Raw genomic sequence first — 44,226 nt, 5'->3', positions numbered from 1 at the left:
TCGGGTTATGAGCCCGACGAGCTACCAATTGCTCCACCCCACGGTGTTTGTACTCTTAATGTAAGCAAATAAACTTCATTTGCAAACTATTATTGTATCTGTTTGCCGTTTATCTCACTTCCCGACGGTTCAAGCAGAAAAAGCCGCCCCTCCTGGCCCTCCATGGCGAGAATCATGCCCTGTGAAATCTCGCCCCTGATGGTACGTTCGGCAAGATTGGCAACCAGCACCACCTGTTTGCCCACCATCTCCTCCGGGGTGTAGTGCTCGGCCACTCCGGCAAGTACCTGACGGGTCTCCGGACCGACCTTGAGCTGCAGTTTCAGGAGTTTTCCGGCCTTCTTCACCTTTTCGGCAGAAAGTACCGTAGCGGCACGCAGGTCTACCTTCTGAAAATCATCAAAACTGATTTCCGGCTTGATGGTCAGGCGTTCGGCGGCAGCCCCTGCCTCGCGCCTTTCCGTCTCGGCAAGCAGGTGCTCGATTTTTTTCAGTTCGGGCTCGATATCGGCATCCTCGATCTTGGTAAAGAGAATTTCGGACTGTTCCCTGAGCCGGTGCCCCAGTTCGAGCTGGGGAGAAAGCAGCCCGGAGAATAGCGACACCCCGCCTGCAACGCGCTCTTCGATTGAACCGCCCAGCCCAAGCATGGAACGGATTCGTCCGGCGGTTTCCGGAATTACCGGATAAAGCGCAAGGGCAAGCGCATGACAGAGATTGAGCGAAAGCGCCATGGTTTTTGCCGCCGCCGCCCGGTCGGTTTTTATAACTTTCCAGGGTTCTGACTCGGTAAGAAAACGGTTTGCAGCCCTTGCTATATCCATGCCGAGCGATGCGGCTTCCCTGAAATGAAACTCTTCGAAAGCACGGTCAAGCTTTTCCAGGGTTTCATGCCAGTCGATCCCGAGCGTATTCCACTCTTCATCGCTGCAGGCATGAGGCACCTTGCCCTCGAAGCGTGAGTTGGTGAAATCAACGGAACGCTTGATGAAATTGCCGAGCGTATCGGCCAGCTCGCCGTTCGTCCGGTTCTGGAAATCCTGCCAGCTGAAATCGGTATCCTTGTTTTCAGGATAGTTCATGGCAATACTGTAGCGGAGGGTGTCGGCGGGGAATTTTTCAAGGAACTCTCCGAGATAGACCGCATAATTTCTCGATTTCGAGAATTTTCTCCCTTCGAAATTCATGAATTCCGATGCGGGAACGTTATCGGCCAGATTGTAGACGCCGGACTGCCGTCCCTCGTTCCATGCCATAAGGATAGCCGGAAACATCAGGGTATGAAACACGACGTTGTCCTTCCCGATAAAATGCACGATCCTCGATGAGGGGTCCTGCCAGTATGCTTTCCAGAGCGATGCATTTCCCGCCGCCTCCGCCCACTGGCGGGTGAACGAGATATAGCCGAGGACGGCATCGAACCAGACATAAAGCACCTTGCCGAGCGCTTCGGGATCATCGAGCGGCACCTGGATGCCCCAGCTCAGATCACGGGTTATAGCCCGGTCGTTCAGGCCCTGTTTCAGCCAGGTGCGGGTGTAGTTCACAACGTTCGGCCGCCAGTCGTGCTCGTGGGACGCGACATAGGCTTCAAGCGCCTCCTGAAACTTCCCCAGCGGAAAATACCAGTGCATGGTTTCGCGAAGCTCCGGCGTAGCATTGGAGAGCTTGCTTTTCGGGTTCAGGAGCTCCGTAGGGCTCAGATGCGTCCCGCACTGTTCGCACTGGTCGCCGTTGGCTTCGGTATTGCCACAGATGGGGCAGGTTCCGGTAACGTAGCGGTCGGAGAGAAAACGGCCGGCCTCGACGTCGAAAAACTGCTTTTCGGTTTTTCTGAGGAAAATCCCCTTTTTCTCGATCTCGAGAAAAAACTCTTTCGCGGTTTCGTGGTGCCCTGGCGAAGAGGTTCTGCCATAGTAATCGAACGAAATGCCGCATTTGCCGAACGCGTCGAGATTCATCCGGTGGTACCGGTCAACCACATCCTGGGGCGAAATCCCCTCTTTTTCCGCTGTAATGGTAATAGGCACGCCATGCTCGTCGGAGCCGCCTATATGAATGATATCTTCACCCTTGAGCCGTTTATAGCGGACATAAATGTCAGCCGGAAGATAAACGCCGGCCAGATGGCCGAGGTGTACCGGACCATTGGCATAGGGGAGCGCCGTGGTGACAAGGGTTCTTTTAACGGGATGCATCATGGATAGAAAAAAATACAGAAAACGGCAGCCGGTGAAATTCCGTTCGTGATGAAAACCCGGATACTGCCGCTTAAAAGGGGTTACAGTTATTTTTTAACGAAAAGCGTCCTGCACTTGTCGAACGGAATCTTCCGCCTCTGGTCGTTCCGGATATAGCGAAGCAGAACCAGCTTTTTCTGCATATCAACGTCTTCGATCACGGCTTCGCCCGATGGTGTTGAAACCTTGCTGCCGGGGGGCGGCACCGAAGGCGGAAGCCCGCATGCCTGGCCATGCCCCCGGTCGTGCTTCGAATAACCCAGACAGCATTTCGGACGATTGCAGATACCGGTAATGTTAAAGGCATGCGTATCGCTGCAGCTGTTGTCGGGATACTGCGACTTGTCGGCAAACGGATTGGCATGTATTTTCGGAAGCCAGCTCGAACAGCAGAGCAGGCAGCCGCACGGTCCCAATGAATTCGCCCGCCGGGCCTCCTCGCGCGTGGTAATCTGCACCATCTGGATTCTCGCCTTGAACTCGCCGGCCAGGTCGCGCACCAGTGAGCGGAAATCGACCCGGTGGGCCGAGGTGTAATAGACGGAAAGTTTCTGCTGATCCATGCGGAGCTCGACATCGACAAGTTTCAGGTCGAGATCGTGTTTTTTAACCTTGGCGGTGCAGGTTTCGCGAATCTCCTCCTTGCGCCGCTGCAGTTCGGCGATGACCAGCGAATCCTGCTCATCTGCCAGGCGAAGTATTTCCAGACGTTCCGTTCCCGGTTTGTCAAGCCCTTTCAGCTTGAGTTTTTTCATGGCGATCAGGCCGGTGGAATACACGATGCCGTAATCGTAGCCGCCATCGGTAGCGACAATAACCTGCTGGCCCACAGAGAGCGACAGATCCTCCGGGTTATTGAAAAACTCCCTGCGGCAACCCTGAAGCTCGATTTCACAGATATAGCTGTTCCCGGCTTCATCCGGGTCCTGTCCGTAAATTTCCTCGATTTCGCTGTGCAGCAACTGCGACAACCGGAGCCTTACCTTTGCGTTGTCACCGAGCAGGCAACTGCAGATAACATTACTCATAACAACAGATGAAATTTAATTCGCAAGTCAAGGCGGTTACCCCGCCCTCGAGCCGGCTCCCCTGCCGGAATCATCATCTCCCGATACCGAACAGTTTTCTGTACCGCTCCACTTTTCTGTTGACCGATTCGCCCCCATGAATCACAACCCGGCCCTCATCGAGAGTACGGTTCATGACCAGGGTTTTCAGTCCGTCCAGATGATCTTCCGTACGCTGCCGCATCATCGAGGTGAGTTCCCCGGACGGAGGGCAATCGGCGGCAGTAACCAGAAGCGGCGGGCTGAAGGAAAGGAGCAGTTCAGGTTTCTGTTCTTCAAGATATTCAATCCTGCTGACAACTGAAACAAGGTAGACCCCACTCTTTCTTTGAAGAACACGGGAAACGATACCCTCCGTTCCTTTAAAGAAAAAAAGCGGACGCCGGTCGACATGTTCGATACGGCCCTGCGGAAAGAGCCAGAGCGCATTCTGGCGTTCTGAAGGGGCCACGAGAAGATCGGCAGCGTAATCGAGGCTCCTCAACGCACTTCTTGCATTGGTGCGGTCAATGGAAAATGCTCCGAGACGGGTGAAAAAACGATGCCGGTTCAGCTGCGGGTACTCGATAATGATATGGAGGTTCTGCCGGAAAAATTCTTCGGTACAGAGCTGCGACCAGAAGCCGTCCCACCAGTATGCGTGGTTGCCGTAAAACACGACCGGAATGCCGGGATTCATTTCCGGCACTCCGGGGTCCATGAAAACACGGAGCGTGTTGAAATATCGTCTGAACTGCCTGCGGGAATACCACCCGAACCAGAGGGTATAGAGGCGGCTCCGACGGACCTTCAGCATCCGCCGCGCTTACTGAAAGGCTTTTCTGATACGGTTGACCGCTTTTTCAAGCGCCGTAATCGAGGCCGCATAGGAAAGACGCAGGTTTTCCGGAGCTCCGAACGCATCTCCGGGAACCGTTGCGACATGGTGATCCCTGAGCAGATATTCGGCAACGTCTGCAGAATCCTTCATGAGCATGCCGTTGAAGGTTTTGCCGAGCACTCCCGCAATCGAGGGAAAAATATAAAACGCGCCCTGGGGCATGGAGGTTCTGAAGCCCGGAATGCTGTTGAGGGCAGCAAACATGTAGTCGCGCCTTTTTTCGAATTCGCGGCGCCGCTCCTCGACGATACCCTGATCACCCGTGAGCGCTGCGACGGCGGCTTTCTGGGCAATGGCATTGGGATTCGAGGTAGTCTGTGACTGAATCTTGTCGCATGCGTCGATCAGCCATTTCGGTCCGGCAAGGTAACCGATTCTCCAGCCGGTCATGGCGTAGGTTTTCGATACACCGTTACTCACGATAACCCACTCCCTCATTTCCGGAATACGTGCAGGGGAGAACGGGCGGATATCGCCGTAAACGATCATGTCGTACATTTCGTCGGAGACGACAAAAATATTCCGGCCTTCAAGAACCTTCATGAGCGCCCGCACCTCGGCTTCGCTGTAGACGGCTCCGGTGGGATTGGAGGGCGAATTGAGCACCAGTATTTTCGTTTTCGGCGTAATGGCCGCTTCGAGCTGGGCCGGCGTCATCTTGTAATCGTTCTCCAGCGTGGTGTTTACGATGACCGGGTCGGCACCGGCCAGACGCACCATTTCGGGAAAACTCACCCAGAAGGGAGCCGGTACGATAACCTCGTCACCCTCCTGACAGAGCGAAAGAAAGGTATTGGCAAGGGTCTGCTTGCCTCCGTTGCTGACGATGATCTCGTTTTCCTGGAACTCGAGACCGTTGTCGCGGCGGAATTTCTCCTGAATGGCTTTTTTAAGCTCGGAAATGCCTGAATTGGCGGTATAACGGGTAAATCCCGAGCGGATGGCCTCTATGCCGGCCTGATTGACATGATCGGGGGTCGGAAAATCCGGCTCGCCTGCCGAAAGACTTACGATATCCTTTCCTTCCGCCTTCATTTTATTTGCCAGAGCGCTAATGCGCATGGTCTGCGATTCCTGCATGCTGAGCACCCGGCGGGTGAGATACTGTTCACCGGGAATACTGGTGTTGGACATAAGTGTTAACTCTTGGGTTTATGTTTTTTTGATTCATCAAGTTTTCGGTGGAGGCTTTCAAGCACGAAGGGATGTACGAATTTGCTGACATCGCCTCCGAGCATGGCTACCTCCCTGATAATCGAGGATGCCACATAGGTGTACTTGACGTTAGGCATCAGAAACACCGTGGTCACTTCAGGGTAGAGATGGCGGTTCAGGAGTGAAATCTGGAATTCGTACTCGAAATCCTTGACCTGCCTAACCCCCCGGATAATAGCCCGGGCTCCCTTCTGGCGGGCATAATCGGCAAGCAGACCGTCATGCAGCACCTCGACGCTAACCGCCGGATAATCCGAGATAATTTCCCGGATCATAGCCAACCGCTCATCGACACTGAAAAGGGTTGTTTTCTGGCTGTTTTCGGCAATGACCACCACAACCTCCCGAAAAATATTCAGAGCCCGTTCAAGCACATCGAGATGCCCGTTTGTAAAGGGATCGAACGTTCCGGGATAAATAGCTTTCTGTGTCATGAAGATACCTCGTGATGCTGAAAAAAAGTAACCCTTGTCATGCCGTAATCCTTATGCATCAGGTAATACGGCGAACCTTGAAAATCCAGATCGGCCTGGTGCTCCACCAGAAGCATGCCGTCATCGGCAAGAATCCGGCTTCCGGCAATCCGCTCGATGAGGCGGTCGTAATCCGGCCAGCTGTAGGGAGGATCACAGAACACGAGAGAAAAACGCTCTTCCGTCCGGTCGAGAAACGCCGTCACCTCGGAGCGGATAACGGAAACCTCCTCGGACACGTCAAGCCGGTCTGCCGTATACTGCATGGATTTAAGGGCTTCCGGGTGACGATCCACAAAACAGACGAACCCGGCCCCACGGCTCAGGGCCTCGAAGCCCATATTGCCGAATCCGGCAAAGAGATCGAGCACTGCAATCCCGTCAAAATCGATCCGGGCCGAAAGCGTATCGAACAGCGACTTTTTAACCCTGCTGCTGCAGGGACGGATATCGCGCGACGCCGTGCTTTTTATTTTATGACCCCGGTAGGTCCCGGCAAGTATCTGCACGACAGCCCCTCTCAGGCCGGAAAATCGCCGAACCGGGTTTCACCGAGCAGTTCAAGGGCTTTCAGGGCGTCATCCTTCGAGGGGGGCTTGCCATGCCAGTTCGACCCGTCAGCCATCGTACCTTCGAAAAACGGCACACCCTTTCCCATCAGGGTTTTGGCAAGCACAATCGAGGGCTTTTTGCGGTCGGGTATCGAAAGAATCCTTCCGACGACCGCAATAACGTCTTCGATATCATTACCGTCACAACTGAACACCTCCCAGCCGAACGCTCTCCATTTATCGGCGAACGGTTCGATATTCATGATATTCCGGACCTCGCCGTCGATCTGCGCATTGTTGTAGTCGACGATTCCGATCAGATTTCCGAGTCCGTAATGGGCCGCACTCATTGCGGCTTCCCATATCTGTCCCTCCTGGCACTCCCCGTCACCCATCAGACAGAACACCCTGTTCAGGCGGCCGTCGATGCGATTGCCCAGCGCAGCGCCAACTGCGGCTGAAAGCCCCTGCCCGAGCGAACCCGATGCGATCCTGATTCCCGGCAGTCCGGACTCTGAGGTCGGATGTCCCTGAAGATAGGAGTTGAGCTGCCGAAGCGAGGCGAGTTCAGCAATGGGGAAATACCCGGAACGGGCAAGCACACTGTACCAGACCGGGGCTATATGCCCGTTGGAAAGAAAAACCATATCCTCTTCGCCGTGCTCCCGGAAAGCATGCGGATTCTGGCGAAGCAGCCTGAAATAGAGTGCGGTAAAAATATCGGCCATGCCGAGCGAGCCGCCCGTATGACCGGAATTGGCCAGGGCAAGCATCCTGATGATGTCCCTGCGGACCTGCGTGGCCATGGTTTTAAGATCGTCGATGGAAGCAAGCTCGAGAAGCTCGCCTTTTTTGTCAGCCGGATACAGCGCTAAATCTTTTGCCATTGTTATCGAGAGCAACATTCTTGGGAATTAATGAGCCTGAACCTGAAGTTAAGGGGCCCGGGGCATAAATAATAAAAAAAATTCACTCACCCCCCCGTTTTCTTTCCCGCAGAAACTTCCAGAGCGAGAAAAAAAGAAAACCGAAAAAAAGAACGGAAACAGGGATGCTGTACATTGCGGCATAACGTCCGATCTCCTGCCAGTTCCTGCCCAGGAGAAGACCTCCGTAAAGCAGAAGAACATTCCACAGGGTGGCGCTTGTGGCTACGGCAAGCAGCACGAGGGGAATTCTCAGGTGCATCAGACCGGCCATGACGGAAATGACCGCCCTCGATCCGAAAAGAAAACGGTTCGCCAGTACGGCCAGATAACCGTGGGCGGAAAACCTGCTGCGAAGAAGCTCCATATCGGAAGGGGGAAAAAAACGGTGTACGCTCTTCGAGAACCGGTGCTGTACGGCGCCTCCCTCCCCTGCATAGATTTTCATGCCGAAATGACGGCTCAGAAGAAAAACCAGCATGAATCCGGCCGTCGAGCCAAGTGAGGCAGAAAAAAGCGCTGCGGAAAAAGAGATGGTGGTGTAATGGATCAGATACCCGATGAAGGCCACCGGAACATCACCGGGTATCGGAGGTATGACGTTTTCAAAAAAAGCGATGAAAAACAGAAAAAGATAGACTGCAAAGGGGTCCGCATGCTGCAGATAGACAATTGCAGAATCAAGCATGAATTATCCGGGGCTCTCTTTATGAATTCAGTCAGTCGATCTCAAGTACTCTTCTCTGCACTTCGCTGTATGCATCTTCAACGCCACCAAGGTCGAACCGGAACCGGTCCTTGTCCATTTTCTCGTTGGTTTCGAGGTCCCAGAATCTGCAGGTGTCGGGGCTTATTTCATCACCGAGAAGAATTTCGTCGTGATAGCGCCCGAATTCCAGCTTGAAATCGACCAGTTTGAGCTTTCTCTGGGCGAAGAACTCCCTGAGAACCAGATTGACGGCCTCAGCCCGCGTCCTGAGCACGGCAAGCTCGTCATAGGTCGCCACGCCGAGCGCAACGGCATGCGATTCGTTCATGAGCGGATCATCGAGATCGTCGTTCTTCAGATAAAATTCGACAATGGGAGTGGCGAGCACCGTACCTTCGGCGAATCCGTACCGTCTGACCAGCGAACCGGCGGCGATGTTGCGCACGACAACCTCAACCTTGATAATATCGAGCCTGCGGCACAGCATGTCGCGTTCCGAAAGCTTTTCGACAAGATGGGTCTTCACACCATGCGCTTCAAGCAAGGTGAAGAGTTTGCAGGAAATCGCGTTATTGACGACTCCCTTGTCGGCAATGGTGCCTTTTTTCTTGTTGTTGAACGCCGTGGCATCGTCCTTGAATTCCTGTATGACAAGATCGCTCTCTTCGGTCAGAAAAACCTTTTTCGCCTTGCCCTCATGCAGCAGTGTTGTCTTTTGCATACCTCTTTGGTTGAATAGAAAAATAATTACCGGAAACGCCCAAAAGCGCTTCCCTTGCTGAAAACTGTAAAACCCTCCCGTCAGGCCATCGTTCCGTTTTCACTCTGCGGATCGTCAATGCCGGATGCTGCCTGCTGGAGCGCTCCGGTAAGCACGATGGTGATCTGCTCATCGGTCAGGCCCTTGTCCTTGAGAAAACTCATGAACCTGAACACGCCGAGATCCGAAAGCATTGCCCTCGGAAGATCACTTCCGCCGAGCCCCCTTGTTCGGCCGTACTCCCTTGACGTCATGATCCAGTCCTCGATAAACTCTTCGGACTTGCCTTTTTCCAGGAAATAGCCGGTCACGATCCGCTCGACATCGCTCTGCGCCGGCTCGGGATGAGCCTGAAAAAGCAGCTGCATTTCTTCAGAAATTCTGGCGAGCACAATAACGGCTTCCCTGTCAAGAGCCTCTTCCAGGATATCCTTTGCCTGCTTCTTGACATCCGGCTTGTAAGTCATACTGTTATCTGGATCAATGGATAGAGAATTCCTTAATGAAACGCCAAAAAAATCCGCAATAGCCCTACATTCTACAATAGTAAAGAAAAAATCTTGCAAAGATAAGCGATTATGAAGAAAACCATCTTCTGTATTTCCCTCTTTTCCGCCCTGCTGACTCCCTGCCCGGAGCAGGCTCATGCCGGAGCGGAAAACCGCGGATCACTCCTCCTGATGTGGTGGAATGCAGAGAACCTTTTCGATACCCGTAACGACCCTTCTGCAGGCGATGACGAATTCACCCCGGACGGAAGCAAAAGGTGGACGCAAAAAAAACTCGAGCTCAAACAGCTCCGCATACGCCTTGTACTCGATGCCATTCACGCCTCGCCGGATTACCGCCGTTATCCTGATATTCTGGCCTTTGCCGAAACGGAAAACCGCGGTGTTTTTGCCGGTTCACTCGGAAAAACCGGCACGTCCGCCTATAAAATCCTCTACTACGAATCTCCCGACCCGCGGGGCATCGACATCGGTCTGGCCTATAACCCCCGAAGCGTACGGCTGACCTCCTCGAAAGCTTACCGGGTACCCATCGAAAACGACAAACCAACCCGACCTGTCATCGTTGCCGGCTTCAGTGCCGGTCGGCATCCGTTCCATGTCGTGCTCAACCACTGGCCTTCACGCTCTTTCGACAGGGAGTGGAGCGAACAGAAACGCATGGTGGCGGCAAGGGTGACGCGCCATATCGCCGACAGTCTGCGCATGGCCGATACAAAAGCCGACATCATCATTATGGGTGATTTCAACGACGAACCGGAAAACCGCTCCCTGAGGCAGGTACTCGGTTCGTCCAGCGATGCCGCAAAAGTCCGTTCCGGCTGCACCACGCTGCTCTACAACTGCTGGAGCGGTTACGACGGCATAGGCAGCTACTCTTACCGGAACCGCTGGGAGCATATCGATCAGATACTGCTCTCATGCGGCATGCTCGACAGGAAAGGACTCTCGTTACCGGATCGGCCGTTCCGCTGCTTTTATTTTCCGGACATGCTCGACAGAACGGGAAAAAAGCCTTACTCAACATTCTACAAAGGCAAATTCAAGGGGGGGTACTCCGACCACCTGCCGCTGCTTCTGAAGGTCGCCACGGAAACGGACTGAAGGGGAAAAAACCGTCCCTGAAACCGTTTCTCTCCTCCGTTCATTCCGTCTTCCGGTTTACTTCCACGGTAATATGAACCAGTTCCTCATGAACCGAGAGCATCCGCCTGTAATACTCCGGCCCGACATCACTGCTGACGGAAAGAGAGAGAATGCAGGCGTATTTGCCACCGCCAACACGCCAGACATGGAGATCGGTTATTTCCGCCCCCGTGCGGTCGCCGGCAATAGCCTCCCGCACCTCCTCCACCACCGGCGCATCCATCTCGGCATCGAGCAGCACCTTTGCACAGTCCTGCATAAGACCCCACCCCCATACTGCCACCACGCCAGAACCCGCAATACCCATCAGCGGGTCGAGCTGGCCGAGCTGCCAGAATTTCCCGCCGAAAAGAGCGACAAGGGCCAACACCGAAGTAACCGCATCGGTCAGCACATGAATGTAGGCCGAACGCAGATTCAGATCATGATGGTGCGACCCGTTCCCGTCGTGATCCGTTATGGAGTGCGAGTGCGCGTGACCGCCCCTGAGCAGCCATGCACATGCCATGTTGACGGCAAGACCGGCAACCGCCACGAAAATGGCCTGATCATACTGCACCGGTACAGGAGCGAGCAGTCTTTTCGACGACTCGTAAAACATCAGAACAGCGATAAGGACGAGAAAAATGGCACTGGTGTAACCTGCGAGCACCTCGATTTTCCAGGTCCCGAATGTAAACCGCCCATCAGGAGCGAAGTGCCTTGCCGCCCTGTATGCCGCTGCCGAGAGGCCGAGAGCAAGCACATGGGAACTCATGTGCCAGCCGTCTGCAAGCAGGGCCATCGAATTGAACATCCAGCCGGCGGCAATCTCGGCAACCATTGCGGCAAGGGTCAGGGCAACGGCAAGACGGGTATTTCTCTCGCCCCCCGGGTTTCCTTCATGAAAAAGATGGTTATGGCGCATATCCAGTGGAAAAAACTTTCAAAACAGGGTTTTTTATTATACTATACTCCAGTATAGAATATTGACCCGACGAAAGCAATGCCGCATACCAAAAAGGATAAAAAAAAGCTGCTGGCCAGAATCCGAAGGATCAGGGGCCAGGCCGAAGCGCTGGAAAAGGCGCTGGAAACCGGTACGGAGTGCTCAGGCATTCTGCAGCAGATTGCCGCAATCAGAGGAGCTGTTTCAGGATTGATGACCGAGGTGCTTGAAGGCCATATCAGGGAGCACCTTGTTTCGGGAGAACTCAGTGAGGAACAGAGAAAGGTGGATGTGGAACAGGTTATTGCAGTACTTCGCTCATACATCCGATAAGTGGCCGGGCGGCTACCGGGTTTTCGAAACCCTTCAGGGCAGAAGCTGCTCCTGACTTTCAACGCTCCCATCGACGGCCAGCAGCGTCAAATCCCCTCCACCCTCCATCATGAGGCGTTCTCTGGCCATGTGAAGGGCATCCTCTCTGGTAGGATGTATGGTCGATGTCCAGGGAGGACCGTTCAACTGATTCACCCACAAACCATCTTCACGAAAATATACCGTTCTGTCCTGCTTTTTATCACTATCGGTCATTGATCTGTCTGCACTTTTTTCAAAACAAATTAGCCCTTTTCATACGTCATATATACGCAATAATTCTCTCATTTCAAAACGGAGACGCATCAGGAAGCGGGCGATGCACCCTTAAGCGCCTCATGCATGCATGAGCAATGAACCGGCCAGGAAAATGAATGCCAAAGTCCGGGGAAGAAGAAAACGCGAGCATGCCTTACGGATGGCCGGTGATGGATTCGTCACCGCGAAGCCTGTCGCAAAGCATCGGGGAAGAGGGATCATAGAGCGATGCCGCTCCGGAAAGAAGCTTTTTGCGGTTCGATACCGCGTAACAGTAACGGCACCCGTGCGTACAGGTGTCATAGCTGCCGATATCACGGCTTGCGATGCAGCCGCACGCCTTTCGCTGACTCCGGTCTTTTCCGGTTCCGGTCACCTGTCTTCCGCTTATTCGCCCGATCAGCTCAGCGTCGATACAGCGGCTGTGCATGATGCCGCAATGCGAAAGATCGATATCCTGAGCGCAGGTGCAGAGTGCGATGTCGAACATTCGGGCGGTTCCGGCAAACCTGCCCGCAAGATCGGCCATCTCCTCCTTGCCGGGAGTGGCATAGCCGACGCCGCGCATTCGTCCCCTGATTTTGCGGTAATCATCAAGAAAACTGATGATGCAGCGTTCCGTATAACCGGCAAGAGCCTCGGCCAGAAGGGCGAATGCGGATGCGTGCCACACCGCGTTCATGGTTTCGGTCAGGATCACCGGATCGTACCGCCAAACCACCCGTTCCCTGCCGGCAAGACGCGAAAGTTTTCGAAAAGCACTGACGCGATCCTCTCTCGGGGGGACACCAGGTTCCAGCTCAAGGTCGTAAGGGGTGAGGGTAAAAAGAAAATAGGAGGAGTAACCCATGGCGTCTATCTCCGGCAGATGGAGAAGAAAAGGCGCCGGATTTTTCGTCCAGAACACCAGAGCATCGACACAATCCGCCCCGAGTGCGATCCGGCTAACCTGTTTCGGCTGCATGGGATTGCGCACCAGCACTTCGCCGGCTTTAAGACGGTTCAGCAGCCACTCGCCGTAAAAGGCCGGGATATCGGTTCTCCGGCTTGCGCTGACGATCATTCGCCGACCTTTCGGGCGCTTTGAAGCCCGGGCGACCGGGCAAGCAGGCGCTTGCGCTCGGCGGTAAAGTGCCACCACGGCAGCGCCTCGTTACCGGCCATAAAGCTCGTCACCGACATGAATACATCGATCACGCAGGGGTCCTGGAGAGTGTCCGTCGCCTCGCAGAGATCACGGTACATCTCCAGAGGACAACGACCGGAAAGCTGCTCCGGTTCAGAAATACCGATCATGACGAGATCCCTGGCGACGGCTTTTCCGATGTTCGGCAGATCGGTGAGCCTGCAGACCCGGTTACGAATGACTTTTGACGGATTCACGGGATTAACGGTTTCCGGTTAAAAAAAAGGAGCCGCACTATGGCGGCTCCCTTGCGCGTAAAAACGGCTTTCCGGCTCAGACACAACCGGAAAGAACTGTGCTTCAGTGTTCGTCCACCTTGATCCTCATCGAGAAGAAGGAACGATGCACATAAACCAGCGACAGAACAAAGAATACCGCTGCGAGGGTCAGCGCCACCTGAGGCGGAAGTTCAATGGCGAGCTCAATGGCAAGCAGACCGAACAGGGTGGTGAACTTGATGATCGGGTTCAGGGCAACCGAAGAGGTGTCCTTGAATGGATCGCCGACCGTATCACCGACAATTGAGGCATCATGCAGCTCGGTGCCTTTGGCATTGAGTTCGGTTTCAACAAGTTTCTTCGCGTTGTCCCACGCACCGCCGGCATTGGCCATGAAGATGGCCTGGTAGAGACCGAAAAGCGCGATGGAGATCAGATAGCCGATAAAGAAGAAGGAATCAAGACAGGCAAACGCAAGTGTCGTAAAAAACACGGTCAGGAAGATGTTGAGCATACCTTTCTGCGCAAACTTCGTGCAGATTTCGACAACCTTCTTGCTGTCCTCGATCGATGCTTTTTCAGCACCGCTGTCCAGCTTGATGTTCTTCTTGATGAACTCAACGGCATAGTAGGCGCCGGTCGTCACCGCATTGATGGATGCGCCGGTAAACCAGTAGATCACCGCGCCGCCCATCATGAGGCCAAGCAGGAACGGTGGAGAAAGAATGGAGAGCTTTGCAATCGAGCTGACATCAGCAAGACCGTTGGTCAGAATCATGATGATTGAGAAAATCATGGTCGTCGAACCGACCACCGCAGTACCGATCAGTACCGGCTTGGCCGTTGCCTTGAAGGTATTGCCGGCGCCGTCGTTGGCTTCAAGATAGCGTTTTGCATTGGTGAAGTCAGGCTTGAAACCAAACTCGCTCTCAATCTCTTTCGGCGAAACGTTTTCGATCAGCGAAAGCTCATAAACCGACTGTGCGTTATCAGTAACCGGACCATAGGAGTCTACCGCTATGGTGACAGGACCCATGCTCAGGAAGCCGAAAGCCACAAGACCGAAAGCAAACACTGAAGGGGCAAGCATGATCACCTTGTCAAGTCCGACGGTCAGAAGTCCCTGTGACGCAATCAGCTCGGGAGTCAGACCGAGAGTGGTGATGCCAAGAGTACTGAGTCCATAGGCTGCACCCATAAGACCGACAATGGCAAGTCCCATCCAGTAGGCACTGAAGTTGCCGGCAACAAGACCCGCCAGAATGTTCAGCGCGGCTCCACCCTCTTTGGTGCACTGCACGACATTGCGGACATGGGCGCACTCGGTGGAGGTAAAGCGGTTGACCAGTTCCGGAATAAGCGCACCGGCAATGGTACCGCAGGTAATAATCGAAGCAAGCTTCCACCACATGGTGCCGTCGCCAAGCGTGCTGATCAGGTAATACGATGCGACATAGGTAAGGATGATCGAAACGATGGAGGTCAGCCAGACCAGCGTAATGAGCGGTTTTTCGAAGTTCATCTCATCAGCATTGCTGTACTTCATCTTGGCCAGAGCGGCATTGACCCAGTAGGAGACCGCACTTGCAAGAATCATGACAAGGCGCATGGCAAAAATCCAGACAAGCAGCATGATCTGCACTTCGGGAGCCTTTATGGCCAACAGAATAAAGGAGATCAAGGCAACACCGGTAACGCCGTAGGTTTCAAAACCGTCAGCCGTAGGTCCGACCGAGTCACCGGCATTGTCACCGGCACAGTCAGCGATAACACCGGGATTACGGGCGTCATCCTCCTTGATCTTGAAGACGATCTTCATGAGATCGGAACCGATGTCGGCAATCTTGGTGAAGATACCGCCGGCGATACGAAGCACCGAAGCGCCGAGAGACTCACCGATGGCGAAGCCGATAAAGCAGGGTCCGGCAAAATCACTGGGAACAAAAAGCAGAATGCAGAGCATGACGAAAAGCTCAATGCTGATAAGCAGCATGCCGATGCTCATACCCGCCCGGAGCGGAATGGCATAGGTTGGAAACGGTTTGCCGCCAAGGCTGGCGAATGCCGTCCTGGAGTTGGCAAAGGTGTTGATCCTCATGCCGAACCAGGCAACCGTATAGCTTCCGAGAATACCGATCAGACTCGCGGCAAGAATGGAAACAACCTTTATGGTTTCCAAATGACGCAGCCAGCCGAAGTAGGCGACGATAATGGCACCGATAAGAACCCAGAGAACAAGGATGAACTTGCCCTGCGTAATCAGGTAGGTTTTGCAGGTGGCATAGATCAGTTCGCTTATCTCCTTCATGGCATTGTGAACAGGGAGATTGCGGATGCCCATGTACTGGACGACACCGAAAAGCATGCCGAACAGGCAGATTGCAAGCCCCCACATAAGGAGCGTGTCACCGGGAATACCACCCAGAAAAGGCACCGAGTGTAAATCCGGCAATACCAGATCGGCCTCGCTTGCCATCGCTTTTGGCGACTGAAGCAATACTCCAAGGCCTCCCAGAACCGATCCGGCTCTGGCCAACCATGATACGTTAAACGGTTTTTTCATTGCGCTTTGTTTTCACTGTTTTTTTTTCTTGACCCAAGAAAAGCGTGTTGTCCGCAGAAATCATTACAGGAAACGACCCTGAAAACAACAAGGAGCTTTAAATTGCAACTTTTTTCATGAATCTCAATACCTTTTTGTAGAACTTCTTAGAGGTTTCACTCTATTTCAACACACCTTTTTTCTCTGTTCCCGATGGCGGAAAACGAATGGTTGTTACCGATTTCGCCGCCGCTCTGCTATATTCCTTCCGTTGTCGCTCCGCCCCTTTTCAATTCAGAATAACCGGGATCACGATCCGGGTTTATGTTTTATATGCCATGAAACTTGTTGTTGGTCTCGGAAATCCTGAACCCCGCTATGCCGGAACGCGCCACAATATCGGCTTTGAAACCGTTGACAAAATCGCGGAGTCTTCCGGTGTCCGGTTCGCCCCCGGAAAAGGCAAATACCATTTCGCGAAAATCAGCTGGCGCAGCAGGGCGATCGTGCTCGTCAAGCCGATGACCTACATGAACCTTTCCGGTCATGCCGTGGTTGCCGCCATGAACTTTTACAAGATTCAGCGGCAGGACATCCTGGTTATCTGCGACGACCTCAACCTCCCCTCCGGCGCCCTGAGGCTCAGGGCAAAAGGCTCGGCCGGAGGACAGAACGGCCTGAAACATATCATCGAATGTCTGGGAAGCGATGAATTTGCCCGCATGAGGATCGGCATAAGGCCGGAAAATCAGCCTCTCGCCTCGTTCTCATCGTTCGTGTTGGGAAAATTCAGTGAGGAGGAAAGGAAAACCATGGAAAGCATGCTGGGGGTGTGCGCCGATGCCGCCATGGACTTTGCCGTCAACGGCATTGAACATGCCATGAACCATTACAACAGGGCGTCAGGCTAGCAAGCGACAAGCTCGGGAATCGAGGCACCGCATTCGCGGCGTGAAGGGCGGTGCATCTTCTTCACGAACGTAATGGCGCGGTCGTTGAACTCCCGAGGCTGATCGACATTGCATACATGGCCCGAATTTGCGATCACCTCGAGCCACGAGTTGGTGTGCCGGGTAATGATGAGGCGAACTGCCGGAAGAAACATGTGATCCTCTTCTCCCATGAGGTAGAGCGTTGGAATACCGGTATCCTTCTCCTCGAAGTACTTCAGGAGCGGAGTCAGTTCATAGGTAAGCCGGAACCAGCGCATGAACTCCTTCTGCGCAATTTTTTTCGCCTCGTTCACAAAAAGCAGGCGCGACTTCTTGTGCCGCTCGCGGGGCATGATGATCCAGGCGAAAAAGCTGTAGAGCCACATGTAGGGCACAAAACGCTTGAACATGTTTCCGAGAGCCACCAGAACCTTTGCCCTGACGTTCAGACGGATGATAGCCCCCCCCATGATCATCGAACTGACCCGTTCGGGAGCGATCTCGCTCATGTTGCGGATCAGGATGGTGCCGAGGGAAATACCGATAAAGTGAGCCTTCCGGATATTCAGCGTATCGAGCACCTCGATGATGTCGCGCGTGATATCCTCGAAATTGTAGTGGCGGTCCTCCTTGAGACTGACCATATGCTTCGACTTGCCATGTCCTCTGAGATCGACAAGCAGCACATTGAAATGCTTTATGAACTCCTTGATCTGCAGAAACCAGATCGACGAACTGCCGCCGGCGCCATGAACGAAAACCACCCAGGGAGCATCGGTATCGGGGAGTTCATATGTCTTGTAGTGAAGCATTGAAGAACACGTTTAAAAACCATTAAACCAGACAACAGAAAAAAACAAGACGAGAGACTAAAAAGTTACATGCCGCCTCGCACAACCCTGACAAGCTCGAACAGCGCAACTCCTGCAGCAACGGCCACATTCAGTGAGTGTTTGGTGCCGTACTGCGGGATCTCGAACACCTCATCGCAATGCGCCAGCAGTTCGTCATCGATACCCTGAACCTCATTGCCAACAATCAGACAGAGAGGAAAATCATCCCTGACCGCCATGGTGTAAGGCCTGCTCCTCTCGGCGATCTCCAGACCGCATATTCTCACCCCCTCGGCCTTCAGGCGCCCGACCGCATCGAGCGGATCGGCACAGTATTCCCACTTCACGCACTCCTGTGCCCCCAGTGCCGTTTTTTCGATCTCCCTGCGCGGCGGCGTTGCCGTGTAGCCGGTAATAATCATTTTCTCGACACCGACGGCATCAGCCGTTCGGAACATGGAACCTACGTTCCACATGCTCCGGATATTGTGCAGCATCAGGTAAACCGGATGCTTCGGCGAATTGTCTGACAGCTCAGGTCTCAAGCGGTTCATCTCCTCACCGGTCAGCTTCCTGAAGCTCATCCTACAGGTTTCCGAGTTTTTCGAGCAGCCGGTCGTTCTCGAGACGCAGCCCGACATTGAAACGCAGGCAGTTTTCCATAAGCGGATAACCCGACACATTACGAACAAGAATACCCGAACTGCTCAGACTCTGAAACACTTCGCGGGCATCGCCGACCCTGATGATGAGAAAGTTCGTGTCGCTCGCCATCACCTCTATTCCCCGAATCCCGTCAAGTGCACCGTAGAGTCTTTCCCGTTCGCCGAGAATGTATGCAACCGCATCGGTAACAAGATAGTAATGCTTCAGCACATGCTGCAGGGTAATTTCAGCCAGGCGACTCGAAGAAAACGGGATTTTAGGCTTGGCTATCTCGCCGAGCAGCACCGGATTGGCAATGGCAAAACCGATGCGCATGCCGGCAAGGGCAAGCGCTTTCGACATGGTGCGAAGCACAATGAGATTGTCCAGCTCGCCGACAAGGCCGATAATGGATGGTTCACGGGAAAACTCGATATAGGCTTCATCGACCAGAACAATGGCATCGCACTCCCTGACAATGCGGCACAGATCGCCATAAGCGAGCGATTTGCCGGTCGGATTGTTCGGCGTCGAAAGCACGATAAAGTCAACCTGTTCCTGTGCAGCCTTCCTGATGATGGCATCCGGGTCGAAATCGAGGCCGGAAAGCATGGGAACACTGACAACTTCAGCCTGCAGGAGCAGGGCTATTTTTTCATAGAGCGAAAACGACGGCTCGGGGATGAGAATCTTTTTTCCCGGTCCGAGACATGCAAGAAAAATCGTGTAGAGCATCTCGTTGGAACCGTTGCTCATGATAACGGAATCCCGAGGCACTCCGAGAAAATCCGCATAGGCATCCATGCCCCTGAACGGCAGAATGTCGGGATAACGGTTCCAGGGCTCCTTGCAAAACTCGTCGAGCACCGTCTTTTTCAGCCACAGCGGCAGATCGAACGGGCTCTCGTTCTGGTTGAGCTTGATTTCGGCCTCCTGGCCCCCCTCCACCTTGTAAACCCCAATATTGTGCAATGCAGGATTAAGAAGATCCCGTATATCTCGCTTCATCTCGATTATTTACTGTTACCGGCCAATGAAAGGCGGCTGACCGGTATGATGGCCCTGTTCCGGCTTCACTAAAAAAAGCATCTTTTTAAGATTTTTTATAAAAAAAACTGGACATTGCTCATTTTTTTTATACTTTAAATCAAGACAAATTTTATCCTATATACTTCAGAAGGAGATGCCATGATACCGATAACGAAAACACCGCTCGATCTGCTGGATGATATATACAGCATAGCTTACTGGATGACCGGCAGTGAAACGGAGTCACGGGAGCTCGTTGACCACACTTACCTCAACGCAGGAATAGACACGCCGGAACCGGAACTTCTGAAAACCTTCAGGGAGTGCTATATCGACCGGTTCGGACAAGAGACGGATTTCTGCCTGAACGAAAAGCCGTGCAAAACCGCCGGAAGACTTGCCGGCGCGATAAAAAACCGTGCCGCCGATATAAAGCTTTCGGTTTTGCTGAGCGAAATTTCAGGGCTCCGCCACCGCGACATTTCCGAAATACTTGAAAAGCCGGTTGAAACCATAAGAATGTGGCTCTACTGGGGCAGAAAACTGCTTGTATACGACGACATTCAGAAAGCCTCAGCCTGAACCCGAATGTTCCCCATGCATAAGGCCGTCTCCCTTTTTTACAGGGAACCGGCCTTTTGTTTTTCTGCACCGCGCTTCCTATTTTGCACCCTGTAGGCTCAACTATACCAGCACAGCATGATCATCATTACCGGAGGCGCCGGATTTATCGGCAGCGCCATGCTCTGGGAGCTCAACATGCAGGGGCGGGACGACATCATCGTCGTCGATGCACTCGGCTCGACAGCTACAGGGCAATGGCAGAATCTTTCCGGACTAAGATTTGCGGATTTCATTCCAAGAGACACCTTTCTCCCCCTGCTTGAAGCCGGAGCACTCTCCGATCCGACGGCGATCATCCACATGGGAGCCATAAGCGCCACCACCGAAACTGATGCCGACCTGCTCATCGAACGCAATTTCGCTTTCTCCAAAAGCGTGGCAGCTTACTGCATGAGGAAACGCGTCCGCCTTATCTATGCCTCAAGCGCCGCCACCTACGGCGACGGCAGCGCCGGCTACGAGGACGATGAAGCGAAAATCGACGCCCTGCGTCCGCTCAACATGTACGGCTACTCGAAACAGCTCTTCGACAGGTGGGCGCTGAAAAACGGCGTGCTGGAGAGAGCCGCGGGCCTGAAATTCTTCAACGTGTACGGGCCCAACGAATACCACAAGGGAGAGATGACGAGCGTTGTCTACAAGGCGTTCCGCCAGATCAGGGAAAAAGGAAGCGTGAATCTGTTCAAATCCCACCGGCCCGACTACCTCGACGGTCAACAGCTGCGCGATTTCGTCTCTATCCGCGACTGCACCGCCATCATGGCCTGGCTGCTCGATCACCCGGAAGCTTCCGGGCTTTTCAACGCCGGCAGCGGCGAGGCAAGAACCTTCAACGATCTTGTAAGGGCCACATTCGCCGCTCTCGACCTGGAACCGGAAATCACCTATATCCCGATGCCGGAAAACCTGCAGGGACGTTACCAGTACCACACCTGCGCGTCGATGGAAAAGCTCCGCCGGGCGGGCTACCGTAAACCCATGACCACCCTCGAGGAGGGTGTCAGGGAGTATGTTCGAGACTATCTCGACTCCGAAACACCTTATTACGACGTGCTGAACCATACAAAACGTGCTTAACCCCAAGGCCTTTTGACCACAGAAAAAAAAATCGAAATCCAGGGCATCGAACCGGTCATCCTGTTCGGCCCTTTTGACTCCTACCTGAAAACCATCAGGACCGCATTCCCCGATGTCCAGATAACCGCAAGAGGTTCCGCCGTAACCCTGAACGGCGACGACGACGAGGTTGCCGTACTCGAACAGATTTTCAGGGAGATGATCTTTCTGGCCGACAAGCATGGAGAGGTGCTCGAAAACGACCTCAACGCGCTGATCAATCTGGCGCTCGCCCCTGTTCCCCGTTCGAAACCTCCCGCACCCGATGACGAGGACATTATCGTATCGACCCCTGATTTCGCCGTAAAGGCCAAAACCAACGGGCAGCGGCGCATGGTCTCGGAAGCGAAAACCAACGACATTCTTTTCGCCATCGGACCGGCAGGAACGGGAAAAACCTATACTGCCGTTGCTATCGCCGTTGCCGCATGGAAAGCAAAAACCGTCAAGCGGATCGTGCTTGCCCGCCCGGCGGTCGAAGCCGGAGAAAGCCTCGGATTTCTGCCGGGAGACCTTGCGCAGAAAATCGACCCTTACCTCAGACCGCTCTACGATGCCCTGCAGGATATGCTGACCTCCGAAAAGCTCAAACTGCTCACCGAGCGTCGGATTATCGAAATCGTTCCTCTCGCCTACATGCGGGGAAGAACGCTGAACAACGCATTCATCATTCTCGACGAAGCTCAGAACGCATCGAGCAAACAGATGAAAATGTGTCTCACCAGACTCGGCATCAACTCGAAAGCAATCATTACCGGCGACGTCACACAGATCGATCTGCCCAGCGTTATGGAGTCGGGCCTGCCGAATGCGGAGCAGATCCTCAAAAACATCAAAGGCATCAGTTTCGTCTATCTCGACAAGTCGGACGTGGTCCGTCACAAGCTGGTCAGGGACATCATCAACGCTTACGAGATTCACGAAAGCAAATGAGCGCACGGGGGCCCGTTCCGCGGCAAAAGGAACTTTGTCTCCTGCCGCCTGGTTTTTAATCACAGACGGATTTTTCCGTACACGACGCTTTCTCTATCTGAACTCCTCAAACCACAGGATACATCATGGCACACCGTATTACCGATGAATGCACCTACTGCGGAGCCTGTGAACCGGAATGTCCGGTTACGGCTATCACTCCGGGTGACGACCTCTATGTTATAGACGAAAGCGTCTGCTGCGACTGCGTAGGCTACCATGAAGAGGCAGCATGTGTGGCAGTCTGTCCGGTTGACTGCATCATCAAGGTCTGAAGAGCCCGGGATACCGCGGCCCAACAGCCCCCGCCGGCATTCGCATCTCCTTTCGCAAGGTTTAAACTTGTGCCCCCGGTTGCTTATATTGGAGGGTTATGATCTCACCGGGCAAGCCTGGAAGAAACCGCAGCGGATACAGGGAGAAACGCGGAGTCGGCGGAACCGCCGTCCGGAAAACGCTGCAGGATTCAGATGGCTCCCTTTTTTGCCATAATCACTCAATCCTGCCGTATGCGTATTCTTTTTGTCAATCCGAATGAAATCAGGCATATCGAGTATTCCGACTATGCCATGGGGGGCTATATACGACCGTACTTCTCCCCCGCTCTCGGCATGCTGATTTCCATGACACCCGAACACCATATCGCAGAGTATATCGACGAGATCATCGGCGAGCAGATCGATTTCAGGAAGCGGTACGATCTGGTGGCCATTACCACAACATGGACCATTCAGGCCCAACGGGCCTACCAGATCGCCGACGGATTTGCAAAACACGGCGTCCCCTGCATCATCGGAGGAAACCATGCATCGCTCTGCATCGAGGAAGCCTCGCGCTACGGAAGCGTCGCTTCCGGCATGGCGGAGAACATGTGGCTGCAGATACTCGACGATGCCGAGCGCCGCAGCCTGCGCCCGATCTACAATGCCGCCGACTTTCCCGATGTCGTCGGATGCGCATGGTTCGATTACCGGAAAATCAAAAGAGCCCTCGACAACACCAGCGCGTCCATCGATCCGATCAACGGCCTGTCGCGCAACATGCGCCCATTCCCCATTCTTACCAGCCGGGGATGTCCGCACACCTGCAAAATGTGCGTCACACCGGAAATCTACCATAAAAAGTATTTCGCCATCGATCCCCTGCTGCTCGAGGAACAGCTTGCCGAAGCCGAAAAGCTGTTCAAGCCGTTCATGTACATGTTCATCGACGAATATTTCGGGCATGACCCCCGGCACACCTCGGCATGTCTCGAAAAATTCAGGAATGCCGGAGTCAAGTACGGAGTACAGGTCACTCCGAACCTCCTCTGTGAGGGCGATCTGGCAAGGGAGCTTGCCGACAGCGGATGCGTTGTCGCCAGCATCGGCCTCGAATCGCTCAATACCGAAGTACTCGAAGAAGATTTCGGCAAGGGAGAACCGAGCGTCCGGGAGGGCATGGAACTCAACGACAGAAACATCGAGGCCACCTACATGGCGGCGATCGGAAAATGCCAGGAAGCCAAGCTCCCCTTCATGCTCTTCTGGCTCATCAACCCGGTGCGCAACAGCATCGAGGATATGGAAAGGATCGTCGAATTCTCCAAGCGCAGCGGAGCCGTTCTCTCCTCGCTGAATTTCGCCGTACCGCTTCCGGGCACGAAGTTTTTCAAGGAACAGCAGCAGAAAGGAAACATCCTCTCCTACGACTGGAGCCGCTACAACACCTTCAACATTCTGCTGAAACCCGCCAGCGGCATCTCCGCCGAAAAGTTCCAGAAAGCCATGCACGACAACTTCATCAAACTCTATCCCATCACCGGCATACCCGCTCATCTCATGGGGGAGGCCTCCTTCAGCATAGAGGTGATCCCCTACATCGTCACATCGGTGGCAGTCCGCCTCGAATATCTAAAAAAAATGGTGGATAAAACTTTTCCCTTTCCCCTGCCGCTGCCCTTCATGCCGAAATAACCGCAGAAGGCGGCGGGCATTCTTTTGTCAGCTGAAAAAAAAGTTTATATTTTCGGAATTCTTTTGAATTGTTCTTTCATTCAAGTTCACCACCAACCTTAAGCAAGGAATTCGATATGGCACTGTACATTACTGAAGAATGCACCTACTGCGGCGCTTGCGAGCCGGAATGCCCGGTCAACGCAATTTCCGCCGGTGACGACATCTATGTCATCGATGCCGGTTCATGCACCGAGTGTGTCGGCTATGCAGATTCACCTGCATGTTCCGCCGTCTGCCCTGCAGAGTGCATCGTACAGGGATGATCTGATCTCAAGGCTTTACGAATAAAAAAAGCGGTATGACCAACATCATGCCGCTTTTTTTATTGCCTTTCCGGAACCTCCTGTCAATCCTCGTAATCCACCACAACCCTGTCCGCCGAAGCCTCGACAATGAACGCCTTGACCGCCTCATGAAGAGGATGAACCTGATAGCCGTCCAGCGCCTTTCTGTCGGCAAACTCCGAATACAGAGCCACATCAAACGACACCGCCGAGCAGCTGAAGTCAATGCCGGCCTCAATCCTGAGCAGGCCCGGGATCCGTCCTGCAAGAGCCTCCAGCTTCTCCTTGAAAAGCCTGGCGTTAGCCACCCTGTCGTTGCCATGCGCATGATCCTTCAGACGCCACATCACCAGATGTTTGATCATAAACCTGATACCTGTTGTTTCCTGTTACTATACCGGGACTGTGCCGCTGCCGTCACCGGTTCCATGACGAGCTGCTCGCCGCTCCGTTAACGGCATAATCGCTCTTCTTTCCCGACTTCTGGGCAAAGGCTCTTTCGAACATCTCTTCGGCCAGAAGCCAGCGGTCGCCCTGCGCGTTGAGCATCACCAGCAGCATATCGTGATTCTCCTTGCGCGCACGCGCTATGAGACATTTGCCGGCACTTCTGGTAAAACCGGTCTTGATGCCCACCGCATAGGGATATTTGACCAGCAGCTTGTTGTGGGTTTTCAGGAGTATGAACCGCCTGGTGTTCAACTCCGTCACCAGGGCCGATTCGAGCTGGGCGATATCGTTGAAGGTGCTGTTTCTGATGGCGTATTCGGTAAGGGTCAGCAGATCTTCGGCCGTCGAGATATTGCCGGCATAGACCCCCTTGTCGAAACCGGCGGGATTGGTGAAGTTCGAGTTGCTCATGCCCATTTTCTTCGCACGGAAATTCATTGCCGTCACAAACTTCTCCACGCTGCCGCTCAGATGTATGGCGATGGCGAAAGCCGCATCGTTGCTTGAACTGACCATCGCAGCCTTGACCAGGTCATGCAGCCTTACCCGGTCCCCTGGCTTGAAACCCGCCTTGGAAGGCTCGACACTCGTGGACTCTTTGGTTATAAGCACCTCCTGATCGAGCTTGCCGCTCTCGATGGCGATAAGGGCGGTCAGGATTTTCGTAAGGCTCGCCGGCTGTATGATCCGGCCTGTATCCTTTGCCATATAGACCCTTGAACCGCGAGCATCCTTGACGATATAGGATGCTATGCCGGGGTAGAAGGCCCCCGCATCGGGAGGCGGCCCGGCAAAAGCCGTTAGCCGGCAGTATGAGAGCATGACAAGGAAAAACAGAAACGCAGTCCATTGTTTTATCATCGAACCATCTCCTCTTCTTGGGTGTCGGAAGCCGGCAGACGCGTTTTGGGGGAATCAGCCTGGCCCGTCAGATGTAAAAACATATGTAACTTATTATTAAGAAAAATAATACAGTTTTTCAAAACCGACTGCATTATTTTTGCGTATTTTTTACGACGCTACCGTTAAAACCCGCCTGCATCCTGTTCGGTCAGCCCTCCGGCTTCGGAAATTTTCGGTTTGGGCGTCTGCATCCGGCTGCTGTCGATCTGCTTCACCTGCCGGAGAAGCTGAACCGCGTTGGTGACAAGCTCCCTGACCGAACGCTTCACATACCGGCTTTTCATGAAACGGCTCACATTATGCTGCATGTCCTCGGCAATCCATCCCCGGCTCCAGCCGAGATAGTTGAACGGAGGAAACACGAATCCGAGATCGGAAAAAAAAGCGTTGAGCTGCCCGGCCACCCCCTGAACGTTGTCCTGCCCTCCGGTAATGATGAACGAAACCACCTTGTTGCGAATCAGCACCCGGTCGTGCAGGGTTATCTGGTTCTGAACGGTGTTGAGCCTTTCGGCCATCTTGTAGTAGAGCGACGACGCATTCCCCCACCGGATCGGCGTAGCCAGAAACACCACATCGGCCCAGAGCACCAGAGTCCGGTAGAGTTCGGTCATGCCGTCGTCAGGATTCATGCAGGTAATCGAACAGGGCCAGGTGCAGGCCTCTTCATGTCGGCTGTAATACCCCTCGCAATGCCTGAACTGCAGCTCACGGAGCCTGAGCATCCGGGTTTCGGCCCCGTATCCTGAAGCAGCGAAATCGAGCGCGGCCTGAAGGGCGGTTTCCGATGTGGACGGGCGCGGCAGAGACCGGTTCATGTTGGTTGCCGAAATGCCGAGCACATGGAGCGAATCCGGAGTTGTTTGATAGTCGAGGTTTATCAGGTCGGCGAGGCGAAGGTCCTCATGTACGGACCGGAAAGCCCTGACGACAGGTTTTTCAGACACGAATATCATACCATCCTCGACCCTGACTTCGAAAACCGCCTGACGGTCCTGGTAGCCCTCGGGAGCACGGCCGTCGGCAATGCTGTATTGCCAGCCGTGCCACGGGCAGGCAACGTAGAGCGCTCCGTCGTCGAGCCGCTGTATGAACCCCTCACCAAGATCACCGCCCTTGTGCAGGCAGGCGTGTTCGAGTGCGGTAATGGCGCCGCCATAATTGAAAAGTGCAACCGAACTTCGGTCGGCTTTTACCGTCCTGTGGCTGCCGGGAGGCAGTTCCGAAAGAGGAAGTACGGCAATGAATTTCATGGGCCATTGCGGAAACAGTCGTTGACATGATGCCGGCCTCACCACTCAGGCTCCGCAAAGGCGAAACAGCCTCCCGCTGGAACGGAGCGCCAAACCCTGCATGAGAAATCCTGCGTATCAAGACTATCAATGCTTCAGCCGGCTTTATCGTTCAGCCAGGAGGAGCTTCAGGGCCAGTGCTCCAAAAATCGCTCCGGCAATCCGGTCGATGATTTTCCGGGCAGGCTCCGACTGCCTCAGGCGAGCACCCGCGCCTCCGGCAAGCATGCTGAGCGTGCCGAATACCAGCATGGTGGCGACCATAAAAAGGAGACCGAGCACGAGCAGCTGGGGCACAACCGGACCCCTCGACGGATCGGCGAACTGGGGAAGAAAGGCAAGAAAGAAAATCGACACCTTCGGATTGGAGATGTTCATGACAATCCCCCTCCGGTAGAGCCTCCAGCGGTCGGCAGGGCCTTCCCCGACGGCGCTGCAGACCGAAGCGCCGGAACGGAAAGCCTTCCATGCCAGATAGAGCAGATAAGCGGCTCCGGCAAACTTAAGCAGTGTAAAGGCAAGCGATGAGGCCGCCACAAGAGCGGCCAGTCCAAAGGCGACGGCAAGCGTATGCACGACAAGCCCTGTGGAGAGGCCAAGGGTTACCAGCAGTCCGGCGATCCTTCCGTTCTGTACCGACTGGGCCATCACGAAAAGGTTATCGGGACCGGGGGAAAGGGCAAGAAGGGCCGATGCGGCAAAAAAAACAAACAGCTGGTTCAGTTCAGGCATAAGTATCGCAGAATTATCAAGTGGACCGACTCCATGCTCCCATCCCCTTCCAGCGGGACCCGAGAGAGGGCAAGAACTCACGGGACAAATAATTCAGCCGGCTTGCCGCCCACAACTCACTGTCTTCAGCCTTCTCTCTTGCCGCCCGCACTCTTCCCTGTCAACCACATTCCTTCGACTCCCGACTACTGAATCCTGAATCCTGTTTTAAAGCATTCTCTGGCAGTACACCACGTCGAACTTTCTGCCGAATTTCTCCCCGGCATCCCTGAAGCGGCCGCACTCATGGAAACCGTTCATCAGATGAAAACGGACGCTTCCTTCGTTCAGGGAGGAAATGCTGGCGAGAATCGAGGAGAGCCCCATCTCCGTGGCCTCTTCGACCAGATGTTCGAGTATGGCCTTGCCTGTGCCTTGACCGGTAAACCCGTTTTTCAAAAAGATCGTTATCTCGCAGGTTGCGCTGAATGCGGACATCGGACTGTACGGCCTGAGCATGCCGAATCCAACGGCAAGGCCCTCCTCGTTGCGCGCGACAACCGAAGGATAGCCGTTCGAAACGTCAAGAAACATTCCCGCCATCTCGACGGGAAGCGGACTGAGTGAATAGGCGGCGAAACTGTGTTCGGCGTAGTAGTTGAAAATATCGAGAATTTCAGGGCCGTCACCCTCCGTCAATGGCTCAAGCACGATATGCATGATCGCTCCGGTAATTGCCGTTATGAGGGCTTCTGGGGCTGCTGGCGGCCCTGCATGGAAAGCTTGCCGCCGTAGTGGCCGAGCAGCGTCACAACCGGAAGCATGGCGAGCAGCACAACGACATAGCACCAGTGCAGGAGATCCTGGCGGGCCATCACGTCGGGAAACGAGAGCCTCAGGAGCACGGCAATCGTGCAGAGGATGAAGAGCAGAATTGAAAGCCGGATTTTTTTTATGAACACCGGAGCTTTGGCCGCACGATACTTCGTTCGCCAGTCGTGAAGACCGGAAAAAAACGAAACCGGGATTGCCAGAAAGGTGATCCAGAGAATGTGCTGCACGGTATGCTCGAAATAGGCGCTGCCTGTCGGCAGGGCAAGCAGCAGATAAAGCACAGCCACAGGAATGAGCCCGTTGCTGAAATGCGCGGCAATGGCGTGCAGCAGAAATGTTTTTTTCATATCGGCCCACAAACTCGGCTTCGCCATAAGCAGTCGCTCCTTTTTATGGTTGGTTCTTCCTGTTCTTTTACTTGTTCCACCTGTCCGCTCTCTCATCCGGAACCGTACGACGGGGGATTGCCGGAACGGTGGAACAGATACGCAGCAAGCAATCAAGGTATTGATCTTTTTGCTGAGAAGCAAAAAGAGTACTGTCGCACCCCTCCGGCAGCAACCGGAAAGAGGCATTGTGCGCCAGAAATCGTTTTTTTCCGCAGGCTGTTCTCTTCTTTAGTGTTAACGTGTTATTTTTCAGCCCTGCAGTTTTTTTCACATTTTCTTAAATCGGTACGGTGACGGAACTCGACTCTACAAAGCCTTCGGAGAGAAAAGAAAAAACGGAATGCGGAGCGTTCGGCCCCCTCAATGCCCGCAAAGCCGTTGCACCCCTGAACCGCTCAACCGAAACCCTTTCAAAACTGGCGCTCTTCATACGCTTCCTCAAGCCGGTCACCTGGATTCCGGTCATGTGGAGCTTTCTGTGCGGAGCCGTCTCGAGCGGCAGATTCGGATGGGAGCATCTGGCCGAGAGCAAATTCCTGCTCGCCATGCTGCTGACCGGGCCGCTGGCCACAGGCACCTGCCAGATGCTCAACGACTATTTCGACCGCGATCTCGATGAAATCAACGAACCCGGCCGCCCGATCCCCGGCGGAGCCATCTCCCTGAGAAACGCAACCATCCTGATCGCCGTCTGGTCGGTGCTGTCGGTCATTGTCGGCTATCTGATCCATCCGCTGATCGGCTTCTACGTGATCATCGGCATCATCAACGCGCACCTCTACAGCGCGAACCCCATCAAGCTCAAGAAACGGCTCTGGGCCGGCAACATCATCGTCGCCCTCTCCTACCTGATCATCCCCTGGGTGGCCGGCGAAATCGCCTATAACCCGGGACTGAACCTCGATAACCTCCAGCCGTCGCTGATCATTGCGGCCATGTACACCATAGCCAGCACCGGCACCATGACCATCAACGACTTCAAATCCATCGACGGCGACCGCATGGCAGGCATCAGGACCCTGCCCGCCGTGTTCGGCGAAACCAATGCGGCCATCATTGCCGCAGTACTCATCAATCTCGGCCAGATCCTGGCCTCGGCCTGGCTCCTCATCTCCGGACAGACACTCTACGCCTGGTTAGCCGCCGCCCTGATCGTGCCTCAGTTTCTCCTGCAGTTCAGCCTTGTGCGCTCTCCCCGAACCATGGACGTGCGCTACAACGCCATCGCCCAGAACTTTCTTGTAGCGGGCATGCTGGTCTGCGCTCTGGCCATAAAAGCCACCCGGCCATGATGCGCTTCACCTCCCGACCGGAAATATCCGTCATCCTGCCAACCTTCAACCGGGCGGGACTGCTCGAAAAGGCCATAGAGAGCGTTCTGTGCCAGTCCTTCCGGGACTGGGAACTGCTCGTGGTGGACGACGGCAGCTCCGACGCCACCTACGGGGTGGTGAACCGCTATCTCGAACGCTTCAGCGCCATCCGCTACCTGAAGCACAGCAACCGGAAACTCAACATGACGCGCAACGCCGGTATCCAGGCGGCCTTCGGCAGATGGATCACCTTTCTGGACAGCGACGACAGCTATCTGCCCCTGCATCTGGAAAGCCGGATGGATTTCATGAGGGAAAATCCGGAAACCGACCTGATTGTCGGAGGATTCCACACCGACGAAGAACTTTTTGTCAGGGACTGTTACAATCCCGAACAGATGATCGACATCCGGGAGTGCATTGTCGGGCCGACGCTCTTCGGGAAACGGGAGGTTTTTCTCGCACTCGACGGGTTCAAACCCCTCCCCTATGCCGGTGAAACCGAACTCTGGTCGAGGGCGGAGAGCATGTTCAGGCTGCGGAAAATCGAAGAACCGAAAACCTATATCTACACCCGCGCCGACGACAGCATCACGAAAAACTTCACCCCCTGAACCAGAGGACATGATCAGAAACATCACGGTTTACTGCAGCTCGAGCAACCAGGCGCCCGAGGCCTATTTCGAATGCGCGGCCAGGCTCGGCAAGGGCATGGCCGAACGAGGTATCGGACTGGTTTTCGGAGGCGGAAATGTAGGACTCATGGGATGCGTGGCCGATACCGTCATGCAGAGCGGCGGCACGGTTCGGGGCATCATCCCCCGTTTTCTCGAAGAGAAAGAGGTGGCGCATTACGGCATCTCTGAACTGTGCGTGGTTGAAACCATGCACGAGAGAAAAATGAAGCTCACCGAGTGGGGCGACGCCTTCGTGATTCTGCCGGGAGGGTTCGGCACCCTTGACGAACTGATGGAAATCATCACCTGGAAACACCTCGGCCACCACCGCAAACCCATTCTGCTGCTCAACTGCAACGGATTCTGGGAGCCGCTGCTCTCGTTTTTCGGACGTATCGCCGAAGAGGGCATGGTCGGGAAAAACCAGGACAGGTACTACACGGTATGCAGCACTCCCGAAGAGGTGTTCAGCGCGCTGGGGGAAGACGGACCATGAACCCTGAATGCCGCAACCGTCGGCCGCCGTCGCGCCTGCCGGAGTGAAGGAACCGCGAAGGCGCAAGGCATGTTACCATAGATACTTTCGGCAGACTCCGCCAAAGAAACTCCTGCGTTTTACGAAACCGTTACCAAAGCCCTGAAGCAACCGCCCCCTTTATGAGCAGCAACTACTACCCCGCTCTCGGCCTTACCCTGCTTGCCGGACTTTCCACAGGAATCGGCAGCCTGCTCGCCCTTATGGTGAACCATACCAACAAGAAGTTTCTCACCTTCGCCCTCGGCTTTTCGGCCGGCATCATGCTCTACGTCTCCTTTGTGGAAATCATGCCCCAGGCCGGCGTTACCGTGGCGCAGGAGATCGCCAAAAACACAGCCGGATGGATCACCACCACGGCATTTTTCGGCGGCATGCTTTTCATCTGGCTGATCGACCAGCTGGTGCCGGATTTCGAGAACCCGCACGAGATGTCGATGATCGGCACCCTCAACGCCGAACCTTCCGAAGAGGCGCGACTGCACCGCATGGGCATCTTCACGGCCGTAGCCATCGCCATCCACAATTTCCCTGAAGGCCTTGCCGTATTTTTCAGCGCGCTCTCCAATCCCGATCTCGGCATCGTTATCGCAGCCACCATCGCCCTGCACAACATCCCGGAGGGTATGGCGGTTGCCGTACCGATCTACTTCGCCACAAAAAGCCGGACGAGAGCATTCAGCTACTCGTTCCTCTCCGGTCTGGCCGAACCGCTCGGAGCCATTATCGGCTACACGCTGCTCAAGCCTTTTCTCAGCCCGCTGGTATTCGGCAGCGTCCTTGCCGGAGTGGCAGGCATCATGGTTTACATAGCACTCGACGAACTGCTTCCCGCAGCCGAAGAGTACGGCGAACACCACATCGCCATTTCAGGCCTCATTCTCGGCATGGGAGTCATGGCCGTAAGCCTGCTCCTGCTTGCATGAGAAGCCGGAAGTCCGGATTCGGCAGCCGGGAGAGTGCGAATCCCGGCTGCTGACGCATCCTTCTTTCAGTGGCAGTCGTGCCCCTGGCAGATCTGCTGTCCGGTCACTTTCGTCAGGGCGCCGCTGCTGAAACGTTTCAGCGCCTCGTCAGCCGTAGGGGCAAGCCCTGCCATGTAAACCCCGATGCCCGACATCTGCAGCCGCGAAGCCGCACGCGCCCCGATGCCGTTGCAGATAACGGCGGCAACACCCATTCCTGTAAATACATCCGCAGGAGTGCACTGACCGTGATCGTGCCGGCTGTCGCCATTAGCGGTAATCTCGAAAGCGCCGGTTTCGGTATCCGAAACGGCAAAAAAAGGAGCGCTTCCGAAATGGTCGCACACTTTTGAAGCCCGACCGGCACTCTCATCCAGTGGAATAACTACTCTCATACATTTTCTCCTTGACTGTTTTGTTGATCGAACGAAGCGCCATGACTATGATCGTGGCTGCGGTCATGATGAATACCTGCTCCGCCACCACATCCCTGACCTCTGCCCATTCCCTTGCCCTGACGGTCAAGTCCGGTTTTCAGACCCCGGCATCTTCCGCCTCCCATCCGGCCGCCACCGAATCCCTGGCCCGTCGAACGGCGGTGGATGTTTTCGCTTGCGCACGAAGGGCAAACTTCGGGTCGCGGCAAGCCGTGAGCCACACTCCACGCATGTCCGCAGGCGACACATCCGAACACTCTTTCTTCACTGACAACCATGATATTTCCTCCTGTTACGGTTAACTCTCTCCCATAAATCAGCATCTCTGCAATCTTACGCCTGGCCGAAGCGAGAATATTGCCGAAGGTCTGACGCGACACATGCATCTCACGGGCCGCAGCCTCCTGATAGAGCCCCTCGAGGTCGGCGAGCCGGATAGCCTCGAGTTCGTCAAGCGACATCTCCACCCCTTCGAGCCTCTCTTTCGGGCAGCCTGCCGGGCTGAAAACCCTGTAGGGCGGCTCGCCGCTCACCTTCCTGCACTTTACCGGTCTTGTCATACCTCTAATACGGATTGGCCGTTTCCCTCTTCAGTTATTAGCATATGCCAATAACATACAGCAAAAAAAATCGCCAGGCAAGCGACTGCAGACTTTTTTCCGACAAACTTCAGGCGGGGAGCCGGGCGTCTTCCGAAGGAGTATTTGAAAATATGCCGCTCTCCTGTTAACATATCTTTCTGATAGGCAACCCTCAACCCCATCCCCTTTACCGATGAGCGAACTGTCCGGCTACACCATCAGAACCATGACCCGCCCCGAACTCGATACCGTGGTCGAATGGGCCGCAAAAGAGGGCTGGAACCCAGGAACCGGCGATGCCGGCTGCTTTTACCGTACCGATCCGGAAGGATTTCTCGTCGGGCTGCTCGGCAACGAACCGGTTGCGGCCATCTCTGTGGTCAGATACGGCTCTTCGTCAGGATTTCTGGGTTTTTACCTTGTCCGCCCGGAGTATCGCGGCATGGGTCTGGGTCTCCGGATATGGCATGCCGGTCTGGCCCGGCTCGAAGGCCGTACGGCAGGACTCGACGGCGTGGTGGCCCAGCAGGAGAATTACCGGAAGTCCGGCTTCACCCCGGCATGGCGAAACATCCGCTACGAGGGAACGGGTGGAAACGAGGGAAGAAAACAGGGTATAAAGGGTGGAAGCATCGTGCCGATTTCGGAATTGCCTTTCGAAAAGCTGCTGGAATACGACCGCCACTGCTTCCCGGAGGAACGCAGGACATTCCTCGAATGCTGGGTCAACCGGCAGGGTTCCAGGGCGCTCGGCATCGTGGAAAACACGCGGATTGCCGGATATGGAGTCATCCGGCCCTGCCGCAACGGCTTCAGGATCGGCCCGCTCTTCGCCGACAGGGCAGATCTCGGCGAAGCGCTCTTCTCCGCCCTGAAGGCCCCGCTGCCTGCGGGAACGCCGTTTTTTCTCGACATTCCGGAGCCCAATTCGTCCGCGCTGGAAATGGCCGGGCAGCACCGGATGCGCCCTGTTTTCGAAACCTCCCGCATGTACCGGGGAGAACCGCCTGAACTCCCCCTCCGGAAAACGTTCGGCATCACCACCTTCGAGCTCGGCTGAGCGAAACCGGCGCTCCCGCGGCCGCCAAGCATTCAACCCGAAGCGGAAACCGCCGAAAGGTAGTCGGTTCCGAAATCGGTTCTCAGTTCTATCCACATGGGCAGATGATCGGACATCTGATAGGTCCTCCACTCCTTGTAGGAGAGCCGGTGCTCAGCTGTTTTCTCGGCATAGTGCCGTTCGTCCTCTCCGTCGGGATCGTCGGCTCCACAGCGGAACACATACCTGAAATAATCGAAAATGCCGGCATTGCCCACATCGATGAAGGTGGCCCCCGGATCCGGCGCAACGGGAGGCTGCCAGAAGGCGATCTGGTCGTACGCCTTGTCGCGGGCGGCGTTGCTTCCCGCGGGGATCCTCTGCAGCTGTTCGGGAACCCTGAATCCGTTCGAGTGCAGCGATTGCCAGGTTACGTGCTGCCTGCCGACAATGTTGAAATCGCCGAGCACAAAAAAGAAGTTTTCGGCATCGGAATCATGTTCGCTCTGGGCGCGCCGGGAAAGAAAACGGGTAAGTTTCCTGATCTCCTCGTTCCGCCGCTCCAGCCCCTCCCTGCCCTTTCCGTAGTATATATGGACGGTACAGAGTATGAATTTCAGCCACCCGGCCTGGAAGGTCACCAGAAAGGGCGAACGCGCGAACTGCAGGCCGACACCCGAAAGGGCATCGGCAGGCGGGCGCACCAGCGCCTGTTTCGACCACGTTTCATGGGACGAAAAGTCAAGCTCGACGCGGCCGTTTTCGCTCGAAACCGGAACTTCGGCAGCCCTGGGCAGCACAAGTGAACTGCCTTTTGGCAGCACGACCCTCGTACCTTCAGGCAGAGGAATCTCCAGATCGTGTTCAAGAAGGGTTCTCCCCCTGGACTTCACAACGGAAACCCCGCCGGGCTGAGAAAACGAAAAGCCTTCGGGAAACTCCACCTTCAGACCGGAGGCATCCCTGAAACAGATGGAAGGGGAATCGGTGACGACATCACTTTTGTCGAGCACCACTTCGCCGGCGATGCTGGTGAAACACACCCGTTTTTTCTGGTAGACGAACACCATGCGCTCACGGTTTCCCGAAGAGCCCTCGGTGACGTCGGTTGCGATAAAGCCCCACTCATCCTGACCGAGAAACTCCATCAGCACCTTCAGGGATCCAAGGTCCTCGCGAACCTCCTGCAGGGCGACAATGTCGAAGCGGGAGATAATTTCCGCAATGAAATAGAGCGACTCCTTGAGCCGTCCTCCATATTTTGGAGTATCGAACTCGCGGATGTTCCATGTGGCAAGCCTCAGCCATTGCCGCTTGTCCCTCTCTCCGGACCGGCGGGAGGGATCCTCGCCTGAAGCGTCGGCTATATGCTCGTCCAGTGCTGCACGCAGGACAAGCAGTTTCTCTGCGGTTCTTTTTTTCCAGGCCCTGATGTGCCCGGCGTCGTTTTTCCTGATCCTGAGCGACGAGTAGACCGGCATAACGCCCTCCTGCATGGCTGTTGCGGGGGTTCCAGGAACCCTGTTGAAGATTATCTTGTTATCATTTGTTAAAATACGAATGTAACCGGAGTTTTTTCCCGACCGCGGTGCATTCGAAAAGGCGGGAAATTAAACACAAGAACCGATGCAATATAAAGAGGTAAACATGGAGGCGGCAAAACGGATCGCTCTCGTGGCACACGACAACAAAAAAGCGGATCTGCTTGCCTGGGCGAAATTCAACCGCGACCTGCTGGAACAGCACACGCTCTATGCCACGGGAACGACAGGCAGCGTTTTCGAGCGTGAGCTTGGCCTCACGGTGCACAAACTCATGAGCGGGCCTCTCGGAGGCGACCAGCAGATAGGCGCACGGATCGCCGGCAGTGAAATTGATTTTCTGATCTTTTTCTGGGATCCACTGGAGCCGCAGCCACACGACCCGGATGTGAAGGCGCTCCTGCGCATGGCAGTGGTCTGGAACATTCCGACAGCCTGCAACCGGGCGACCGCCGATTTCATGATCTCCTCTCCCCTGATGGACCGCGACTACAACCGGCAGGTTCCTGATTACGATTTCTACACCAGCCGCCTCCAGAATCCGGATGCCTGAAGAGCGAAAAAAAACGCAACGGAAGCAAACCATGAACAGAGAACCAGAGCGCGAAGCACTGAAAACACGCTACCTCCCGATCGTCACCGAAATGGTCGATCGCTGGGCTGAAGGAAAACCCCTCAACCCCGAATCCGGCAGGGCGAACGGCTACTACCGCCTCACCGGCTGGCTGCTCGACTATGTCGTCGAGCACAAAGGTCTCCCCGGAGGGATTCACGCCATGCCGGAAGGACGCGACCGGTTCAATCGCGCAGAGCCATCGTTCCCGGTGGATTTCGACACCCTTACCGAAGGATTCTCCCTTCCGGAATGATATCCCTTTCCCTTACTCCCCGGGCACCTGTGCGAGCGTCTCGACAAGAAAATCCCAGAATTTTCCGACTGAAAGCATGTCGACCTTTTCATCCGGGGAGTGGGGATAACGGATGGTGGGGCCGAAGGAGATCATGTCGAGCAGAGGATAGGCGGCGCCGATGATCCCGCACTCCAGACCGGCGTGCACCGCCCTGACTTCCGGAGTTGTCCCGAATTTTCCGATATAGGTATCCCGCATGCGCTTCAGGATCGGCGAGGCGGGCTCGGGCTTCCAGCCGGGATACCCCCCGTCGAACACAACTGCCGCACCGGCCAGGCCGAAAAGGCTCCTCATCATGGCCGCAAGATCTTCCATGGCGGAATCGACCGAACTTCTCAGCAGACACTCTACCTGAATCGATCCATTGCCGGATTTCACGATGGCCAGATTGCTCGAGGTCTCTACCAGCCCGGCCATCAGGGAGCTCATGCGCATCACGCCGTCCGGACATGCCCGGAGAGCATCCAGCAAACGGCCGAAAACCTCCTCCTCGACAACCCGGCCGGGAAGTGCCGCAGGAACCGCCTCGATCTGCAGCCCGGGATCGGCGATCGAAAGCTCGGTTTTTATTGCCGCCGCGAGCACGGCAAACTCTTCGAGAAAACTGTCCGCCTGCGAAGCAGGAACGGCTGCCGTGGCCATCGATTCACGAGGAATGGCGTTGCGGAGGCTGCCGCCCTCGATCGAGCCGAGAAGCAGCCCGTGACGGAGATAACCATCCTGCAGCACCCGGTTCATGATCTTGTTGGCGTTGCCGCGGCCAAGGCTGATATCCATGCCGCTGTGACCACCCCGCAACCCCCTGACCGCAATCATGAAACCCGTGTAACCGTCCGGAACCGCCTGTTCGCCGTACGTGAAGGTCATCGTCGCATCGAGACCCCCTGCACAGCCGATGAAGAGTTCCCCCTCGTCTTCCGAATCGAGGTTCATGAGAATCTCCCCGCGAAGCAGGCCCGGCTTCAGTCCCATGGCCCCGCTCATGCCACTCTCCTCTTCGACGGTAAAAAGCGCCTCAAGCGGCCCGTGCCGCAGCGAGTCCGACTCCAGTACGGCCATCGCTGCAGCCACCCCCATGCCGTTGTCGGCGCCGAGCGTCGTGCCGCGGGCACGCACCCACCCGCCGTCGATGACGGGCTCTATGGGATCGCGGAGGAAATCATGCTGCGAACCGGAGTTCTTCTGCGGCACCATGTCGAGATGGGCCTGAAGGATCACTCCCCTGCGATCTTCCATGCCCGGTGTAGCTGGTTTGCGAATGATGAGGTTCCCCGCGTCGTCGATGGTTGTATCCAGACCGAGACGCTGTGCGAAATCCGCGATGAACTCCCTGATTTTCTCCTCATGCCCCGAAGCGTGCGGAATCCCGGCAAGACTGCTGAAATGACGCCACACCTCCCGCGGGTTCAGCTCCCTGATATCGTTGCTCATGATGCTTGACCTCCCCTGAATACAGTGGTTCCTGATGCCTCCATGTTTATTGCAATATACGCCCGCGGCGCTCATTACAAACCGGGCCGGAACCCTGAAATTCCGGAAGAGAGGAGAGACGCCCTTTCTCCCTCTGCGCCAGGAAGAGCCCCGGCCGCCAGGGAGCGTTTTAGACGGCTTGCGCGTTTTTATCGGTATACGGCAAGCCTCCGTTGCCGACGGTCAACCGGAAACATCCAGACAACCTCCTGCGATGACACTTGTTTTCGTCTACAACTCAGACAGCGGCCCCATCAGCGGACTGCTCGACATAGGGCACAAGATTCTCAGCCCCGGCACCTACCAGTGCAGCCTCTGCAGCCTCACGCACGACGCCTTTTCCGAAAAGGAGGGGTGGCGGGCGTTCCGGAAAAGCGTCGGCATGCCTATGGAATTTCTCCACCGCGACGAGTTCGAAGAAAAATACGGCATCAGCCACCCCTATCCGGTAATCCTCATAAAAAACGGCGACATGAGGGTGCTGATGAAAAAGGAGGAGATCGATGGCATCGAAACCCTGGAACAGCTCATCGAAACGGTAAGGAAAGCCATGAACAAAAATGCCTGAGCCCCCGAACGGCGACGATTTTCCTGAGCGAAGGTGAAGGTTTATTGATCCCGAAAGTATTCCTGCGGGTGTTATTGTGTTATATTTACCTTCATAACGGCATGGTTGCCGCACGCGTTCCGCCTGGGAGACACGCACGAAAAATCCCGCAGGCAGAACCTTTCTTTTCCCATAAAAACACAGACATCTATGGCAAACAGCAACGGCGTTTTTTCAGACCTCTTCAATGCGGTCGGCAGCCCTGTCCAGAACGCAGCCGATGCGCTCGGCAGCGGCGTCTCTTCAGCGGTCACCCTGGTCGAGTCCTGCACCAATCTCTGTGCGACACTCCTCACCAGCTCGGTCAACACAGCCTCCCGGATCGTTCAGGACGTCGCAAAAGGCATCAGTTCGGCCACCACACCGAAACCGTAACCGCACGCATGCAAGCAGCCGCCCCGCAGCCGTCCGGCGAAGGGCGGCTGTACGCGATAGTCCTCTTCTTCTGCACACCCGTCACTCCTCCGATGCCCGCTCCTTGAAGATCACGCCCGCCATGGCCTCCTCCCAGATGGCTCCGTACCTTGCTTTTTCGGTATCCGAAAAGCGGATGGAACCGGCAAGGAACCATGAACCCGGATGTTTCCGGGTATCGTCGCCCTCACGGGTGCCCAGGTGCAGAAGCTCGCTCACCCTGCCGTCCCCGCCTCGAACAACCCGCCAGCTCCCTGAAATGTAGTGATCGGCATTGGCGGCCACCAGATCGAGCACCTCCAGAAGCTCCGCCTCTTCGCTGTCGCCGCGCAGGTCGAGCGATCCGTAGGCGTAAGCCAGGGAGTTCATCGAGTCGAGCACGAAGCGGATATACTTGTTGCGCACCATGTGGTGCATCTCCAGATCGTCGAGCAGGTAGATGAACTGGCGTCCGTCTCCCCCGACGCCTGAAATCGAGCGGGGCAGGATGCCGTACTCTCCGGCAAGACTCGAATACCACTGGGAGTATTCCTCGAAAAGATCGGCAAGAAGCTCTCTGGATGCGGTGGTTTCCATAAGGCTGGCTGATGGCTTGATAAAATATGTTACGAAGCACCGGCTGACCGGTTCCGGCAAGATAGGCATCACGAAAGAGATTCCGGCATGAACGTTTTCCCCGGCGCAGCGCTGAAACTGGAAAATAGCCCGGAAAACCCTATAATGAAGGAACCCGTACCGAAACATTCTTTTATGAAACGCTCCGGCGCAAGCATCATTTTCCTCAACAGCCGCAGCGAGGTGCTGCTGCTCCTCAGGGATAACCGGCCCGACATCCCCTATCCGGACATGTGGGACCTGCCCGGCGGCCACGTCGAAGAGCACGAGACTCCCGAATCGTGCATCGTGCGGGAGATGCTGGAGGAGATCGAAACCGACGTCTCGGGGTGCCGTCCTCACGCGGTCTACGACTTCCCCGACCGGATCGAGCACATTTTCCTGATGGAGCTGGAGCTGCCGGCCGAGGCCATTACCCTGCACGAGGGCCAGCGCCTCAGGTGGTTCACGGCTCACGAACTGGACCGGCTTCCGCTCGCATACGGTTTCGACCTGGTGCTGCAGGACTTTTTCACCGCTCTGCGCCAGAACGCCGGGTAAGGACGAGGCCGTTCCGGAAGCATGTTTCCGACCCTCCGGGAAACGTTGTCCTGACCGGAAAGCAGTGGCGCACCCCAGGAACAGACCCCAACGAATCCGAAACCATAAACGCACGCCGCCATGAACCGCAAAACCATCGAAACCTGCCGTTCATTCCTCAAGGACACCATACGCCAGGCAGTCAACTTCTCCGAAACCGACCAGAACCGCCACATCCCCCCGCCACCGGTACAAAAGCCTTATGCGCCTGATGCCAAACGCATCGATCTGCCCCGTGTGGAAACCCTGCGGGAGATCGGCCCTGTCGACCTCAGAACGGCCATCGCCCGGCGGAAAAGCTGCCGCACCTACAGCGACGCTCCGCTCTCCCTCGAAGAGCTCTCCTTCCTGCTCTGGGCAACCCAGGGGGTAAAGCTGAAACTCGATGCCGGGCACGCCCTGAGGACGGTACCTTCGGCCGGATGCCGGCACGCATTCGAAACCTACCTCGCGGTAATACGCGTCTCCGGTCTCGAAAAAGGGATGTACCGCTACCTCCCGCTCGAACACCAGCTCCTGTTCGAGTTCAGCGAGGAAAACCTGGAACAGAGGATCAAGAGAGCCGCACTCGGCCAGTCCTTCGCCGGAGAGGCCGCCGTCACCTTCATCTGGGCCGTTATTCCCTACCGCATGGAGTGGCGCTACGGGCTTGCCGGACACAAGGTCATCGCCCTCGACGCCGGCCACGTGTGCCAGAACCTCTATCTCGCCTGCGAAGCCTTTGGCGCCGGCACCTGCGCCATCGCAGCCTACGACCAGGCCGCAATGGACAGTCTGCTCGGGGTGGACGGAAAGGAGGAGTTCACCATCTACCTCGCCCCCGTCGGCAGAAAACCGTAACGGTTTGCTATACGTGGATGAAAGGAGCCGGTTTGCCCGCGGCGTGCCGCCGGAGCCATCCGATGCAAAAGAACAGCCCTCCCATGGTTTGTGAAGATCTGAAGTAGAAAACAAACCAGCAGGCAAACAGGCCGAAAAGATAGCTCTCGTGAACATGCAGAACGGTCGCTCCGATTGCCAGAAGCGAAAACAGCAGGGAGATGGCCATGATGATCAGAACCGAACCCGAATGGCCGAAACCCATATCCCTGAGCAGGTGATGGAAGTGGGTCTTGTCGGGCATGAACGGGCTTTTGCCGTTCATGATCCGTTTTGTCATGACAACAAGCGTATCGGTAACCGGAACAGCCAGGACAAGCAGCACGGTAACGGGAAAGACGACGCTTCCCGGCTTCTGGCTCAGCTCCACGGCCAGGAACGCGAGCACGAAGCCGATGGTCATGCTGCCGGCGTCACCCATGAACAGACGGGAAGGATGCCAGTTGAAACGAAGGAAAGCCGCCAGCGCTCCGGCAAAGGCGATACCGAGAAACATGAAGGAGGGCATGCCGTTCAGCCAGGCAAGCACGGCAAATGAAATAAAGGCGAGAAGCGACGTCGTGCCGGCAAGTCCATCGAGCCCGTCGATCATGTTCACGGCATTGATAACGCCGAGCGTACAGAAAATCGTGACCGGAACGACCAGCAGGCCCGTCTCGATGACGCCCAATCCCAGAATATTGCCGAAAGAGCGAAGATGCATACCCGGAAAGTAGTGCATGACGATCACCGTCGCCGTAATCTGAACGATGAAGCGCCACTTGAAACTTATGTCGAAACGGTCGTCGAGAACGCCGACGCCAAGTATCAGCAGAATGGAAATGATGAGGCTCATGTACTTGATTACCGGAAAGAAAAGCAGCAGCGCAACCAGAACGCCCGCAACGATGCCGAGCCCTCCGACGAGGGGTTTCGCCTCGGAGTGCACTTTGCGGTTGTTGTCGGGCATATCGAGCAGCCTGAACTTTTCGGCAAATCCCGACAAGCCGTAAATTGAAGCGTAGGCCACGAACAGGGAGACCAGATATATCCGGGTCTGTTCGAATGAAGCCGTCAACACCCTGCTCCACCAGGGATCGTAGGTAGCTCCGAAAGAGAAGTTTCCGATAGCGGATAATCCCGCAAGAAAGAGACCCAGAGCCAGAATGAGAAAATATTTGAACATGGGGATGGTCGTTCAGGGTTGCGACGCCGATGCTGCCTGTATGGCTGCAATAACTGTGCCGCGGTTTCCCTGTAACAACGCAAACGGTTCTAAATCAGTGAGTTGGCTCTGTTTTTGTCGCATGCGCCTCGCTTGCCGTTGCCCTCTTTGTGCGGACAACCGATCCACTATGAAACAGATGAGGCACTCTGCCCCGGGTGCGCCGTAAATCCGGGAAACGTACGGCAGAAAGCGAGAGGAACCATACAGACAGGATTGCTCATGGAAGCGGCAGATCTTTCGAAATGCAGGAAGCCGGTATTCTTGACCGGAACGGGAATGTCTGCCGAAAGCGGCGTGCCGGCATACAGGGAAAAGGAGGATTCGGGAGCATACTGCATCGAAATCAATCCGGAACCATCGAGTGCCAGATGCTGCCATCGCATCATACGGGAAGAGGCCGGAAAGGTGCTTCCCGAACTCTTCTCCGCAGGATGAAACGAAGACTCTCCTTCACGTGGCACGATGGCAAAAAAGAGAGCCGTCCGCACCTTCGCTAACTGTTCGTTCAGCGCTCCGGGGAAAGGGGCTTTAGCCCGCCGTAGCCCGCGCCCTTCCACCGTCCGGGATGAAAATCCGCAATATCGATCTTGCCGTAGTGCTTTGGAGAGGTAAAGACATCTTTTTCAACCTTCTCGGGTTCCGAGACGTGAAAACGCTCCTCCTCGACCCTGACGAGCTGCCACGTCCTGTCCCTGCGGGAATAGTTGAAGGTATAATTCACGCTCCAGCGCCATGCGCTGCCACCGTAGTGACAGACGGTAAAGGTTTTCAGACCGGCGCCGACATCCATGAACGGGTCACCCATCACGCCTCCGCAGGTAGAGCAGTAGACGATATCGTCGTTGCGTTTTACAAGCAGGAGCGCTCCTCCCTGCTGCCGGATAAGGATCAGCAGCGGTCGCTGGCCGACCTCGATTTCAGGATCGGTGCTCCGGGCTTTCTGCCGTTCCAGCACGAGAATGAAGTCCTTAAGGCCGTCCCCGTCGAGATCCGCTTCCGAGAGCGTGAGCGGTCGCGTACCTTTTTCCACGAACACCCTCACCTCACGGGGCAGGTCCTGCATGGAAGGGTATAAAACCGGATAGTCTCCTGCCGACACATCCGTTGAACGGAAAAGAACGAAGAGTGCCATGCAGGCAAGAACCGGAAAACATGTCGATAGTCGCATCGTCATCGGTAAATTGTTCTGGAATCCGCTGTCTGGAAATCGTTCAGAGGCCAGACCGCGTCCATATCTGTCGGGCCGCGTAATTCCCGCTCTTGAGAGCCATGGAGAGCAGCTCGATCCTGTCGGGTACGACCTCGATCATCATGCCGAACCAGTGTTCGGCCCATGCATCGGGACGCCCGAAAAGCCCGAACGCCTCCATGAACCCTGGGTCCTGCTTGCCGAGCAGCCTGCCTCGCCCCCTGATCTGCAGACCGGTGATATCGTGGATATCGTCGGAAAACTCGGATTTCGGAT

At 55.4% G+C, this 44,226-nt stretch carries 52 protein-coding genes and 1 pseudogene; 21 read left to right on the top strand and 32 right to left on the bottom strand.

Features of this window, described 5'->3' with window-relative positions:
* Nucleotides 1–89 precede the first annotated feature (89 nt).
* The 10 genes from metG to WBP50_RS03370 all read right to left on the bottom strand — a co-directional run bounded on the left by metG (nucleotide 90) and on the right by WBP50_RS03370 (nucleotide 9,288).
* Nucleotides 90–2,198 carry a methionine--tRNA ligase gene (gene metG / locus WBP50_RS03415; protein WP_423931675.1) on the bottom strand — a complete coding sequence of 703 codons (2,109 nt, stop codon included), beginning with the start codon at nucleotides 2,196–2,198 and terminating at the stop codon, nucleotides 90–92.
* Between the two features lie 89 nt (nucleotides 2,199–2,287).
* On the bottom strand, nucleotides 2,288–3,268 hold the full coding sequence (locus WBP50_RS03410; protein ID WP_423931674.1) for a PSP1 domain-containing protein: 981 nt from the start codon (nucleotides 3,266–3,268) through the stop codon (nucleotides 2,288–2,290).
* A 73-nt stretch (nucleotides 3,269–3,341) separates the two neighbouring features.
* Nucleotides 3,342–4,103: a lysophospholipid acyltransferase family protein gene (locus tag WBP50_RS03405; protein ID WP_423931672.1), complete on the bottom strand. Its 762-nt coding sequence runs from the start codon at nucleotides 4,101–4,103 to the stop codon at nucleotides 3,342–3,344.
* Between the two features lie 9 nt (nucleotides 4,104–4,112).
* The gene (locus WBP50_RS03400) at nucleotides 4,113–5,321 is read right to left on the bottom strand and encodes a pyridoxal phosphate-dependent aminotransferase (protein WP_423931671.1); all 1,209 of its coding nucleotides are present in this window, start codon (nucleotides 5,319–5,321) and stop codon (nucleotides 4,113–4,115) included.
* Nucleotides 5,322–5,326: 5 nt separating this feature from the next.
* Entirely contained in the window at nucleotides 5,327–5,836 is a 510-nt protein-coding gene (gene coaD, locus WBP50_RS03395) for a pantetheine-phosphate adenylyltransferase (RefSeq protein ID WP_423931670.1), read from the bottom strand.
* Entirely contained in the window at nucleotides 5,833–6,384 is a 552-nt protein-coding gene (gene rsmD, locus WBP50_RS03390; protein ID WP_423931668.1) for a 16S rRNA (guanine(966)-N(2))-methyltransferase RsmD, read from the bottom strand. Before rsmD ends, coaD begins: the two co-directional genes overlap by 4 nt.
* A gap of 11 nt (nucleotides 6,385–6,395) precedes the next feature.
* Nucleotides 6,396–7,313, bottom strand: coding sequence for a transketolase (locus tag WBP50_RS03385; protein WP_423931666.1), 918 nt, complete (start codon nucleotides 7,311–7,313; stop codon nucleotides 6,396–6,398).
* An 82-nt stretch (nucleotides 7,314–7,395) separates the two neighbouring features.
* On the bottom strand, nucleotides 7,396–8,040 hold the full coding sequence (locus WBP50_RS03380; RefSeq protein WP_423931664.1) for a DedA family protein: 645 nt from the start codon (nucleotides 8,038–8,040) through the stop codon (nucleotides 7,396–7,398).
* Nucleotides 8,041–8,071: 31 nt separating this feature from the next.
* A complete protein-coding gene (gene purC, locus WBP50_RS03375; RefSeq protein ID WP_423931662.1) occupies nucleotides 8,072–8,782 on the bottom strand; it encodes a phosphoribosylaminoimidazolesuccinocarboxamide synthase in 711 nt (236 codons plus the stop codon).
* A gap of 80 nt (nucleotides 8,783–8,862) precedes the next feature.
* A complete protein-coding gene (locus WBP50_RS03370) occupies nucleotides 8,863–9,288 on the bottom strand; it encodes a RidA family protein (RefSeq protein ID WP_423931660.1) in 426 nt (141 codons plus the stop codon).
* Between the two features lie 111 nt (nucleotides 9,289–9,399).
* On the opposite strand from WBP50_RS03370, the gene WBP50_RS03365 reads away from it, so the two are divergent.
* A complete protein-coding gene (locus tag WBP50_RS03365) occupies nucleotides 9,400–10,434 on the top strand; it encodes an endonuclease/exonuclease/phosphatase family protein (protein ID WP_423931658.1) in 1,035 nt (344 codons plus the stop codon).
* Between the two features lie 40 nt (nucleotides 10,435–10,474).
* Here the strand turns inward: WBP50_RS03365 and dmeF are convergent, their stop codons facing one another.
* A complete protein-coding gene (gene dmeF, locus WBP50_RS03360) occupies nucleotides 10,475–11,383 on the bottom strand; it encodes a CDF family Co(II)/Ni(II) efflux transporter DmeF (RefSeq protein ID WP_423931657.1) in 909 nt (302 codons plus the stop codon).
* Nucleotides 11,384–11,461: 78 nt separating this feature from the next.
* On the opposite strand from dmeF, the gene WBP50_RS03355 reads away from it, so the two are divergent.
* On the top strand, nucleotides 11,462–11,737 hold the full coding sequence (locus tag WBP50_RS03355) for a metal/formaldehyde-sensitive transcriptional repressor (RefSeq protein ID WP_423931655.1): 276 nt from the start codon (nucleotides 11,462–11,464) through the stop codon (nucleotides 11,735–11,737).
* 33 nt (nucleotides 11,738–11,770) lie between these two features.
* Here WBP50_RS03355 and WBP50_RS03350 read toward each other — a convergent pair whose 3' ends face one another.
* From WBP50_RS03350 to WBP50_RS03335, 4 genes are all read right to left on the bottom strand, one after another.
* The gene (locus WBP50_RS03350; RefSeq protein ID WP_423931654.1) at nucleotides 11,771–11,992 is read right to left on the bottom strand and encodes a DUF2188 domain-containing protein; all 222 of its coding nucleotides are present in this window, start codon (nucleotides 11,990–11,992) and stop codon (nucleotides 11,771–11,773) included.
* A 196-nt stretch (nucleotides 11,993–12,188) separates the two neighbouring features.
* Nucleotides 12,189–13,097 carry a DUF1848 domain-containing protein gene (locus tag WBP50_RS03345; RefSeq protein ID WP_423931653.1) on the bottom strand — a complete coding sequence of 303 codons (909 nt, stop codon included), beginning with the start codon at nucleotides 13,095–13,097 and terminating at the stop codon, nucleotides 12,189–12,191.
* Nucleotides 13,094–13,417 (bottom strand): helix-hairpin-helix domain-containing protein, encoded by a 324-nt coding sequence (locus WBP50_RS03340; RefSeq protein ID WP_423931651.1) that lies wholly within the window; start codon nucleotides 13,415–13,417, stop codon nucleotides 13,094–13,096. The genes WBP50_RS03345 and WBP50_RS03340 overlap by 4 nt, the downstream gene beginning before the upstream one ends.
* Before the next feature lie 103 nt (nucleotides 13,418–13,520).
* Complete coding sequence (locus WBP50_RS03335; RefSeq protein WP_423931649.1) at nucleotides 13,521–16,001, bottom strand: sodium-translocating pyrophosphatase; 2,481 nt, start codon at nucleotides 15,999–16,001, stop codon at nucleotides 13,521–13,523.
* Between the two features lie 317 nt (nucleotides 16,002–16,318).
* Between WBP50_RS03335 and pth the strand changes: the two genes are divergently transcribed.
* The gene (pth, locus tag WBP50_RS03330; RefSeq protein ID WP_423931648.1) at nucleotides 16,319–16,891 is read left to right on the top strand and encodes an aminoacyl-tRNA hydrolase; all 573 of its coding nucleotides are present in this window, start codon (nucleotides 16,319–16,321) and stop codon (nucleotides 16,889–16,891) included.
* Here pth and WBP50_RS03325 read toward each other — a convergent pair.
* The 3 genes from WBP50_RS03325 to hisC form a co-directional block, all read right to left on the bottom strand.
* Nucleotides 16,888–17,724, bottom strand: coding sequence for an alpha/beta fold hydrolase (locus WBP50_RS03325; RefSeq protein ID WP_423931647.1), 837 nt, complete (start codon nucleotides 17,722–17,724; stop codon nucleotides 16,888–16,890). The two genes, pth and WBP50_RS03325, sit on opposite strands and share 4 nt — an antisense overlap.
* Before the next feature lie 65 nt (nucleotides 17,725–17,789).
* Complete coding sequence (locus tag WBP50_RS03320; protein WP_423931646.1) at nucleotides 17,790–18,329, bottom strand: RNA methyltransferase; 540 nt, start codon at nucleotides 18,327–18,329, stop codon at nucleotides 17,790–17,792.
* 1 nt (nucleotide 18,330) lies between these two features.
* Nucleotides 18,331–19,398, bottom strand: a complete 1,068-nt coding sequence (gene hisC, locus WBP50_RS03315) for a histidinol-phosphate transaminase (RefSeq protein WP_423931645.1) — start codon at nucleotides 19,396–19,398, stop codon at nucleotides 18,331–18,333.
* A gap of 180 nt (nucleotides 19,399–19,578) precedes the next feature.
* Here hisC and WBP50_RS03310 point away from each other — a divergent pair, with 180 nt between their 5' ends.
* The 6 genes from WBP50_RS03310 (at nucleotide 19,579) to WBP50_RS03285 (ending at nucleotide 24,391) form a co-directional block, all read left to right on the top strand.
* A complete protein-coding gene (locus WBP50_RS03310; protein ID WP_423931643.1) occupies nucleotides 19,579–20,001 on the top strand; it encodes an RNA polymerase sigma factor in 423 nt (140 codons plus the stop codon).
* A gap of 117 nt (nucleotides 20,002–20,118) precedes the next feature.
* A complete protein-coding gene (rfaD, locus tag WBP50_RS03305; RefSeq protein WP_423931642.1) occupies nucleotides 20,119–21,120 on the top strand; it encodes an ADP-glyceromanno-heptose 6-epimerase in 1,002 nt (333 codons plus the stop codon).
* Nucleotides 21,121–21,132: 12 nt separating this feature from the next.
* Nucleotides 21,133–22,092, top strand: a complete 960-nt coding sequence (locus tag WBP50_RS03300) for a PhoH family protein (RefSeq protein ID WP_423931641.1) — start codon at nucleotides 21,133–21,135, stop codon at nucleotides 22,090–22,092.
* 125 nt (nucleotides 22,093–22,217) lie between these two features.
* Nucleotides 22,218–22,406 carry a 4Fe-4S binding protein gene (locus WBP50_RS03295; protein WP_423931640.1) on the top strand — a complete coding sequence of 63 codons (189 nt, stop codon included), beginning with the start codon at nucleotides 22,218–22,220 and terminating at the stop codon, nucleotides 22,404–22,406.
* A 234-nt stretch (nucleotides 22,407–22,640) separates the two neighbouring features.
* Entirely contained in the window at nucleotides 22,641–24,086 is a 1,446-nt protein-coding gene (locus WBP50_RS03290; RefSeq protein WP_423931639.1) for a B12-binding domain-containing radical SAM protein, read from the top strand.
* Between the two features lie 116 nt (nucleotides 24,087–24,202).
* The gene (locus WBP50_RS03285) at nucleotides 24,203–24,391 is read left to right on the top strand and encodes a 4Fe-4S binding protein (protein WP_423931638.1); all 189 of its coding nucleotides are present in this window, start codon (nucleotides 24,203–24,205) and stop codon (nucleotides 24,389–24,391) included.
* A gap of 83 nt (nucleotides 24,392–24,474) precedes the next feature.
* On the opposite strand, the gene WBP50_RS03280 is transcribed toward WBP50_RS03285, so the two are convergent.
* From WBP50_RS03280 to WBP50_RS03255, 6 genes are all read right to left on the bottom strand, one after another.
* Nucleotides 24,475–24,777: a Dabb family protein gene (locus WBP50_RS03280; protein WP_423931637.1), complete on the bottom strand. Its 303-nt coding sequence runs from the start codon at nucleotides 24,775–24,777 to the stop codon at nucleotides 24,475–24,477.
* Between the two features lie 52 nt (nucleotides 24,778–24,829).
* Nucleotides 24,830–25,723 carry a D-alanyl-D-alanine carboxypeptidase family protein gene (locus tag WBP50_RS03275; RefSeq protein ID WP_423931636.1) on the bottom strand — a complete coding sequence of 298 codons (894 nt, stop codon included), beginning with the start codon at nucleotides 25,721–25,723 and terminating at the stop codon, nucleotides 24,830–24,832.
* Nucleotides 25,724–25,887: 164 nt separating this feature from the next.
* The gene (locus WBP50_RS03270) at nucleotides 25,888–27,018 is read right to left on the bottom strand and encodes a Rieske 2Fe-2S domain-containing protein (protein ID WP_423931635.1); all 1,131 of its coding nucleotides are present in this window, start codon (nucleotides 27,016–27,018) and stop codon (nucleotides 25,888–25,890) included.
* A 144-nt stretch (nucleotides 27,019–27,162) separates the two neighbouring features.
* Complete coding sequence (locus WBP50_RS03265) at nucleotides 27,163–27,789, bottom strand: LysE family translocator (protein ID WP_423931634.1); 627 nt, start codon at nucleotides 27,787–27,789, stop codon at nucleotides 27,163–27,165.
* A gap of 207 nt (nucleotides 27,790–27,996) precedes the next feature.
* Nucleotides 27,997–28,488 (bottom strand): N-acetyltransferase family protein, encoded by a 492-nt coding sequence (locus tag WBP50_RS03260; RefSeq protein WP_423931633.1) that lies wholly within the window; start codon nucleotides 28,486–28,488, stop codon nucleotides 27,997–27,999.
* Between the two features lie 20 nt (nucleotides 28,489–28,508).
* Nucleotides 28,509–28,976, bottom strand: a complete 468-nt coding sequence (locus WBP50_RS03255) for a hypothetical protein (RefSeq protein ID WP_423931632.1) — start codon at nucleotides 28,974–28,976, stop codon at nucleotides 28,509–28,511.
* A gap of 305 nt (nucleotides 28,977–29,281) precedes the next feature.
* Between WBP50_RS03255 and chlG the strand changes: the two genes are divergently transcribed.
* The 4 genes from chlG to zupT all read left to right on the top strand — a co-directional run bounded on the left by chlG (nucleotide 29,282) and on the right by zupT (nucleotide 32,442).
* Nucleotides 29,282–30,283 (top strand): chlorophyll synthase ChlG, encoded by a 1,002-nt coding sequence (chlG, locus tag WBP50_RS03250; RefSeq protein ID WP_423931631.1) that lies wholly within the window; start codon nucleotides 29,282–29,284, stop codon nucleotides 30,281–30,283.
* Nucleotides 30,280–30,918 carry a glycosyltransferase family 2 protein gene (locus tag WBP50_RS03245; protein WP_423931630.1) on the top strand — a complete coding sequence of 213 codons (639 nt, stop codon included), beginning with the start codon at nucleotides 30,280–30,282 and terminating at the stop codon, nucleotides 30,916–30,918. Before chlG ends, WBP50_RS03245 begins: the two co-directional genes overlap by 4 nt.
* A gap of 10 nt (nucleotides 30,919–30,928) precedes the next feature.
* Nucleotides 30,929–31,477 (top strand): TIGR00730 family Rossman fold protein, encoded by a 549-nt coding sequence (locus tag WBP50_RS03240; protein ID WP_423931629.1) that lies wholly within the window; start codon nucleotides 30,929–30,931, stop codon nucleotides 31,475–31,477.
* Nucleotides 31,478–31,638: 161 nt separating this feature from the next.
* Entirely contained in the window at nucleotides 31,639–32,442 is an 804-nt protein-coding gene (gene zupT, locus WBP50_RS03235; protein WP_423931628.1) for a zinc transporter ZupT, read from the top strand.
* Nucleotides 32,443–32,507: 65 nt separating this feature from the next.
* Here zupT and WBP50_RS03230 read toward each other — a convergent pair whose 3' ends face one another.
* Together WBP50_RS03230 and WBP50_RS03225 are read right to left on the bottom strand one after the other, a co-directional pair.
* Entirely contained in the window at nucleotides 32,508–32,876 is a 369-nt protein-coding gene (locus WBP50_RS03230; protein WP_423931627.1) for a NifB/NifX family molybdenum-iron cluster-binding protein, read from the bottom strand.
* Complete coding sequence (locus tag WBP50_RS03225) at nucleotides 32,873–33,478, bottom strand: DUF134 domain-containing protein (RefSeq protein WP_423931626.1); 606 nt, start codon at nucleotides 33,476–33,478, stop codon at nucleotides 32,873–32,875. The genes WBP50_RS03230 and WBP50_RS03225 overlap by 4 nt, the downstream gene beginning before the upstream one ends.
* 214 nt (nucleotides 33,479–33,692) lie before the next feature.
* Between WBP50_RS03225 and WBP50_RS03220 the strand changes: the two genes are divergently transcribed.
* Nucleotides 33,693–34,559, top strand: a complete 867-nt coding sequence (locus tag WBP50_RS03220) for a GNAT family N-acetyltransferase (protein WP_423931625.1) — start codon at nucleotides 33,693–33,695, stop codon at nucleotides 34,557–34,559.
* Nucleotides 34,560–34,591: 32 nt separating this feature from the next.
* Here the strand turns inward: WBP50_RS03220 and WBP50_RS03215 are convergent, their stop codons facing one another.
* Nucleotides 34,592–36,034, bottom strand: coding sequence for an endonuclease/exonuclease/phosphatase family protein (locus tag WBP50_RS03215; RefSeq protein ID WP_423931624.1), 1,443 nt, complete (start codon nucleotides 36,032–36,034; stop codon nucleotides 34,592–34,594).
* A 130-nt stretch (nucleotides 36,035–36,164) separates the two neighbouring features.
* Between WBP50_RS03215 and WBP50_RS03210 the strand changes: the two genes are divergently transcribed.
* A complete protein-coding gene (locus tag WBP50_RS03210) occupies nucleotides 36,165–36,632 on the top strand; it encodes a methylglyoxal synthase (protein WP_423931623.1) in 468 nt (155 codons plus the stop codon).
* Between the two features lie 31 nt (nucleotides 36,633–36,663).
* Nucleotides 36,664–36,948, top strand: a complete 285-nt coding sequence (locus WBP50_RS03205) for a hypothetical protein (RefSeq protein ID WP_423931622.1) — start codon at nucleotides 36,664–36,666, stop codon at nucleotides 36,946–36,948.
* A 12-nt stretch (nucleotides 36,949–36,960) separates the two neighbouring features.
* Here WBP50_RS03205 and WBP50_RS03200 read toward each other — a convergent pair whose 3' ends face one another.
* Nucleotides 36,961–38,421, bottom strand: coding sequence for an aminoacyl-histidine dipeptidase (locus WBP50_RS03200; protein WP_423931621.1), 1,461 nt, complete (start codon nucleotides 38,419–38,421; stop codon nucleotides 36,961–36,963).
* A gap of 253 nt (nucleotides 38,422–38,674) precedes the next feature.
* Here WBP50_RS03200 and WBP50_RS03195 point away from each other — a divergent pair, with 253 nt between their 5' ends.
* Entirely contained in the window at nucleotides 38,675–39,028 is a 354-nt protein-coding gene (locus WBP50_RS03195; RefSeq protein ID WP_423931620.1) for a GTPase, read from the top strand.
* Between the two features lie 189 nt (nucleotides 39,029–39,217).
* A complete protein-coding gene (locus tag WBP50_RS03190; RefSeq protein ID WP_423931619.1) occupies nucleotides 39,218–39,442 on the top strand; it encodes a hypothetical protein in 225 nt (74 codons plus the stop codon).
* An 81-nt stretch (nucleotides 39,443–39,523) separates the two neighbouring features.
* Here the strand turns inward: WBP50_RS03190 and WBP50_RS03185 are convergent, their stop codons facing one another.
* Nucleotides 39,524–40,057: a hypothetical protein gene (locus tag WBP50_RS03185; RefSeq protein WP_423931618.1), complete on the bottom strand. Its 534-nt coding sequence runs from the start codon at nucleotides 40,055–40,057 to the stop codon at nucleotides 39,524–39,526.
* Between the two features lie 174 nt (nucleotides 40,058–40,231).
* On the opposite strand from WBP50_RS03185, the gene WBP50_RS03180 reads away from it, so the two are divergent.
* Nucleotides 40,232–40,636: an NUDIX hydrolase gene (locus WBP50_RS03180; protein WP_423931617.1), complete on the top strand. Its 405-nt coding sequence runs from the start codon at nucleotides 40,232–40,234 to the stop codon at nucleotides 40,634–40,636.
* Between the two features lie 120 nt (nucleotides 40,637–40,756).
* The gene (locus WBP50_RS03175) at nucleotides 40,757–41,515 is read left to right on the top strand and encodes a SagB/ThcOx family dehydrogenase (RefSeq protein WP_423931616.1); all 759 of its coding nucleotides are present in this window, start codon (nucleotides 40,757–40,759) and stop codon (nucleotides 41,513–41,515) included.
* 7 nt (nucleotides 41,516–41,522) lie between these two features.
* Here WBP50_RS03175 and WBP50_RS03170 read toward each other — a convergent pair whose 3' ends face one another.
* The gene (locus WBP50_RS03170; RefSeq protein ID WP_423931615.1) at nucleotides 41,523–42,719 is read right to left on the bottom strand and encodes an MraY family glycosyltransferase; all 1,197 of its coding nucleotides are present in this window, start codon (nucleotides 42,717–42,719) and stop codon (nucleotides 41,523–41,525) included.
* A gap of 318 nt (nucleotides 42,720–43,037) precedes the next feature.
* On the opposite strand from WBP50_RS03170, the gene WBP50_RS03165 reads away from it, so the two are divergent.
* Nucleotides 43,038–43,196, top strand: a complete 159-nt coding sequence (locus tag WBP50_RS03165; RefSeq protein ID WP_423931614.1) for a hypothetical protein — start codon at nucleotides 43,038–43,040, stop codon at nucleotides 43,194–43,196.
* A 70-nt stretch (nucleotides 43,197–43,266) separates the two neighbouring features.
* On the opposite strand, the gene WBP50_RS03160 is transcribed toward WBP50_RS03165, so the two are convergent.
* Nucleotides 43,267–43,893 carry a hypothetical protein gene (locus WBP50_RS03160; RefSeq protein WP_423931613.1) on the bottom strand — a complete coding sequence of 209 codons (627 nt, stop codon included), beginning with the start codon at nucleotides 43,891–43,893 and terminating at the stop codon, nucleotides 43,267–43,269.
* A 79-nt stretch (nucleotides 43,894–43,972) separates the two neighbouring features.
* Nucleotides 43,973–44,226: pseudogene (locus tag WBP50_RS03155) on the bottom strand (pyridoxamine 5'-phosphate oxidase family protein); the annotation flags it as partial.

Origin of the sequence: Chlorobium sp., assembly GCF_049593655.1 — a bacterium.
In the GTDB taxonomy this organism is placed as follows: domain Bacteria; phylum Bacteroidota; class Chlorobiia; order Chlorobiales; family Chlorobiaceae; genus Chlorobium.
This window is presented reverse-complemented; position numbering and strand designations above follow the sequence as displayed.

What these genes read in the sequence shown, in the direction of transcription:
- WBP50_RS03195 (WP_423931620.1), top strand. Translation starts at nt 38,675, where the DNA reads ATGACACTTGTTTTCGTCTACAACTCAGACAGCGGCCCCATCAGCGGA.
- WBP50_RS03410 (WP_423931674.1), bottom strand. Translation starts at nt 3,268, where the DNA reads ATGAGTAATGTTATCTGCAGTTGCCTGCTCGGTGACAACGCAAAGGTA.
- WBP50_RS03200 (WP_423931621.1), bottom strand. Translation starts at nt 38,421, where the DNA reads ATGAGCAACGATATCAGGGAGCTGAACCCGCGGGAGGTGTGGCGTCAT.
- WBP50_RS03320 (WP_423931646.1), bottom strand. Translation starts at nt 18,329, where the DNA reads ATGAGCTTCAGGAAGCTGACCGGTGAGGAGATGAACCGCTTGAGACCT.
- coaD (WP_423931670.1), bottom strand. Translation starts at nt 5,836, where the DNA reads ATGACACAGAAAGCTATTTATCCCGGAACGTTCGATCCCTTTACAAAC.
- WBP50_RS03380 (WP_423931664.1), bottom strand. Translation starts at nt 8,040, where the DNA reads ATGCTTGATTCTGCAATTGTCTATCTGCAGCATGCGGACCCCTTTGCA.
- WBP50_RS03265 (WP_423931634.1), bottom strand. Translation starts at nt 27,789, where the DNA reads ATGCCTGAACTGAACCAGCTGTTTGTTTTTTTTGCCGCATCGGCCCTT.
- WBP50_RS03260 (WP_423931633.1), bottom strand. Translation starts at nt 28,488, where the DNA reads ATGCATATCGTGCTTGAGCCATTGACGGAGGGTGACGGCCCTGAAATT.
- WBP50_RS03215 (WP_423931624.1), bottom strand. Translation starts at nt 36,034, where the DNA reads ATGCAGGAGGGCGTTATGCCGGTCTACTCGTCGCTCAGGATCAGGAAA.
- WBP50_RS03345 (WP_423931653.1), bottom strand. Translation starts at nt 13,097, where the DNA reads ATGATCGTCAGCGCAAGCCGGAGAACCGATATCCCGGCCTTTTACGGC.
- WBP50_RS03350 (WP_423931654.1), bottom strand. Translation starts at nt 11,992, where the DNA reads ATGACCGATAGTGATAAAAAGCAGGACAGAACGGTATATTTTCGTGAA.
- WBP50_RS03175 (WP_423931616.1), top strand. Translation starts at nt 40,757, where the DNA reads ATGAACCGCAAAACCATCGAAACCTGCCGTTCATTCCTCAAGGACACC.
- WBP50_RS03245 (WP_423931630.1), top strand. Translation starts at nt 30,280, where the DNA reads ATGATGCGCTTCACCTCCCGACCGGAAATATCCGTCATCCTGCCAACC.
- WBP50_RS03280 (WP_423931637.1), bottom strand. Translation starts at nt 24,777, where the DNA reads ATGATCAAACATCTGGTGATGTGGCGTCTGAAGGATCATGCGCATGGC.
- zupT (WP_423931628.1), top strand. Translation starts at nt 31,639, where the DNA reads ATGAGCAGCAACTACTACCCCGCTCTCGGCCTTACCCTGCTTGCCGGA.
- WBP50_RS03270 (WP_423931635.1), bottom strand. Translation starts at nt 27,018, where the DNA reads ATGAAATTCATTGCCGTACTTCCTCTTTCGGAACTGCCTCCCGGCAGC.
- WBP50_RS03160 (WP_423931613.1), bottom strand. Translation starts at nt 43,893, where the DNA reads ATGGCACTCTTCGTTCTTTTCCGTTCAACGGATGTGTCGGCAGGAGAC.
- WBP50_RS03170 (WP_423931615.1), bottom strand. Translation starts at nt 42,719, where the DNA reads ATGTTCAAATATTTTCTCATTCTGGCTCTGGGTCTCTTTCTTGCGGGA.
- WBP50_RS03405 (WP_423931672.1), bottom strand. Translation starts at nt 4,103, where the DNA reads ATGCTGAAGGTCCGTCGGAGCCGCCTCTATACCCTCTGGTTCGGGTGG.
- WBP50_RS03290 (WP_423931639.1), top strand. Translation starts at nt 22,641, where the DNA reads ATGCGTATTCTTTTTGTCAATCCGAATGAAATCAGGCATATCGAGTAT.
- WBP50_RS03365 (WP_423931658.1), top strand. Translation starts at nt 9,400, where the DNA reads ATGAAGAAAACCATCTTCTGTATTTCCCTCTTTTCCGCCCTGCTGACT.
- WBP50_RS03310 (WP_423931643.1), top strand. Translation starts at nt 19,579, where the DNA reads ATGATACCGATAACGAAAACACCGCTCGATCTGCTGGATGATATATAC.
- WBP50_RS03275 (WP_423931636.1), bottom strand. Translation starts at nt 25,723, where the DNA reads ATGATAAAACAATGGACTGCGTTTCTGTTTTTCCTTGTCATGCTCTCA.
- WBP50_RS03370 (WP_423931660.1), bottom strand. Translation starts at nt 9,288, where the DNA reads ATGACTTACAAGCCGGATGTCAAGAAGCAGGCAAAGGATATCCTGGAA.
- WBP50_RS03400 (WP_423931671.1), bottom strand. Translation starts at nt 5,321, where the DNA reads ATGTCCAACACCAGTATTCCCGGTGAACAGTATCTCACCCGCCGGGTG.
- hisC (WP_423931645.1), bottom strand. Translation starts at nt 19,398, where the DNA reads ATGAAGCGAGATATACGGGATCTTCTTAATCCTGCATTGCACAATATT.
- WBP50_RS03325 (WP_423931647.1), bottom strand. Translation starts at nt 17,724, where the DNA reads ATGCTTCACTACAAGACATATGAACTCCCCGATACCGATGCTCCCTGG.
- WBP50_RS03210 (WP_423931623.1), top strand. Translation starts at nt 36,165, where the DNA reads ATGCAATATAAAGAGGTAAACATGGAGGCGGCAAAACGGATCGCTCTC.
- WBP50_RS03225 (WP_423931626.1), bottom strand. Translation starts at nt 33,478, where the DNA reads ATGACAAGACCGGTAAAGTGCAGGAAGGTGAGCGGCGAGCCGCCCTAC.
- purC (WP_423931662.1), bottom strand. Translation starts at nt 8,782, where the DNA reads ATGCAAAAGACAACACTGCTGCATGAGGGCAAGGCGAAAAAGGTTTTT.
- WBP50_RS03385 (WP_423931666.1), bottom strand. Translation starts at nt 7,313, where the DNA reads ATGGCAAAAGATTTAGCGCTGTATCCGGCTGACAAAAAAGGCGAGCTT.
- WBP50_RS03185 (WP_423931618.1), bottom strand. Translation starts at nt 40,057, where the DNA reads ATGGAAACCACCGCATCCAGAGAGCTTCTTGCCGATCTTTTCGAGGAA.
- WBP50_RS03220 (WP_423931625.1), top strand. Translation starts at nt 33,693, where the DNA reads ATGAGCGAACTGTCCGGCTACACCATCAGAACCATGACCCGCCCCGAA.
- WBP50_RS03190 (WP_423931619.1), top strand. Translation starts at nt 39,218, where the DNA reads ATGGCAAACAGCAACGGCGTTTTTTCAGACCTCTTCAATGCGGTCGGC.
- WBP50_RS03240 (WP_423931629.1), top strand. Translation starts at nt 30,929, where the DNA reads ATGATCAGAAACATCACGGTTTACTGCAGCTCGAGCAACCAGGCGCCC.
- WBP50_RS03205 (WP_423931622.1), top strand. Translation starts at nt 36,664, where the DNA reads ATGAACAGAGAACCAGAGCGCGAAGCACTGAAAACACGCTACCTCCCG.
- dmeF (WP_423931657.1), bottom strand. Translation starts at nt 11,383, where the DNA reads ATGCGCCATAACCATCTTTTTCATGAAGGAAACCCGGGGGGCGAGAGA.
- WBP50_RS03180 (WP_423931617.1), top strand. Translation starts at nt 40,232, where the DNA reads ATGAAACGCTCCGGCGCAAGCATCATTTTCCTCAACAGCCGCAGCGAG.
- rfaD (WP_423931642.1), top strand. Translation starts at nt 20,119, where the DNA reads ATGATCATCATTACCGGAGGCGCCGGATTTATCGGCAGCGCCATGCTC.
- WBP50_RS03230 (WP_423931627.1), bottom strand. Translation starts at nt 32,876, where the DNA reads ATGAGAGTAGTTATTCCACTGGATGAGAGTGCCGGTCGGGCTTCAAAA.
- metG (WP_423931675.1), bottom strand. Translation starts at nt 2,198, where the DNA reads ATGCATCCCGTTAAAAGAACCCTTGTCACCACGGCGCTCCCCTATGCC.
- WBP50_RS03295 (WP_423931640.1), top strand. Translation starts at nt 22,218, where the DNA reads ATGGCACACCGTATTACCGATGAATGCACCTACTGCGGAGCCTGTGAA.
- WBP50_RS03355 (WP_423931655.1), top strand. Translation starts at nt 11,462, where the DNA reads ATGCCGCATACCAAAAAGGATAAAAAAAAGCTGCTGGCCAGAATCCGA.
- WBP50_RS03335 (WP_423931649.1), bottom strand. Translation starts at nt 16,001, where the DNA reads ATGAAAAAACCGTTTAACGTATCATGGTTGGCCAGAGCCGGATCGGTT.
- pth (WP_423931648.1), top strand. Translation starts at nt 16,319, where the DNA reads ATGAAACTTGTTGTTGGTCTCGGAAATCCTGAACCCCGCTATGCCGGA.
- WBP50_RS03255 (WP_423931632.1), bottom strand. Translation starts at nt 28,976, where the DNA reads ATGGCGAAGCCGAGTTTGTGGGCCGATATGAAAAAAACATTTCTGCTG.
- WBP50_RS03285 (WP_423931638.1), top strand. Translation starts at nt 24,203, where the DNA reads ATGGCACTGTACATTACTGAAGAATGCACCTACTGCGGCGCTTGCGAG.
- WBP50_RS03165 (WP_423931614.1), top strand. Translation starts at nt 43,038, where the DNA reads ATGTCTGCCGAAAGCGGCGTGCCGGCATACAGGGAAAAGGAGGATTCG.